49 protein-coding genes (2 of these 49 running past the window's edge) are annotated in these 57671 nt (G+C 64.9%); 20 read left to right on the top strand and 29 right to left on the bottom strand.

From position 1 onward, the window contains the following. The 4 genes from urtD to urtA all read right to left on the bottom strand — a co-directional run. Positions 1-298 carry the 5' end (the start) of an urea ABC transporter ATP-binding protein UrtD gene (gene urtD / locus ABIA45_RS29515; RefSeq protein ID WP_404654580.1) on the bottom strand. The gene continues 458 nt to the left of window position 1, outside the view, so the window shows 298 of its 756 coding nt (coding positions 1-298); the start codon lies at positions 296-298; its stop codon lies off the left edge, out of view. A gap of 10 nt (positions 299-308) precedes the next feature. Further along, the gene (gene urtC / locus ABIA45_RS29510) at positions 309-1451 is read right to left on the bottom strand and encodes an urea ABC transporter permease subunit UrtC (protein ID WP_271541776.1); all 1143 of its coding nucleotides are present in this window, start codon (positions 1449-1451) and stop codon (positions 309-311) included. 17 nt (positions 1452-1468) lie between these two features. Further along, complete coding sequence (urtB, locus tag ABIA45_RS29505; RefSeq protein ID WP_404654579.1) at positions 1469-2395, bottom strand: urea ABC transporter permease subunit UrtB; 927 nt, start codon at positions 2393-2395, stop codon at positions 1469-1471. Between the two features lie 145 nt (positions 2396-2540). Continuing rightward, on the bottom strand, positions 2541-3800 hold the full coding sequence (gene urtA, locus ABIA45_RS29500) for an urea ABC transporter substrate-binding protein (RefSeq protein WP_036002134.1): 1260 nt from the start codon (positions 3798-3800) through the stop codon (positions 2541-2543). Positions 3801-3969: 169 nt separating this feature from the next. Between urtA and ABIA45_RS29495 the strand changes: the two genes are divergently transcribed. Beyond that, on the top strand, positions 3970-7341 hold the full coding sequence (locus tag ABIA45_RS29495; protein WP_404654578.1) for an ATP-binding protein: 3372 nt from the start codon (positions 3970-3972) through the stop codon (positions 7339-7341). Then, positions 7325-8251: a response regulator gene (locus ABIA45_RS29490; RefSeq protein WP_404654577.1), complete on the top strand. Its 927-nt coding sequence runs from the start codon at positions 7325-7327 to the stop codon at positions 8249-8251. Before ABIA45_RS29495 ends, ABIA45_RS29490 begins: the two co-directional genes overlap by 17 nt. 131 nt (positions 8252-8382) lie before the next feature. On the opposite strand, the gene ABIA45_RS29485 is transcribed toward ABIA45_RS29490, so the two are convergent. Further along, on the bottom strand, positions 8383-9885 hold the full coding sequence (locus ABIA45_RS29485) for a flavin-containing monooxygenase (protein WP_404654576.1): 1503 nt from the start codon (positions 9883-9885) through the stop codon (positions 8383-8385). Between the two features lie 125 nt (positions 9886-10010). Further along, positions 10011-10769 carry a S1 family peptidase gene (locus tag ABIA45_RS29480; protein WP_404654575.1) on the bottom strand — a complete coding sequence of 253 codons (759 nt, stop codon included), beginning with the start codon at positions 10767-10769 and terminating at the stop codon, positions 10011-10013. Between the two features lie 104 nt (positions 10770-10873). Between ABIA45_RS29480 and ABIA45_RS29475 the strand changes: the two genes are divergently transcribed. Then, on the top strand, positions 10874-11509 hold the full coding sequence (locus tag ABIA45_RS29475) for an HAD-IA family hydrolase (protein WP_157285373.1): 636 nt from the start codon (positions 10874-10876) through the stop codon (positions 11507-11509). A gap of 106 nt (positions 11510-11615) precedes the next feature. Here ABIA45_RS29475 and mtnA read toward each other — a convergent pair whose 3' ends face one another. The 3 genes from mtnA to ABIA45_RS29460 form a co-directional block, all read right to left on the bottom strand. Continuing rightward, the gene (gene mtnA, locus ABIA45_RS29470) at positions 11616-12722 is read right to left on the bottom strand and encodes an S-methyl-5-thioribose-1-phosphate isomerase (protein WP_404654574.1); all 1107 of its coding nucleotides are present in this window, start codon (positions 12720-12722) and stop codon (positions 11616-11618) included. Between the two features lie 30 nt (positions 12723-12752). After that, a complete protein-coding gene (locus tag ABIA45_RS29465) occupies positions 12753-13628 on the bottom strand; it encodes an S-methyl-5'-thioadenosine phosphorylase (protein WP_057025947.1) in 876 nt (291 codons plus the stop codon). A gap of 87 nt (positions 13629-13715) precedes the next feature. Continuing rightward, positions 13716-13988: a phosphopantetheine-binding protein gene (locus ABIA45_RS29460; RefSeq protein WP_404654573.1), complete on the bottom strand. Its 273-nt coding sequence runs from the start codon at positions 13986-13988 to the stop codon at positions 13716-13718. A gap of 360 nt (positions 13989-14348) precedes the next feature. On the opposite strand from ABIA45_RS29460, the gene ABIA45_RS29455 reads away from it, so the two are divergent. From ABIA45_RS29455 to ABIA45_RS29425, 7 genes are all read left to right on the top strand, one after another. After that, positions 14349-15566: an acyl-CoA dehydrogenase family protein gene (locus ABIA45_RS29455; protein WP_404654572.1), complete on the top strand. Its 1218-nt coding sequence runs from the start codon at positions 14349-14351 to the stop codon at positions 15564-15566. Between the two features lie 55 nt (positions 15567-15621). After that, the gene (locus tag ABIA45_RS29450; protein ID WP_404654571.1) at positions 15622-16602 is read left to right on the top strand and encodes an amino acid--[acyl-carrier-protein] ligase; all 981 of its coding nucleotides are present in this window, start codon (positions 15622-15624) and stop codon (positions 16600-16602) included. Positions 16603-16643: 41 nt separating this feature from the next. Further along, positions 16644-17519: an acyl-CoA acyltransferase gene (locus ABIA45_RS29445; protein ID WP_404654570.1), complete on the top strand. Its 876-nt coding sequence runs from the start codon at positions 16644-16646 to the stop codon at positions 17517-17519. A 228-nt stretch (positions 17520-17747) separates the two neighbouring features. Beyond that, positions 17748-20615 carry a PAS-domain containing protein gene (locus tag ABIA45_RS29440; protein ID WP_404654569.1) on the top strand — a complete coding sequence of 956 codons (2868 nt, stop codon included), beginning with the start codon at positions 17748-17750 and terminating at the stop codon, positions 20613-20615. Between the two features lie 204 nt (positions 20616-20819). Beyond that, entirely contained in the window at positions 20820-21797 is a 978-nt protein-coding gene (locus ABIA45_RS29435) for a tripartite tricarboxylate transporter substrate binding protein (RefSeq protein ID WP_404654568.1), read from the top strand. 172 nt (positions 21798-21969) lie between these two features. Beyond that, positions 21970-22455, top strand: a complete 486-nt coding sequence (locus tag ABIA45_RS29430; protein ID WP_404655772.1) for a tripartite tricarboxylate transporter TctB family protein — start codon at positions 21970-21972, stop codon at positions 22453-22455. 4 nt (positions 22456-22459) lie between these two features. After that, entirely contained in the window at positions 22460-23968 is a 1509-nt protein-coding gene (locus ABIA45_RS29425; RefSeq protein WP_404654567.1) for a tripartite tricarboxylate transporter permease, read from the top strand. A gap of 104 nt (positions 23969-24072) precedes the next feature. On the opposite strand, the gene ABIA45_RS29420 is transcribed toward ABIA45_RS29425, so the two are convergent. Beyond that, positions 24073-25764: a bifunctional diguanylate cyclase/phosphodiesterase gene (locus ABIA45_RS29420; RefSeq protein WP_275501840.1), complete on the bottom strand. Its 1692-nt coding sequence runs from the start codon at positions 25762-25764 to the stop codon at positions 24073-24075. A 222-nt stretch (positions 25765-25986) separates the two neighbouring features. Between ABIA45_RS29420 and ABIA45_RS29415 the strand changes: the two genes are divergently transcribed. Next, a complete protein-coding gene (locus ABIA45_RS29415) occupies positions 25987-26247 on the top strand; it encodes a hypothetical protein (RefSeq protein WP_271541742.1) in 261 nt (86 codons plus the stop codon). Positions 26248-26473: 226 nt separating this feature from the next. Here ABIA45_RS29415 and ABIA45_RS29410 read toward each other — a convergent pair whose 3' ends face one another. The 3 genes from ABIA45_RS29410 to mtgA form a co-directional block, all read right to left on the bottom strand. Beyond that, complete coding sequence (locus tag ABIA45_RS29410) at positions 26474-27115, bottom strand: hypothetical protein (protein ID WP_404654566.1); 642 nt, start codon at positions 27113-27115, stop codon at positions 26474-26476. 140 nt (positions 27116-27255) lie between these two features. Then, complete coding sequence (gene rpmF, locus ABIA45_RS29405; protein WP_007598106.1) at positions 27256-27438, bottom strand: 50S ribosomal protein L32; 183 nt, start codon at positions 27436-27438, stop codon at positions 27256-27258. 171 nt (positions 27439-27609) lie between these two features. After that, on the bottom strand, positions 27610-28284 hold the full coding sequence (gene mtgA / locus ABIA45_RS29400; protein ID WP_036002223.1) for a monofunctional biosynthetic peptidoglycan transglycosylase: 675 nt from the start codon (positions 28282-28284) through the stop codon (positions 27610-27612). Between the two features lie 161 nt (positions 28285-28445). On the opposite strand from mtgA, the gene ABIA45_RS29395 reads away from it, so the two are divergent. Beyond that, positions 28446-29369 carry a polyprenyl synthetase family protein gene (locus ABIA45_RS29395; protein ID WP_036038510.1) on the top strand — a complete coding sequence of 308 codons (924 nt, stop codon included), beginning with the start codon at positions 28446-28448 and terminating at the stop codon, positions 29367-29369. Between the two features lie 130 nt (positions 29370-29499). Here the strand turns inward: ABIA45_RS29395 and ABIA45_RS29390 are convergent, their stop codons facing one another. Together ABIA45_RS29390 and ABIA45_RS29385 are read right to left on the bottom strand one after the other, a co-directional pair. Continuing rightward, complete coding sequence (locus ABIA45_RS29390; protein WP_404654565.1) at positions 29500-31293, bottom strand: caspase domain-containing protein; 1794 nt, start codon at positions 31291-31293, stop codon at positions 29500-29502. A 182-nt stretch (positions 31294-31475) separates the two neighbouring features. Next, entirely contained in the window at positions 31476-31904 is a 429-nt protein-coding gene (locus tag ABIA45_RS29385) for a GFA family protein (RefSeq protein ID WP_198399860.1), read from the bottom strand. A 94-nt stretch (positions 31905-31998) separates the two neighbouring features. Between ABIA45_RS29385 and ABIA45_RS29380 the strand changes: the two genes are divergently transcribed. The 3 genes from ABIA45_RS29380 to ABIA45_RS29370 all read left to right on the top strand — a co-directional run bounded on the left by ABIA45_RS29380 (position 31999) and on the right by ABIA45_RS29370 (position 35068). Continuing rightward, positions 31999-32373 carry a nuclear transport factor 2 family protein gene (locus ABIA45_RS29380; RefSeq protein WP_025033299.1) on the top strand — a complete coding sequence of 125 codons (375 nt, stop codon included), beginning with the start codon at positions 31999-32001 and terminating at the stop codon, positions 32371-32373. Between the two features lie 183 nt (positions 32374-32556). After that, a complete protein-coding gene (bla, locus tag ABIA45_RS29375) occupies positions 32557-33414 on the top strand; it encodes a class A beta-lactamase (protein ID WP_404654564.1) in 858 nt (285 codons plus the stop codon). 46 nt (positions 33415-33460) lie between these two features. After that, positions 33461-35068: a Na+/H+ antiporter gene (locus ABIA45_RS29370; RefSeq protein WP_271541729.1), complete on the top strand. Its 1608-nt coding sequence runs from the start codon at positions 33461-33463 to the stop codon at positions 35066-35068. Positions 35069-35159: 91 nt separating this feature from the next. On the opposite strand, the gene ABIA45_RS29365 is transcribed toward ABIA45_RS29370, so the two are convergent. From ABIA45_RS29365 to ABIA45_RS29345, 5 genes are all read right to left on the bottom strand, one after another. After that, positions 35160-35975: an N-acetylmuramoyl-L-alanine amidase gene (locus ABIA45_RS29365; protein ID WP_404654563.1), complete on the bottom strand. Its 816-nt coding sequence runs from the start codon at positions 35973-35975 to the stop codon at positions 35160-35162. Between the two features lie 201 nt (positions 35976-36176). Further along, positions 36177-37073, bottom strand: coding sequence for a TauD/TfdA dioxygenase family protein (locus ABIA45_RS29360; protein ID WP_404654562.1), 897 nt, complete (start codon positions 37071-37073; stop codon positions 36177-36179). A gap of 243 nt (positions 37074-37316) precedes the next feature. After that, the gene (gene ispG, locus ABIA45_RS29355) at positions 37317-38600 is read right to left on the bottom strand and encodes a flavodoxin-dependent (E)-4-hydroxy-3-methylbut-2-enyl-diphosphate synthase (protein ID WP_404654561.1); all 1284 of its coding nucleotides are present in this window, start codon (positions 38598-38600) and stop codon (positions 37317-37319) included. A 13-nt stretch (positions 38601-38613) separates the two neighbouring features. Beyond that, positions 38614-39567 (bottom strand): DMT family transporter, encoded by a 954-nt coding sequence (locus tag ABIA45_RS29350; protein WP_271541718.1) that lies wholly within the window; start codon positions 39565-39567, stop codon positions 38614-38616. Between the two features lie 36 nt (positions 39568-39603). Beyond that, positions 39604-40098, bottom strand: a complete 495-nt coding sequence (locus ABIA45_RS29345; protein WP_404654560.1) for a Fur family transcriptional regulator — start codon at positions 40096-40098, stop codon at positions 39604-39606. A gap of 156 nt (positions 40099-40254) precedes the next feature. Between ABIA45_RS29345 and ABIA45_RS29340 the strand changes: the two genes are divergently transcribed. From ABIA45_RS29340 to ABIA45_RS29330, 3 genes are read left to right on the top strand one after another with little or no spacing between them, the layout of a single operon-like run. Then, on the top strand, positions 40255-40737 hold the full coding sequence (locus tag ABIA45_RS29340) for a MarR family winged helix-turn-helix transcriptional regulator (protein WP_157285353.1): 483 nt from the start codon (positions 40255-40257) through the stop codon (positions 40735-40737). Then, positions 40730-41893 carry an HlyD family secretion protein gene (locus ABIA45_RS29335; RefSeq protein WP_404654559.1) on the top strand — a complete coding sequence of 388 codons (1164 nt, stop codon included), beginning with the start codon at positions 40730-40732 and terminating at the stop codon, positions 41891-41893. The genes ABIA45_RS29340 and ABIA45_RS29335 overlap by 8 nt, the downstream gene beginning before the upstream one ends. A gap of 15 nt (positions 41894-41908) precedes the next feature. Then, a complete protein-coding gene (locus tag ABIA45_RS29330; RefSeq protein WP_404654558.1) occupies positions 41909-43465 on the top strand; it encodes an MDR family MFS transporter in 1557 nt (518 codons plus the stop codon). A 130-nt stretch (positions 43466-43595) separates the two neighbouring features. Here the strand turns inward: ABIA45_RS29330 and ABIA45_RS29325 are convergent, their stop codons facing one another. The 6 genes from ABIA45_RS29325 to pcaF form a co-directional block, all read right to left on the bottom strand. Further along, positions 43596-44657 carry a phosphotransferase gene (locus tag ABIA45_RS29325; RefSeq protein ID WP_404654557.1) on the bottom strand — a complete coding sequence of 354 codons (1062 nt, stop codon included), beginning with the start codon at positions 44655-44657 and terminating at the stop codon, positions 43596-43598. Between the two features lie 70 nt (positions 44658-44727). Then, positions 44728-46416: a methyl-accepting chemotaxis protein gene (locus tag ABIA45_RS29320; RefSeq protein ID WP_404654556.1), complete on the bottom strand. Its 1689-nt coding sequence runs from the start codon at positions 46414-46416 to the stop codon at positions 44728-44730. Positions 46417-46680: 264 nt separating this feature from the next. Next, positions 46681-47283 (bottom strand): protocatechuate 3,4-dioxygenase subunit alpha, encoded by a 603-nt coding sequence (gene pcaG, locus ABIA45_RS29315; protein WP_271541708.1) that lies wholly within the window; start codon positions 47281-47283, stop codon positions 46681-46683. Continuing rightward, on the bottom strand, positions 47284-47985 hold the full coding sequence (gene pcaH / locus ABIA45_RS29310; RefSeq protein WP_404545218.1) for a protocatechuate 3,4-dioxygenase subunit beta: 702 nt from the start codon (positions 47983-47985) through the stop codon (positions 47284-47286). It abuts the gene before it with no gap. Positions 47986-48107: 122 nt separating this feature from the next. Continuing rightward, positions 48108-49001 carry a dioxygenase gene (locus ABIA45_RS29305; RefSeq protein WP_404654555.1) on the bottom strand — a complete coding sequence of 298 codons (894 nt, stop codon included), beginning with the start codon at positions 48999-49001 and terminating at the stop codon, positions 48108-48110. A gap of 152 nt (positions 49002-49153) precedes the next feature. After that, on the bottom strand, positions 49154-50362 hold the full coding sequence (gene pcaF, locus ABIA45_RS29300; protein WP_404654554.1) for a 3-oxoadipyl-CoA thiolase: 1209 nt from the start codon (positions 50360-50362) through the stop codon (positions 49154-49156). Positions 50363-50618: 256 nt separating this feature from the next. Here pcaF and mutS point away from each other — a divergent pair, with 256 nt between their 5' ends. Then, entirely contained in the window at positions 50619-53357 is a 2739-nt protein-coding gene (mutS, locus tag ABIA45_RS29295) for a DNA mismatch repair protein MutS (protein WP_404654553.1), read from the top strand. A gap of 121 nt (positions 53358-53478) precedes the next feature. On the opposite strand, the gene ABIA45_RS29290 is transcribed toward mutS, so the two are convergent. The 3 genes from ABIA45_RS29290 to ABIA45_RS29280 all read right to left on the bottom strand — a co-directional run bounded on the left by ABIA45_RS29290 (position 53479) and on the right by ABIA45_RS29280 (position 56920). Further along, the gene (locus ABIA45_RS29290; protein WP_404654552.1) at positions 53479-55155 is read right to left on the bottom strand and encodes a PAS domain S-box protein; all 1677 of its coding nucleotides are present in this window, start codon (positions 55153-55155) and stop codon (positions 53479-53481) included. A 251-nt stretch (positions 55156-55406) separates the two neighbouring features. Beyond that, on the bottom strand, positions 55407-56207 hold the full coding sequence (locus ABIA45_RS29285; RefSeq protein ID WP_404654551.1) for a hypothetical protein: 801 nt from the start codon (positions 56205-56207) through the stop codon (positions 55407-55409). A gap of 203 nt (positions 56208-56410) precedes the next feature. Continuing rightward, positions 56411-56920 (bottom strand): OsmC family protein, encoded by a 510-nt coding sequence (locus tag ABIA45_RS29280; RefSeq protein ID WP_404654550.1) that lies wholly within the window; start codon positions 56918-56920, stop codon positions 56411-56413. A 244-nt stretch (positions 56921-57164) separates the two neighbouring features. Between ABIA45_RS29280 and ABIA45_RS29275 the strand changes: the two genes are divergently transcribed. Next, positions 57165-57671, top strand: the start of a protein-coding gene (locus tag ABIA45_RS29275; protein ID WP_157285340.1) for a [protein-PII] uridylyltransferase. It continues 2283 nt past the right edge of the window; the window shows 507 of its 2790 coding nt (coding positions 1-507); its start codon is at positions 57165-57167; the stop codon falls past the right edge of the window.

Raw genomic sequence — 57671 nt, 5'->3', positions numbered from 1 at the left:
CCTCGAACACCGACGGCGTCTGGAACTTGCGCCCGACGCCGGTCTGCACGATCTCGTTCTCCCTCATCTTCGTGAGCTCCTTGCCACGAAACTGGATCGAACCCGAGGTCGCCCTGGTCTTGCCGCAGATCAGGTCGAGCACCGTGGTCTTGCCAGCGCCGTTGGGACCGATGATGACGCGGATCTCGTTCTCCTCGACATAGAAGGAGAGATCGTTGACCGCCTTGAACCCGTCGAACGAGACGGTGAGGCCGGAGACCGCGAGCAGGAAGTCCTTGGGCTGATGTCCGATGAGCATGATCGCCTCCTCACTCCGCCGGTGCGCCGTCGGCAACGGAATTGTCGGTCCAGCCGGCCTTCGGCTTGCGGGAGGCGAACAGCCGATCGATGCGCGGCTGCACGTAATCGGCCCAGAGCCCGGACAGGCCATTGGGGAAGGCAAGCACGACGGCGATGAACAGCGCGCCGAGACCAAACAGCCAGAGTTGCGGGAAGGATTCCGACAGGCTGGTCTTGGCGAAATTCACCAGGATGGCGCCCCAGACCGCGCCGAAGATCGACATCCGCCCGCCGACCGCGGTGTAGATCACCATCTCGATCGACGGCACGATGCCGACGAAGGACGGCGACATGAAACCGACATTGAGCGCGAACATGGCGCCACCGATCGCGGCGAAGATCGCGGCCATGCAGAAGGCGAAGATCTTGAAATTGGCGACGCTGTAGCCGGAGAAGCGGACGCGGTCCTCCTGCTCGCGCATCGCCACCAGGATGCGGCCGAGCTTGGTCAGGCGGATGAACTGCGCGATGCCGATGCAGGCGAACAGCAACACCACCTCGACGAAGTACAGGATGATCTTGGCGTGATCGGGCCGGATGTCCCAACCCTTCAGCGTGCGCAGGTCGGTCATGCCGTTGATGCCGCCGGTATAGCCCTGCTGTCCCACGATCAGGATGGTGAGGATGGCGGCGACGGCCTGGGTGATGATCGCGAAATAGGTGCCGCCGACGCGGCGCTTGAACATCGCGGTGCCGATGATCAGGGCGAACAGGCCGGGCACCAGGATGATGGCGAGGATGGTGAAGGTGAGGCTGTGAAACGGCTGCCAGAAGAACGGCAGCGCCGTGATCTGATTCCAGTCCATGAAATCGGGAATGCCGGGCGTCGACTGGATCTTGGTGTTCTCGACGCTTGAGGCCTCGAGCTTGAGGAACATCGCCATGCAATAGCCGCCGAGGCCGAAGAACACGCCCTGCCCCAGGCTCAAGATGCCGCCATAGCCCCAGCACAGCACGAGGCCAATCGCGACAAAGGCGTAGGTCAAATATTTCGCGACCAGGTTGAGGCGGAACACGTCCAGCGTCAGCGGCAGGATCACGAACAGCACGGCGGCGAGCGCAATGAAGCCCATCAGTTCGGATCGGTTGAAGAAGCGTGAGTTGATGATCATGACTTGCCTGCTTCTCGTTATTTGCGGACCTTGAGGGCGAACAGGCCCTGCGGCCGCAGCATCAGGATGCCGACCACGGCGAGCAGCGTGAGCACCTTGGCCATCGAGCCCGACATGAAGAACTCGAGCGTCGATTGCGTCTGCGAGATCGAGAAGGCCGAAGCGATGGTGCCGAGCAGGCTGGCGGCCCCGCCGAACACGACGACGAGGAAAGTGTCGACGATGTAGAGCTGGCCCGACGTCGGCCCGGTCGAGCCGATCATGGTGAAGGCGCTGCCCGCGACACCGGCGATGCCACAACCGAGGCCGAAGGTGTAGCAGTCGACCTTCTCGGTGTTGATGCCGACCGCGCCGGCCATGATGCGGTTCTGCACGACCGCACGGACCTGACGGCCCCAGCGCGACATGTAGAGAACGTAGGCGACGGCAATGGTGATCAGCACGGTGAGGCACATCACGAAGACGCCGTTGATCGGCACCTCGATGCTGTCGGTGACCCGCAGCGAGCCCAGCATCCATTGCGGCAGCTCGACGCCGACCTCGCGCGCGCCGAACACTGAGCGATAGGCCTGCTGCAGCATCAGGCTGAGGCCCCAGGTGGCGAGCAGCGTATCGAGCGGGCGCTTGTACAGGTGCCGTATCAGCCCCCATTCCACCAGCATGCCCAGCGCGCCGGAGGCGAGGAAAGCCAATATCATGGCAAGGAAGAAGTAGCCGCTGAAGAGGCTCGGCAAATAGGCCTGGAAGAGATTGGAAGTCATCCAGGTGACGTAGGCTCCGAGGATCATGAACTCGCCGTGGGCCATGTTGATGACGCCCATCTGGCCGAAGATGATCGCAAGGCCGAGCGCCATCAGGACATAGACGGAGAACAGGATCAGTCCGGCGAAGCCCTGCATGACGAAGATCGAGCCGAGGTCGCCAATCGAATAGTCGCCGAACATCCATGTCCTCCGTCGGGAAAGGGTCCCGCGTCGCGAGCAGGTTCGCGACGCGGGGGCTTGAGGCATGGACTTGCGATCCACGCCAGGGAGCGGTTTTGCCTTGGGGGAAAAGTGCGACGGGCGTCGCGACTTACTGCTAGCGCTCTTACTGGTATCCCTTGGGGAACGGATCCGGCTCGACGAGATCGGCGGTCTCGTAGATCAGCTCGAACTGGCCATCGAGCTTGGCGCGCCCCACCCGCGTCTTCGACCAGAGGTGATGGTTCTCGTGGATGCGCACATAGCCTTCCGGCGCGCCCTTGAACTCGACACCCGTAGAAGCCGTGGCGATCTTGTCGACGTCGAAAGAGCCGGCCTTCTCGACCGTCAGCTTCCACAGCCAGGGGCCGAGATAGGCAGCCTGGGTGACGTCTCCGATCACCGTCTTCTCGCCCCACATCTTCTTGAACGCCGAGACGAAAGCCTTGTTGTTCGCATTGTCGAGCGACTGGAAATACTTCATGCAGGCATAGGCGCCCGCGATGTTCTCGCCGCCGATACCGTCGATCTCGTCCTCGGTCACCGAGATCGTCAGCAGTGCCTGCTTGGAGAGATCGATGCCGGCCGCCTTGAGCTGCTTGTAGAAGGCGACGTTCGAACCGCCGACGACGTCGGTGAAGATCACGTCCGGCTTGGTCAGCTTGATCTTGTTGATGACCGAGTTGAACTGCGTCGAGCCGAGCGCATAATATTCCTCGCCGACGACCTTGCCCTTGAGCACGTTCTCGACATGCTTGCGCGCGATCTTGTTGGAGGTGCGTGGCCAGATGTAGTCCGAACCGATGAAGAAGAAGGACTTCGCGCCCTTCTCCTTGGCGATCCAGTTCAGGCCGGCGAGAATCTGCTGGGTCGCTTCCTGGCCGGTGTAGATGACGTTCTTGGACTGCTCGAGGCCTTCGTAGAAGGTCGGGTAGTAGAGCATGCCGTTATACTGCTCGACGACAGGAAGCACCGCCTTGCGCGAGGCCGAGGTCCAGCAGCCCATGATCGCCGCCACCTTGTCGTTGACGAGCAGCTTCTTCGCCTTTTCGGCGAAGGTCGGCCAGTCCGACGCGCCGTCCTCCTGGATGAACTTGATCTTGCGGCCGAGCACGCCGCCGGCCGCGTTGATCTGCTCGATAGCGAGCTTTTCGGCCTGGATCGAGCCGGTCTCGGAGATCGCCATGGTGCCGGTCGCCGAATGCAGGATGCCGACCGTGACCTCGGTGTCGGTGACGGCCAGACCCGTGGTGTTGACCGCCGAGGTCGCCGGCGCCTGCGCAAATGACCCGCGCGGCAGCATGGTGATGGCCGGCACTGCGGCCATTCCCATCAATAATTTGCGCCGCAGCGGCGACAACAGGCCCTTGTTTGCTTCGTCTGACATGAGCACCCCACTTTTGTTCGAGAACACGCGATTGGTGCCCGTGAGGATGGCTCGAATTTATGCAGCCCACGCATACGCAAGATCGCGTATACTGCACCGCAAAATGCCGACGTAGGCTTCTGGTACGGAATTTGCGAGGGGTCCGGGTCCGTATCGGGAGTGGGGTTAAGTGGCAGGGCGGCAGCGAATAGACCGCGTCAGGCGCCAGTACAATCAATGGGTCGCCAACCAGACGCTGGAAGATTACGCCCTGCGCTTCACCGCCAAAAGCGCGCGGCGCTGGTCCGCCGCCCGCGTCGCCAACACGGCACTGGGCGCGATCTCGTTCCTGGCGATGGAGGCGATCGGCGGGACCATCACGCTGAACTATGGCGTCACCAACGCGACTGCCGCCATCGTCGTGGTTTCCGTCATCATCTTCGGCTGCGGGGTGCCTATTGCGTATTATGCCGCCAAATGCGGCATCGACATCGACCTGCTGACGCGGGGGGCCGGCTTCGGTTACATCGGCTCGACCGTCACCTCGCTGATCTACGCCTCCTTCACCTTCATTTTCTTCGCGATCGAGGCCGTGATCCTCGCATCCGCGCTCGAGATGTGCTTCGGGATTCCGCGGCCGGTCGGCTATCTCATCAGCGCCGTCGTCATCATCCCGCTGGTGGCCTACGGCATCACGCTGATCAGCCGCTTCCAATTGTGGACGCAGCCGCTGTGGGTGATCCTTCACATCATTCCGTTCGCCGCGATCGCCTGGCACAATCCGCGCTCCTTTGCGGAGTGGCACAAATTCTCCGGCGAGCACGGCGATCTCAACGGGCACTTCGATCTCCTGCTGTTCGGCGTTGCGGCCTCGGTCGTGTTCTCGCTGGTGGCGCAGATCGGCGAGCAGGTCGACTTCCTGCGGTTCCTGCCGCGCGACCGCCGCGCCTCCAGGGCCTCCTGGTGGATGGCGCTGATGAGCGCGGGGCCGGGCTGGATCGTGCTGGGCGCGCTGAAGCTGCTGGCGGGCTCGTTCCTCGCCTTCTTCGCACTCAGCCACGGCGTGCCGCCCGAAGAAGCCGCCGAGCCGGCGCACATGTATCTCGAAGCATTCCGCTATGTGCTGTCGCAGCCCGACCTCGCTTTGGCCTTGACCGGCACCTTCGTGATCCTGTCGCAGGTCAAGATCAACGTCACCAACGCCTATGCCGGCTCGATCGCCTGGTCGAACTTCTTCTCGCGCTTGACCCACAGCCATCCCGGACGCGTGGTATGGCTGGTCTTCAACGTCATCGTGGCCCTGCTGCTGATGGAGATCGGCGTCTACAAGGCCTTGGAGCAGACGCTTGCGCTCTATTCCAACGTCGCGATCGCCTGGGTCGGCGCGCTGGTCGCCGACCTCGTCATCAACAAGCCGCTCGGACTGCGGCCGCAGCAGATCGAGTTCAAGCGCGCGCATCTCTACGACGTCAATCCGGTCGGCGTGGGAGCGATGACGATCGCGACCATCGTCTCGATCAGCGCCTTCTACGGCCTGTTCGGGCCGACCGCGAAGGCGCTGTCGGCCTTCATCGCGCTCGCGGCGGCCTTCCTCACGGCGCCGTTGATCGCCTGGGCCACAGGCGGCAAATACTACATCGCGCGCAAGCCGAAGCGGAGCTGGCAGAACATCGAGGCGATCCAGTGCTGCATCTGTGAGCACGCGTTCGAGCCGGAGGACATGGCCTCCTGCCCCGCTTATGCGGGGCCGATCTGCTCGCTGTGCTGTTCGCTGGACGCGCGCTGCCACGATCTCTGCAAGCCGCATGCGAGATTCCAGGCGCAGGTGTCGGAAACGCTGGGCCGGCTGATGCCGCAGCCGATCTACGCCCGGATCAACTCGCAAGTGGGCCACTATATCGGCGTGTTCGTGGTCTCCGCCGGCCTGATCGCCCTGGTGCTGGGACTAATCTACCTACAGACGTCGGCGAACGTGCACGGCGACAACGGGCTCGTGTCCGACGTGCTGTGGAAGGTGTTCTTCTCGCTCAGCATCATCATCGGCGTGGTGGCGTGGCTGTTCGTGCTGGCGCAGCAGAGCCGCCGCGCCGCCGAGGCCGAGACGCGGCGGCAGACCGCGCTGCTGATCCAGGAGATCGACGCGCACAAGCGCACCGACGCCGAGCTCCAGCGCGCCAAGGAGGTCGCCGAATCCGCCAACCTCGCCAAGAGCCGCTACGTGGTCGGGTTGAGCCACGAGCTGCGCTCGCCGCTCAATGCGATCAGCGGCTATGCGCAACTGCTCGAGCAGGATACGACCCTCGGCGCCAAGCCGCGCGACCAGGTCCGCGTCGTCCGCCGCAGCGCCGACCATCTCTCCGGGCTGATCGACGGCATCCTCGACATCTCCAAGATCGAGGCGGGGCGACTGTATCTGTCGCGCGACGAAGTGCGCTTGAGCGAGTTCCTCGACCAGCTCGTCGGCATGTTCCGCCTCCAGGCCGCGGCCAAGGGCATCGACTTCGTGTTCAGGCGGCCGCCGACGCTGCCGCGCGTGGTCTATGCCGACGAGAAGCGGCTGCGCCAGGTGCTGATCAACCTGCTCTCGAACGCCATCAAGTTCACCCAGTCCGGCAGCGTGCAGTTCGTGGTGCACTATCGCAGCCCGGTCGCCGAGTTCGAGGTGATCGACACCGGCCCAGGCATCCAGGGCGAGGACCTCGAACGCATCTTCGCGCCGTTCGAGCGGGGTGCGCTCGGCGCCTCGCAGCCGCAGACCGGCACCGGCCTCGGGCTCACCATCAGCCGCCTGCTCGCCGGCGTGATGGGCGGCGACATCAAGGTCACGAGCACGGTCGGCACCGGCTCGACCTTCAGGGTCAAGATCCTGCTCTCGGAGGTCGCCAATCCCCAGCGCACCGCGCCGGTGGAGGCGCCGGTCTCAGGCTATCACGGCCCGCGCAAGACCATCCTCGTCACCGACGACGATCCCGTGCATCGCGACCTCCTGCGCGAGGTGCTAACGCCGCTCGGCTTCATCCTGCTCAGCGCGCCCGACGGCGCCGGCTGCCTCGCATTGGCGCAGCATTGCCGGCCCGATCTGTTCCTGCTCGACATCTCGATGCCCGCCATGGACGGCTGGGCGGTCGCCGAGGCCTTGCGCGCCAGCGGCCATCATCAGGCCCGCATCCTGATGGTGTCGGCAAGCGCGCTCGAGGCTCATGGCACGCCGCTGGCGCAGCCCTTCCACGACGGCTACCTGATGAAGCCGATCGACATCCCGCGGCTGCTGGCGACGATTCGCCAGCTTCTCAAGATCGAATGGCAATACGGCTCGCACGAGGTCGCGGTGCCGTTCTGGCATCCGGAGACCGGATCGAAGCCGCCGCTGCGGCACATCGAGGCGCTGATCGGGCTCGGCCAGATCGGCTACGTCAAGGGCATCCAGCTGAAGCTGGACGAGATCGGCAGCGAGCACCCCGAGCATGCCGACTTCGTCGCGCAGATGCGGTCGCTGGTCGATCGCTTCGATCTCGACCAGTACATGGACACATTGAAGACGTTGCATGCTTATGAGCATTGAATCGAAGAAGCGCGACGTCGCGCTCGTCGTCGACGATTCCCCGGAGACGCTCCGGCTGCTCACCGACGCGCTCGACGGCGCCGGCATGACGGTGATGGTGGCGCTCGACGGCGCCGCGGCGATGCGCATCATCGACCAGATCACGCCCGACATCATCCTGCTCGATGCCGTAATGCCCGGCATCGACGGGTTCGAGACCTGCCGCCGGCTCAAGCGCGATGCGGGTCTCGCCAATGTCCCGGTCATCTTCATGACGGGTCTGGCCGAAACCGAGCACATCGTGCGTGGACTGGAAGCCGGCGGTGTCGACTACGTGACCAAGCCGATCGTGATCGAGGAGATGCTGGCGCGCATCCGGGTCCATCTCGGCAATGCCCGGCTGACCCAGAGCGCGCGCGCCGCGCTCGACGTCTCAGGCCGTTTCCTGTTCGCGGTCAATCGCCAGGGCAATTTGCTGTGGGCGACGCCGCAGGCGCAGAAGCTGCTATCCGATCATCACGGCGCGCAGGCCGGCGACTTCGTGCTGCCGCCGACGCTGCTGCAATGGCTCGAGCAGGCGAAGGCCAAGAGCGGCTCGAAATCCCAGGCCGCGTCGCTGCCCGACAATCCGCAGCTCCGCTTCTACTACATGGGCGAGACCGCGCCGAACGAATTCCTGCTGCGGCTATCCAAGGAAGCCGGCACCGCGCTGCCGCCCGAATTCACCAGCGAGCTCGGCCTCACCACGCGCGAGGGCGAGGTGCTGGCCTGGCTTAGCAAGGGCAAGACCAACCGCGACATCGCGCAAATTCTGGGCCTCAGCCCGCGCACCGTCGACAAGCACCTGGAGCAGATCTACGCCAAACTCGGGGTGGAGAACCGGACCGCCGCGGCCGCGATCGCCGCGAATGCGACGCGGCGGAATTCTTGAGCTCGACGAGATCCAACTACCTGCTCGGCGTCATGGCCGGGCTTGTCCCGGCCATCCACGTATTTCTTTCGTGAAAGGCGTGGATGCCCGAGACAAGCCCGGGCATGACGAGTTCGTGGCAGCGGCTCGCTTCAACCATACACGAACGCCTTGTCGTCCAGGTTCGTCTTCGGGATCTCGTCCTTCTCGGTCCAATAATCCTGGCTGTGCTGCCATTCCGGCTTGTCGCCGCGCTTGGGCAACAGGTTCATGTTGCGCATCATGTAGCCGGGGTTGAAGTTTTCCGGATCGATCCAGGGCAAGATCGGCATGTTGTGGTCCTCTGGGCGCAGCTTGACCTCGACTTTCTTTGCGCCCTTCGCCTTCATGTGCCCGAGCAGCCGGCAGACGAAATCGGCGACGAGATCGACGCGCAGCGTCCAGCTGGCGCGGAAATAGCCGAACACCCAGACCATGTTCGGCACGCCCGTGAACATCATGCCGCGATAGGTGACGGTGTCGCCGAAGGCGAGCGGCTTGCCGTCGATCTCGAAGGCGATATCGCCGAGCGCGGCAAGATTGAAGCCGGTCGCAGTGACGATGACATCGGCCTCGAGCAGCTTGCCGGACTTGAGCTGGATGCCGTTCTCGACGAAGCATTCGATCTCGTCGGTGACGACGGAGGCCTTGCCGCTGGCGATGCCCTTGAACAGATCGGCATCCGGCACGAAGGCGATGCGCTGCCGCCAGGGCCGGTATTTTGGCGTGAAGTGGGTCTCGACGTCGTAGTCGGGACCGAGCACGGCGCTGATCTGGCCGATCAGCTCCTTCTTCACCTGCTCGGGCTTGGACACGCAGAGCTTGGTGAAGGCATCCTGCTCGAACAGGATTTTGCGCCGCACGATCTCGTGGATCCAGGCTTCGTCAACCTGCAGCCGTCGTAGTTCCTCCGCGATCTCTATGGCGTTGCGGCCGAGGCGGAAGTAGGTCGGCGAGCGCTGCAGCATGGTGACATGGGCGCACTTGTCGGTGATGTTCGGCACCAGTGTTGCCGCGGTCGCGCCCGAGCCGATCACCACCACCTTCTTGTTCGTGAGGTCGATATCGTCGGGCCAGGTCTGGGGATGGACGATGCGGCCCTTGAAACGGTCCATGCCCTTCCATTCCGGCGTGTAGCCTTCGGAATGGCGATAATAGCCCTGGCACATCCAGAGAAAGTTCGCCGTGAAAGTTCTGGGCTCGCCGGTGTCGGTCGTCACGGCGTCGATGGTCCAGAGATTCTGCTCGCTCGACCAGCTCGCGGAACTGATCTTGTGCTTGTAGCGGATGTGCCGCGCGATATCGTTGTCGTCGATCACCTCCTTCATATAGGAGAGGATCTCCTCGGCGGTCGCAATTGGCGGGCCGACCCAAGGCTTGAAGCTGTAGCCGAAGGTGTGGAGATCGCTGTCGGAGCGAATGCCGGGATAGCGATGCGTGCTCCAGGTGCCGCCGAATGTTTCCTGCGTCTCCAGGATGACGTAGCTCGTGCCCGGAAGCTGCTTCTGGATGTGATAGGCGCTACCGATGCCGGAGATGCCGGCGCCGACGATCAGCACGTCGAAATGTTCAGAAGCCTGTTTGGCCGTGGCGTGACTGCGAACAGCGACATTCATTGTTGCTTCTATGCCTTGCTTGTCTTTGTGGCCGTCCTTGATTGGACGGCGCGTTTCCTCCGCGACGGGCATGATCACCCGCCGCGCCTCCGCTTCAAAATGACATAGATCAAGTCGCGGTCAAATCACAGTGCCGCACCCCAGCTCCGCGCGGTCTGCAAGATCCAGTCGCGATAGAGTGTCAGCGGCGTCACGCCGGTCAAGCCGCCGCAACCGGCGGCGCCGTTCGGTCCTGTCGACCAGCTGATGAGGCCGACGAGCACGGGACCGTTCGACCTGTCCTCGAACACGGGGCCGCCGGAATCGCCGGTGCAGGCGCCAATTCCGCCGCGAACACCGTTGGTTACGGGATCGACCAGGCGAATCTGCAGCGTGCCGGGCTGTCCGGTTGCGACGAGGCCGGCAACGCGCGTGGTGCCACCGCTTTTGCCGTCACCGTGAACCGTGACGCCAATGCCGGCGATGACGAAGCGGCTGCCGACCTGAATTGGAATCGTGGGCATGCCGACCGTCACCGTGGATTTTCCCTTTGGTGGAATTTCCAACTGCAGCAGCGCCACGTCGGCGGTGGCGCGATGCGCCTGCATCGCTTGCATGTTGAAGTTCGGATGGATCGCGACGGTGCGCACGTTCAGCAATTGCGGCTGGCCGTCGCCGCCGCGATCGACCACCTTGTAATCCGCGCCAGGCTGCACGCAATGGGCGACCGTCAACACCAGCCTCAGGGCGATCAGGCTGCCGGTGCAGAAATTGCCGCGCGATCCGACGATGGTGACGACGGCGCGGGCGACGCCATCTGCCTGCGGCGTGCCGCCGCCGACGATGGCGTGAGCGGGCGCCGTGAGCAGCAGCGCAGCTGCGATGAGGGTGGCGAGCTTCTTCATGGGAACACGCATCGGCATCGGTGAAGGCGGGCGATTGCTTCGGACTGGCTCTTGCCGATAGCGCATGCTAGCCCTCTTGGAAAGCAATTGACGAGGGCAGGACATTGGCGATCGAGGCGGTGATCTTTGATTTCGGCGGCGTGCTGACGAGCTCGCCCTTCGAGGCGTTCACACGGTTCGAGACCGAGCGCGGCCTGCCCGCCGATATCATCCGGCGCACCAACGCCGCCAATCATTTGGAAAACGCCTGGGCCAAATTCGAGCGGGCCGAGGTCGACATCGAGACGTTCGACGCATTGTTCGCCGCCGAATCGCTCGCGCTCGGCGCGGAGGTGCGCGGCCGAGACGTGTTGCCGCTGCTGCAGGGCGATCTGCGCCCGGAGATGGTCGAGGCCCTCAAGCGCATCAAGGCGCAATTCAAGACCGGTTGCATCACCAACAATCTGCCGGCCAACGCGATCGGCAGCATGACGGGGCGCTCCCTCTACATCGCCGAAGTCATGGTGCTGTTCGATCACGTCATCGAATCCGCCAAGATCGGTCTGCGCAAGCCGGATCCACGCATCTACCAGATGATGGTCGAGACGCTGAAGGTCGACCCGAACAATTGCGTTTATCTCGACGATCTCGGCGTCAATTTGAAGCCGGCGCGCCAGATGGGCATGACCACGATCAAGGTCACGAGCGGCGCGCAGGCGATCGCGGAGCTGGAGACGGCGACGGGGCTGAAGCTAACTTAGTTCGTAAAATCGTAGGGTGGGCAAAGCGAAGCGTGCCCACCAAAACTCGCGGCGGAATGAAGATGGTGGGCACGGCGCTTTCGCGCCTTTGCCCACCCTACGAGAACTATTTCGACCCAGCAGCGATCCGTTCCGGAAATGCCGACGCCAGCGCGGCGCGATCCGGCTTCAGCACGCCGCGCTCGGTGATGAGACCGGTGACGAGCCGCGCCGGCGTCACGTCGAAGGCGTAGTTCGCGACCGGCGAGTTTTCGGGCACGATGCGTACCGTCTCCAGCCGGCCGTCCGCGGTGCGGCCGGTCATGTCGGTGACCTCCACGCCGCTGCGCTGCTCGATCGGGATGTCGCGGATGCCGTCATGGACGGCGAAATCGATCGTCGGCGACGGCAGCGCGACGTAGAACGGCACACCGTTGTCATGCGCGGCTAGCGCCTTCAGGTAAGTGCCGATCTTGTTGCAGACGTCGCCATTGGCGGCGACGCGGTCGGTGCCGACGATGGCGAGATCGACCATGCCGTGCTGCATCAGATGTCCGCCGGTATTGTCCGGGATCACCGTGTGGGGCACGCCGTGATGGCCAAGCTCCCAGGCCGTGAGCGAGGCGCCCTGGTTGCGCGGACGGGTCTCGTCGACCCAGACATGGATCTTGATGCCGAGTTCATGCGCGAGATAGATCGGCGCCGTCGCCGTGCCCCAATCGACGGTGGCGAGCCAGCCGGCGTTGCAATGGGTCAGCACGTTGACCACCTCGCCCGGCTTCTTCGCCGCGGTCGCCTCGATCAGCTTCAGGCCGTTGTCGGCAATGCCGCGATTGATCTCGACGTCCTGCTCGGCGATCTCGTCGGCGCGTGCATAGGCTGCTTCCGCCCGTTCCGCCGGATCGATCGGCGCGAGCGCCGCGCGCATCTCGTCCAGCGCCCACTTCAGATTGATCGCGGTCGGCCGCGCCACGACGAGGGTGTCATAAGCGCGTTGCAGCCCGGCGTCGGAGGCGTCCTCGCGCATCGCGAGCGCCATGCCGTAGGCGGCGGTGGCGCCGATCAGCGGCGCGCCGCGCACCAGCATGTCCCTGATAGCAACGGCCGCATCTTCACACGAGGTCAGCCGCGCAACGACGAATTCATGCGGCAGCCGGCGCTGATCGATCGCTCCGACCGACCAGCCGTCGCGCTCGCGCCAGATGCTGCGGAAATGCTTGCCGTCGACCTTCATGGCATTCTGCCTTTTCGTTTTTCTTGCGTCTCACGCTCGCAGGATGCGCCCGGCCACCGCATCGAGCTTCTTCAGGAGCTCGGGATCGCGCGCCTCCGGCGCCGTGATCAGCGCGGTGTCGAGCGCACGGTCCGAACCGATCGGGCACGGCTCGTGCTCACGCGGAAAATCCTTGGCCAACCGCGCCACCAGCGCCTTCGCCTTGTCGGCGTTCGAATTCAACACGCGGATGATGTCCTGCACGGTGACCGCATCGTGGTCGGGATGCCAGCAGTCGAAATCCGTGACCATCGCGACGGTGGCGTAGCAGATCTCCGCCTCACGAGCGAGCTTGGCTTCGGGCATATTGGTCATGCCGATCACGGAATAGCCAAGCGTCTTGTAGGTCATGCTTTCGGCGTAGGTGGAGAATTGCGGCCCTTCCATGCAGACATAAGTGCCGCCGCGCGCGATCGCGATGCCTTCCGCCTCCGCGGCGGCCGCCAGATGGATGCGCAGCCGCGGCGAGACCGGGTGCGCCATCGACACATGCGCGACGCAGCCGCGGCCGAAGAACGAGCTCTCGCGCTTATGGGTGCGGTCGACGAACTGGTCGACGAGAACGAAGGTGCCCGGCGGCAGTTCCTCCCTGAAGGAACCGCAGGCCGAGAGCGAGATCAAATCGGTGACGCCGGCGCGCTTCAGCACGTCGATATTGGCGCGATAATTGATGTCGGAGGGGGACAGCCGGTGCCCCTTGTCATGCCGCGGCAGGAACACGATCGGCAGGCCGGCGATGGAGCCACGCCTTAAAGGAGCCGACGGCTCGCCCCAGGGGCTCTCGATCACCTCTTCGCGCGCACCCTCTAAGCCGGGCAGGTCATAGATGCCCGAGCCGCCGATGATGCCCAATACCGCCTGCGTCATGCCTGCTCCACCCTGTCCGCCAAATGTGACATGGTTAAGCTATGCCAGTTTTGCGGCGGATTTGGAACGGGGGGAGATGCGCCCCTGTTAAGCCGCGGTCGCCGGCTGGAGCTGCATCGCGACCATCCGCTCCAGCGTCTGCACGGACTGGAAATTCTCCGGCGTGATCTCGGACTGCGGAATGGTGAAGTCGAATTCGGCCTCGACGCCGAGCATGAGATTGACCATGTCCATCGAGGTCAGGCCGATATCGACGAGTTTGGCCGAAGGCGTAACGTCCGCGGTGAGCGAATTCTGTTCGAGGATGCCCTTCACCAGCTTGATGATGCGATTGCGCAAAACGGTATCGAAAGCCTGCATCGGCAAATTCCCATCTGTCTCTATCGGGTCGGACCGGACTGCCGGCTACGATGGGTGCGGGCTGCCGGTCCTGCAATGGGCGACACCAATACTTCGCGTTTCTTAGTAAACGATGACTCAGATTGTCCGAAATCCAGGCTTCTTCCAGAGTCCTAACGCGATACCGGAAAATCCGGCGATCTGAACAACCGGACCTTAACTGTTCGTTCGGAATTGGGTTTTGTTTACCCTCTATTTCATCGACGAATTTGAATTAAATCCGTAGCCTCGTCTCACAAGCAAAGATGGCTGGAGGATCGCCTCAAGCGGCATCGCGAATGATGCCGGCGATCTCGAACGGCAAACCGGAGGCGGACGAGCATGAACGTGCGTGAAGCAGTCCTCACTGTCGACGAAATGCAGGCGAGCTTTCTCGAGCAGGGTCCCTCCCTGATCGAGCGCGCCGCCCGGACCGCCGCAGCGGCCGCGGCCGACGCCGACGAGGTCGATCGCGACGCCCGCTTCCCGCACAAGGCGTTCGACGTCGCGCGTGAGCAGAAGCTGCTCGGCGTGATGATCCCGGTCGAGTTCGGCGGTTTCGGCGCTTCGATCCATGACGTCACCGACATCTGCTACACGCTCGGACGCGCCTGCGCGTCCACGGCGATGATCTACGCGATGCACCAGACCAAGGTCGCCTGCGTCATCAGGCACGGCCATGGCATCCCCTGGATGGAGACCATGATGCGCCGGGTCGCCCGCGACCAGTGGCTGCTCGCCTCCTCCACCACCGAAGGCCAGAACGGCGGCAACATCCGCGCCAGCGCGGCTGCGGTCGACCATGCCGGCGATACTGTCTCGCTGGTGCGCGACGCCACCGTGATCTCCTACGGCGCCGAAGCCGATGGCCTCGTCACCATCGCCCGCCGCGCCACCGAAGCCGCCGCCTCCGACCAGGTGCTGCTGGCGCTCGCCAAGGACGATTATTCGCTGAAGCGGACGCTGGGCTGGGAAACGCTCGGCATGCGCGGCACCTGCTCGACGGGGTTCGAGCTGAAGGTCGACTGCCCCGCCGACCGCGTCTTCCCGGAATCCTATGACAAGATCCACGCCCAGACCATGACGCCGTTCGCGCATCTGTGCTGGTCGTCGGCCTGGGCCGGCATCGCCGCTGCGGCGGTGACGCGCGCGCAGGCCTTCATCCGCAAGGCGGCTCGCGCGTCTGGCGGACAGATGCCCCCGGCCGCGGCGCACTTCACCGCCGCCAAGATGTCGCTGGCCAAGCTGCGCGCGCTGATATCAGCCAATATCGACGCTTTCGCCCGCGTCGAGCACGACGAGCGTGCTCTGAGCTCGCTCGACTTCCAGTCCTCGATCACGCTCTTGAAGGTGCAGGCCTCCGAGCTCGCGGTCGAGACCGTGATGCACGCGATGCGCACCGCGGGACTTGCCGGCTATCGCAACGACGGCGAGTTCACCATGGGCCGCCACCTCCGCGACGTGCTGTCGTCGCCGATCATGATCAACAACGACCGGATCCTGGCCAATGCCGCGACATCGACATTGATGAGCGGGGTGCCGGCGAGCCTTCGCGACTGACGTACCTCCGCGACCGCTTCAACAAGAAAATTTTGAGATAGCAGGACATCGACCCATGAATATTGCCGTCCTCCCCGACTCGCCCACCACCGCGCCGCAGATGATCGATCCGCTCGATCATCTCGCCGACAAGCTGTTCCACCGCATGGGCGCCGACGGCGTCTATGCTCGCACCGCACTTTATGAGAGCATCGTCGAGAAGCTCGCCGCGCTGATCACCGGTCATCGCGAGGCCGGCACCGAGGTGATGCGCTTCCCGCCGGTGATGAGCCGCTCGCAGCTGGAGAAATCCGGCTATCTCAAGAGCTTTCCCAACCTGCTCGGCTGCGTCTGCGGCCTGCACGGCACCGAACGCGAGATCAACGCCGCGGTGAGCCGCTTCGATGCCGGCGGCGACTGGACGACTTCGCTGTCGCCGGCCGATCTCGTGCTGTCGCCGGCCGCCTGCTATCCGGTCTATCCGATCGCGGCGAGCCGCGGCCAATTGCCGAAGGGTGGCCTGCGCTTCGACGTTGCCGCGGATTGCTTCCGCCGCGAGCCGTCGAAGCATCTCGACCGGCTGCAATCGTTCCGCATGCGCGAATATGTCTGCATCGGCAGCCCCGACGACGTCGCCGATTTCCGCGAGCGCTGGATGGTGCGCGCGCAGAAGATCGCGACCGACCTCGGCCTCACCTTCCGCGTCGACTATGCCAGCGATCCGTTCTTCGGCCGGGTCGGCCAAATGAAGGCGGTGAGCCAGAAGCAGCAGCAGCTCAAGTTCGAGCTGCTCATCCCACTGCGCTCGGAAGAGCAGCCGACGGCGTGCATGAGCTTCAACTATCACCGCGAGCATTTCGGCACGACCTGGGGAATTCAGGATGCCGACGGCGAGCCGGCCCACACCGGGTGCGTTGCCTTCGGCATGGACCGTCTGGCCGTCGCCATGTTCCACACCCACGGCACCGATCTTTCCGCCTGGCCCGCCAAGGTGCGGGACGTCCTGAGCCTGCAGCCGCCTCTCGCGGCCGAGGCCCATGGCGAAGGCTGGCGCTGAAGCAACTCACGAGGCCGGCCATTTCCACGGGCAAGACGAGCGTGATCCATACCAAGGTCCGATGCCGCGAGATCACCGAGTCCGACGTCGACAAGATCGCGGACTTGCTGACGCGCGGCTTCGTCGGCCGTTCACGCGACTACTGGATCCAGGGTCTGCGCCGACAGGCCTTCCGGGCCGTGCCGGAGGGTTATCCGCGCTTCGGCTATATGCTCGACGACGACGGCACGCCGGTCGGCGTGCTGCTCTTGATCTACACCTCACGCAAGGAGGGCGAAGAGACCGCCATCCGGTGCAATTTGTCGAGCTGGTATGTCGACCCGGCCTACCGCAACTACGCGCCGCTGCTGACCAAGATCGCCCAGCGGCACAAGGACGTCACTTACTTCAACATCAGCCCCGCGCAGTGGACCTGGCCGATCATCGAAACGCAGGGCTTTCGCGCCTATTGCCGCGGCATATTCTTCTCCGTCCCTGCGCTAGCGCGCGTCCCGCGCTGGAACGAGATCGAGGTCATTCCGCCGCACGCCAAGGAGATCAAGGGGCTTTCCGAGACGGAGACCGAGCTTTTAACGCGACATGCGCGCTACAATTGCCTTAGCCTCGTCTGCCGCACGCCGAAGGGAACCTTCCCCTTCATCCTGCAACCGGTGCGCATCCGCCGCGATTTCATCGCACCGCCCGCCATGAAGCTGATCTATTGCCGGAGCACCGCAGAATTTGCCGAATGCGCCGGCCGCATCGGACGGCTGCTGCTGCGGCTCGGCAAGATCGCGGTGGCCGTCGATGCCAACGGTCCGGTTCCCGGCCTCGTCGGCATCTACACCGAGCGGCGCGGCCGGAAATACTTCAGGGGCCCGCACCAGCCACAGCTCGGCGACCTCACCGACACGGAGCTCGTGCTGTACGGGCCGTAGAGCAACGCCCGGCTCTGTAAATCTGCACGAGCAGAGCGGGAATATCGCCGCGCTCGTCCGGAGCTACGGCATATCGCCTTGGCAGCGGGCCGTTTACGCGTGCGCTCACCATCGCCGGTCACCCTCCGTAAACTACGGCGCTTAAGGGAATTTTCCGGCCTGTTCGCTAGCCTCGGCGGCTAAATTAGGTTGCATCAAGTCTATTGCCCGCCGAGGCCCTGCCGACCCATGACGTCGACCCACGACAGCGAGCTTGGTACAGGTCGTGAGCAGGGCCCAGGCGCCCTGGTCGCGCTGAGCCAGCTTGCGCTCGACCACATGGAACAGGGCGTCTGCGTCTACGATGCCGAAAACCGGATCGTGGTGACGAACCAGCGCTATCTCACGCTGTTCGACATGTCGGCCGAAATCGTGCGGGTCGGCACCAGCTATCGCGAGGTGCTCGCGCACAGCGCAAGCCGCGGCAACTTTCCGCAAAACCAGCTCGATGCGTTGTATTCGACACGGATGGCGCAGATCGCCGCGGGCAAGCCGTTCCGCACCGAGCAAATGCTGGCGAGCGGCCTCGTCATGTCGCTCGAGCTGAAGCCGCTCCCCGGCGGCGGCTGGATGACGATCTGCGACGACGTCACCCGCCTCGCCCGGCTCGAAGTGGAACTGCTCGTGCAGACCGAGCGCAGCCAGCACGCGCTCGCCAACATGTCCCACGGACTGATCATGTACGACGTCGACAGCCGTGTCGTCGTCTGCAACGAACGGTTCCTGAAGCTCTACAACCTCGACCCCGAGATCGTGAAGCCCGGCGTCGCGCATTCCACGGTGATCGAGCACTGGATGTCGCGCGGCAACCTGCCGGGCATGTCGGGCGACGAATTCTACCAGAGCCGGCTGGAGGACGTGCGCAGCAGGAAGCCGAAGACGCTGCTGGTGATGCGCTACGACGGACGGATGGTGCAGGCGGTCTCCCGCTTCCTGCCCGACGGCGGCTGGGTGACGGTGCACGAGGACGTCACGGAGCGGCTGCAATACGAGGAAACGCTGCGGCAGCAGAATTTCATCCTCGATGCGGCGCTGGAGAACATGGCGCACGGGCTCGCCTTCTTCGACAGCGACATGCGGCTTCGGGTCTGCAACTCCACCTACCTCAAGATCTACCTGTTGTCGCCGGAGGAGACCCGCCCCGGCACCCACCTCGCCGAGCTGATCGAGCGATCCATAGCGAACGGCGCGTTCTCCCCGGAATACAGCCCGCAGCAGATCCTCAAAGCCGCCCGCGCGCGGATCGCGAGCCGTGATTCCTCGCCGATGCGCCGGCGCATGTCGAACGACACGGTGATCTCGGTGCGCTATTGCGCGCTGGCCGAAGGCGGCTTCGTCGCCACCTATGAGGACATTACCGAGCGCGAGCGTGCGATCGAGGAGCTGAGCGAGCAGTACCGCCGGTTCGACGCGGCCCTGAACAACATGAGCCAGGGCCTGTGCATGCTCGACGGCAGCCTGCGCGTGATCGTCTGCAACCGCCGCTACATCGAGATGTACGGATTATCGCCGGAGATCGTGAAGCCAGGCGTCTCGATGCGAGAGATCATGGAGCACAGCTGCGAGCTCGGCATCCATCCGAACATGACCGGCGCCAAGCTCTATGCCGACTACGTCGAGAGGCTGCGCGAGGGCGAGCACACGCTGCACCGCCATTTGAACGACGGCCGCATCATCAAGCTGAATCACAAGCGCATGGAGCATGGCGGCTGGGTCGTGACCTATGAGGACGTCACCGAGCGCCACAAGGCCCAGGCCCGGGTGGCCCACATGGCGCGGCACGATTCGCTCACCGACCTACCCAACCGCACGCTGTTCCGCGAGAAGATGGGCGAGGGACTGAACCAGGTCGCGATCGCCGGCGGCGCCATGGCCGTGCTGTGCTTCGATCTCGACAATTTCAAGACCGTCAACGACCGCCTCGGCCACGCCGCCGGCGACCGCCTGCTGCGCTGGGTCGCGGCGCGCCTCAAGGAGAATGTCGGCGAGCACGACACCGTCGCGCGGCTTGGCGGCGACGAGTTCGCCGTTCTCCAGCGCGGGCCGCAGCCGCAATCGGCCGAGGCGCTCGCCCGCCGCCTGGTCGAGATCATCGGTCATCCGCCGCCGCTGGAAAGCCAGTCGATCCATGTCGGCGCCTCCGTCGGCATCGCGATCGCACCCGACCACGGACTCGATGCCGATGAGCTGATGAAATGCGCCGACCTCGCGCTGTACCAGGCCAAGGCCAAGGGGCGCGGAGCCTATCAGCTGTTCGAGCCCGAGATGGAGGAACAGGCGCGCAGCCGGCACGCGCTGGAGCAGGACCTGATCGGCGCGCTGGAAGGGCGTGAATTCCACCTGGTGTTCCAGCCGCAGATGCGGCTCGATTCCTCCGAGCTCACCGGCTTCGAGGCATTGCTGCGCTGGAAGCATCCCTCGCGCGGCTTCGTCTCTCCGGCCGAGTTCATCCCGATTGCGGAGGAGAACGGGCTGATCGTTCCGATCGGCGAATGGGTGCTGCGCACGGCCTGCGCCACCGCCGCGTCCTGGCCCGGCGTCACCGTCGCGGTGAACCTGTCTCCGGTGCAGTTCCGCTCCCGCGGGCTGGTGGCGATGGTCACGAGCGCGCTCGCGGAAGCCGGCCTGCCGCCGCAGCGGCTCGAGCTCGAGGTCACGGAGACGGCGCTGCTGGACGACAGCAAGGCGACCATCGACATCCTGCACCAGCTCCGCGCACTCGGGGTGCGCGTCAGCCTCGACGATTTCGGGGTCGGCTATTCCTCCCTGAGCTATCTGCGCAAGTTTCCGTTCGACCGCATCAAGATCGACCGCTCCTTCGTCGGCACGCTCGGCGAAAGCCCGGAGAGCGTTGCCATCGTCAGAACGATCGCGAGCCTCGGCTCCGTGCTCGGGGTCGAGACCACGGCCGAGGGCGTGGAAACCGAGGAACAGCTCGACTTCGTCCGCGAATGCGGCTGCACCGCAGTCCAAGGCTATTATTTCGGCAAGCCGTGTCTCGCCTCGGAAGTCGGCCGCACCATCGAGACGCTGAACATGGTCCGGCGCGTGGCCTGACCGCGTCGGCCGCTCAAATTCCACCTCTCGGCACGCGGCCAAACGACGAATTGTCGCAGATGTCGGCTCTGTCGGCGTTAGCTGACCGACGGCCGCACAGCGATGTGCGCAACACGCTTTTCTTCTCCGTCAAATTCAGGAACAATCGCCTCACAAGAACGAGAGACGGCGACCCCAGAGAGGCCGCCGCGAGGGAGGCTTTCGATGTCGGGATACGGGCTGAAGACGATTGCATTTGCCGCGGTGCACGCCGTCATGGGCGCATTGCTCTCCACGGCCGTTAATGCGCAGGACTACCCGACGAAACCGATCACGTTGATCGTGCCTTGGCCGGCCGGCGGATCGACTGATCTCTCGATGCGCGCGATCGCCGACAGCGCCTCGAAGGTGCTGGGCCAGCCGATCGTGATCGACAACAAGGCCGGCGGCAGCGGCACGGTCGGGCCCGCGACGATGGCGGCGGCGGCGAAGCCGGACGGCTATACCATCTCGCAGATCCCGATCACCGTGTTCCGTCTGCCCTTGATGCAGGAGGTGTCGTGGGATCCGGCGAAGGATTTCACCTATATCGTCCATCTCACCGGCTACACGTTCGGCGTGACCACCAGCGCGGAATCGCAGTTCAAGAGCTGGAAGGACGTGGTGGAGTTCGCCAAGGCGAATCCGGGCAAAGTAACCTACGCTACGCCAGGCGCCGGCACTTCGCTGCATATCGGCATGGAGCAGATCGCGGGGATGGCCGGCATCAAGCTGACGCAGGTGCCGTTCAAGGGAGGTGCAGAGACCAACGCCGCCGTGCTCGGTCAGCACACCATGCTTCAGGCTGATTCCACGGGATGGCGTCCGCTGGTCGACGCCGGCAAGCTGCGGCTGCTGATGGTGTGGACCGGCGCCCGCTCGCCGAATTACCCTGATGTGCCGACCCTGAAGGAGCTCGGCTACCCCATGGTCTATGATTCTCCGTTCGGCATCGCCGGACCGAAGGGGATGGATTCCAAGATCGTCGCCAAGCTGCACGACGCCTTCAAGAAGGCCCTCGAGGACCCCGCGGTGATCGCGACGCTCGCCAAATACGACATGGTGCCGAACTACAAGAATACCGAGGACTACAAGAAGTTCGTCGTCGAAGTCACGGAATCAGAGCGCAAGGTGATCAACACGCTAGGGCTGGCGAAGAAGTAGAGTTCGGCTGCCTGCCACAGATGCTGACGGCACTGAGGTGAGTCGTACTTGCGGCTCGCCTCGAATGATGGACCGGGCACGGTCGCCATTCGAGGGCCTCGCTACGATCCGCCACCTCAAGGACAACGGCTTCGCCGCTGCGTGGGTGACGGTGGCCCATAAGGTTCGTCATATGAACAACGACACCAATGTCAAGCTCCGCCTCGGCAACTCCGAGCTCTGGGGCGGGCTGATCGGGCTCGCACTCGGCGGCTTCGTGATCTGGTCGGGCTTGAAGCTCAAGCTCGGCACCATCAACGATCCCGGCTCCGGCTATGTGCTGTTCTACACGGGCATCCTGATGTGCGTGTTCGCGGGCGCCATCATCGTCTCGGCGATCACCGAGGGCGGGCCGACGCTGGCCTCGCGCTGGGAGAACGTGCGCTGGAGCAAGCCGCTCGTTCTCATCGCCTGCCTCACGGCATTCGCCTTCGCGCTGGAGCCGCTGGGATTTTTGTTGTCGTCGATTCCCTTGATGCTGCTGCTGTTGCGGCTGATCGATCCGGTGCGCTGGACTCTGGCGATCCCGATCGCGGTGCTGGTGCCATCGGGCATGTGGTGGGTGATCAAGCGGCTGCTGCTGATCCAGTTGCCATCAGGCCTGTTCGGGATCGGCTGACCCCATGGATACGCTTGTCAACGTCGCACATGGATTCGGCGTCGCGCTGCTGCCGGTCAACCTGCTCTATTGCTTCATCGGCGTTTTCATCGGCACGCTGGTCGGCGTGCTGCCCGGCATCGGCCCGATCTCGGCGATGTCGCTGCTGCTCCCGGTGACGCTGTCGGGCACGCCGGAATCGGGCATCATCATGATGGCCGGCATCTATTACGGCTCGATGTATGGCGGCTCGACCACCTCTATCCTGGTCAACATTCCCGGCGAAGCCGCCTCCGTCGTGACCTGCATCGACGGCCACCAAATGGCGAAGCAGGGCCGTGCGGGCCCCGCGCTCGGCATTGCTGCATTCGGCTCCTTCGCTGCCGGAACCTTTGCGCTGGTCGCCTTGATGCTGGTGGCACCAAAGCTTGCCAGCATCGCCATTGCCTTCGGCCCGGCCGAGTATTTCAGCCTGATGGTGCTCGGCCTCGTCGTGCTCACCTTCCTCACCCAGGGATCGATGCCCAAGGCATTGCTGATGGCGTGCATCGGCGTCGTGCTCGGGCTGATCGGGCTGGACAGCATCACCGCGCAGCCGCGGCTGACCTTCGGCCGCATGGAGCTGATCGACGGCATCGGCCTCGTGCCCGTGGTGATGGGCCTGTTCGGCGTCGCCGAGGTGCTGCTCAACACCGAGCAGGCGATCAAGCGCGACGTCATCAACACCAGGATCACCCATCTCCTGCCGAGCAAGGAGGACTGGAAGGCGAGCGCCGGTCCGGTCGGCCGCGGCACGATCCTCGGCTTTTTCCTCGGCATCCTGCCGGGCGGCGGCGCGGTGATCTCGTCATTCGCGTCCTACGCGCTGGAGAAGCGGCTGTCGAAGACGCCTGAAAAGTTTGGCCATGGCGCGATCGAGGGCGTCGCCGGCCCGGAATCGGCGAACAACGCCGCGGCCGGCGGCGCCTTCATTCCACTGATGACGCTCGGCATCCCGCCGAACGTGGTGATGGCGCTGCTGCTCGGGGCATTCGTCATTCACGGCCTGCAGCCGGGCCCGCTGCTGATCACGCAGAACCCCGGCCTGTTCTGGGGCATCGTCGCCAGCATGTATATCGGCAACGTCATGCTGCTGATCCTGAACCTGCCGATGATCGGCATGTGGGTGCAGCTGCTCAAGCTGCCCTACAATATCCTGTTCCCCCTGATCATCCTGTTCACGATCCTCGGCGTCTACTGCTCGAGCAACAACGTGTTCGACGTCTATGTGATGATCGCGTTCGGGATCATCGGCTATTTCATGCGAAAGCTCGGCTACGAGCCGGCACCGTTGGTGCTGGCCTTCGTGCTGGGTCCGATGATGGAGAACAATTTGCGCAAGTCGCTGATCCTGTCGCAGGGCGATCTCTGGACCGTCGTGCAGCGGCCGATCTCGGCAGTGTGTCTTGTGCTTGCCCTGGTGCTGCTGATCGCGCCGCTGCTGCCGTCGCTGCGCAAGAAGCGCGAGCTGGTGGCGCTGGATGAGGGGGCGTGAGGGTCTGTAGGGTGGATTAGCCGAAGGCGTAATCCACCGCTTCTCTCTCGACGCGGATCGTAAAGTGGTGGGTTACGCCTCCGGCTAACCCACCCTACAGCATCTCAGCTCGCCGCAGGCAGCGCATCCGACGGCAGGCCCCACGGGCGCTCCGCCGAAGCCAGCCCGATCAGGCGGCCTTGGATGTAGTCGCAGCCCCAGTCGCGCAGCATGTTTGCGGCTTCGTCGTCCTGCACCCATTCGGCGACGGTCTTGATGTCGAGGCGGCGGGCGAGGTCGATCAGGGTCTGCACGAAGGCGCGATCGTCGGCAGAATGGGTGATATTCTGCACGAAGGCGCCGTCGATCTTAACGATGTCCACGCCGAGCTTGCGCAGATTGCGGAACGAGGTGTAGCCGGCGCCGAAATCGTCGATGGCGATGCGGCTGCCGAAATGCTTGAGGCGGCTGACGAAGGCGCGGACGTCGTCGATGTCCTGGATCGCGACCGTCTCGGTGATCTCGACGATCAATCGCTCGGCAACGCCGGGATGGGCCTGCATCAGCGACTCGATCCCCGCCCACCAGTCCGGATCCATGGTCGTATCCGGCGAGATGTTGAGGCTGAGGCAGACATCCGGTGCTGCCGCGAGCTCGGCGACCACGAGCTCGAGCACGCGGTGATCGACCAGGCGGATCAGGCCGAGCCGTTCGGCCACCGGCACGATGTCGGGCGCGAGCAGCACCTGGCCGTCGCCCTGGTCCATCCGCACCAGGCATTCATGGAATGCGCGCTCGCGCGAGACAGCCGAGACCACGGGTTCATAGGCGAGCCTGATGCGGCGCTCGTTGAGGGCGGTGACGATCTCGTCGGTGACGCGGATGTTGACGCGGCGCTGTGCGTCGCGCGCGGCATCCGGACGCCAGGCCGCGAACGAGCCGGAGCGGCGGCGCTTGGCGGCGTCCAGCGTCTCATGGGCGCGGTTGACGGCCTCGTCGGTGTTGCGGGCATAGCGCGGCAGGCTGACCGCGCCGATCGAGGCGGTGACCGAGACCGGACCGGATTTGGTCGGCACCACCTCGTCGCGGATGCCGGCGAGGAAGCGCTCGGCCGCCACGTTCATGTCGTCGACGGTGCAGTTCTTCAGGATCAGGCCGAACTTGTTGCCGGAGAAGCGCCCGAGCACGTCGCCGCCGCGCAGGCGCGCGCGAATGCGCTTGGCGACGTCGAGGATCACGGCGTCGGCGACGTCGAAGCCGAAGGCATCGTTGACGCGGGCGAGATGATCGATGCCAACCAGCATGAAGGCCGCTGTCGAGCGGAAGCGCGTCGTCTCCTCGATCGCCTCGGCCAGCGCCGCGATCAGATGCGAGCGGTTGAGCTCGCCGGTCAGCGGATCGAGCCGGGCCAGCCTACTCAATTCCTCGTCCCGGGCGTGGCGCTCATTGTTGATGCGGACGGAGCCGATCGCTCGCGTGGGACGGCCGTCGGGACCTGCGAACCAGCGGCCGGTCTCCTCGATCCAGATCACGGGATCGGAGGCACTCATGCGCACGCCGTATTCGATTCGGTAAGGGGTGCCGTCGGCGCCGTGCACCGGGGACGTCAGTGCCAGCGCCGCCGTCCGCAGCGTTTGCGCAGGCTCGATCAGCTTGGCGAATTCGGCGCCGGTCGAAAGCCGCTCGGCGGGAATGCCGGGGAAAACGGCGCTGACCTGCTCACCCCAGACGATGGCATCGCTGGCGATATCCCAGGCGAACACGGCCTGACCGAGCGCGGCCAGGATGTCGGAGGCTTGCGGCAATCCAGGGGTCAAAGTCGCCTCGTTTCGGGACAGTGGAGAAGTCCTGAGCCGGCACAGGATAGAGCCAGATTCGCTGCCGAACCTAGGCAAAGTTGATAAACAATTTGGAAACCACGTTTCCGAAGGCGTCGGAACCAATCCGGCCCGGCCGGCATAGGCCTTGCGAGTACAGGACTCGCACCGGCCCCCCGCGTCCCGAAACGCGACAGTCTCGCCGGATCAACGGTGATTGCGATGTTGGGTACTGATCGACCGGACGCGGCGGACAACGGCACAGGCACGGCCCTGGTGCCGCTGATGCCGACGTTGCAGTGGGTCCGCAAGGCGCCGCTGCCGCGCCCCGATCCGAGCTTCGTCACACAATTGATCGCCAATGCCGAGCAGCTGCCGCAAACGAGCCGGCTCCGCCGCGCCTCTCCCGAGGATGCGCTGATGGCCTATGGCAGCAAGCGCCCGCTCGGAACCGTCAGCGCGCGCACGCGTCAGGTGGCTTAAGATTGATTGAAGTGAGAGCCCGCTTCTTACCTCTCGCCGCTTGCGGGGAGAGGTCGGATCGCCTCGGCGATGCGAGCATCGTCCGGTGCGATCCCGGGTGAGGGGGTAGAGGTCCCGCGGCTATCGCATCCGCGGAGAGAGGCCCCTCACCCCAACCCTCTCCCCGTGAGAACGGTGCGAGGGAGCACACTGCCGCGGCGGTGAGATGCGAGCCAATTCAGAGAAATCAGCGCGGCGGCGTGTCGGAAGACGGCGTGCCGTTCCCCGGCTGCAGCTGCGGCGAGGGAATTTCCGGCGAGGGGGCGCCCTGCACTGGCTTGGGCGCCGGGTGATCCATCAGCACGGATTCGGCGACGGATTGCGCGGTAGGCGCGGACGGCGCCGGCTGCGGCGCAATCACAGGCTCGAACTTGCGCTCGGACTCCACATCCGCCGCCGGCGCTTCTGCCCCGCGCTTGGCCCTGCGCGGCGCCGGCACCGTGGTCTCGGCGACATAGGTGACGCGGCGGCGCGTGCGCTGGGCGATGCCCGCGAAGAAGTCCGCCATCGCCAGCAGCACCAGCAGAAAGAAGGTGGAGTTGCCGAATTTGGGCCACATCACGAATTCGGCAGCGGCCGCGCCGAAGATGATCAGCGACAGCAAATGGTCCATCAGGAATTTCGAGCCCGGCCGCGCACCCTTGACCACCTCTAACAGCAGCAAGACGACGCCGAGCGCGAGCAGGAGATCGGCGAGCGTGACCGGCCAGACCTCTCCGGACACCATAGGCACCTTGAACAGCACGTCCGTGAAGGACACGGTCGGCATCAGGAAGGCGATGATGTTGTAGACCGCGAGCGGAATCAGGAGCAGCGGGAAACCGACCATCGGCTTGATGCCTTCTCGATCAAGATATCCGGACAGAACAATGCAGCGGCGAAGCATCCGCTCCGCCGCCGTCACCGTCTATCTCATGGGTTGGCCGAAATCGGGCGGGTCCGATCTCCCGCCCGAGAAAGATCCTGGCTTCAGGACTCTTTCTTCTTCAGGACCTGACGGCCCTTGTACATGCCGGTCTTGAGGTCGAGATGGTGCGGACGACGGAGCTCGCCGGAGTCCTTGTCTTCCACATAGGTCGGCTTCTTGATGGCGTCCGCCGAGCGGCGCATGCCACGGCGCGACGGCGAGGTTTTTCTTCTCGGAACGGCCATTTCAATATCCTCTAGGGATTGGTGTCATCAGGGCATCGTCCGCGAAGGGACGGCTCAGCACCCGCAAATAACGAGGCGAGCTGAATGCCGATCAAGGCCGCGCTTATAGAGGAAGGCTGGCCGTAAAGCTAGGCTCTTGGGCCGGAAAATACGCCCGGAACGGGCCAAAAATCAGCGATTTTCGCGCCAACAGGTCGCAAGCGAGCTCGCCTGCCCCCGCGCCATATAGGTGGCTGCCAGCCGCCGGACGCCCGGTCCCGGGGTCCGGGCGCTGCGCTTGACCGGATTCGGCAGGATCGAGGCCAGAAGCGCCGCCTCGCGGGGCGAGAGGCTTTCGGCCGATTTGCCGAAGGCATAGGCGCTGGCCGCCTCGACCCCGAACTGCCCCTGCGGGCCGAGCTCGGCGATGTTGAGGTAGATTTCGAGAATCCGCTGCTTGGGCAGGACGAGGTCGATCCAAAGCGCCAGCGGGAATTCGAGCGCCTTGCGAACGAAGTCGCGCCCCTGCCAGAGGAACAGGTTCTTCGCGACCTGCTGGGTGATGGTGGAGGCGCCCCGGAAGGCGGTGCCGTCCTCCCTGGCGTCGTCGATCGCCTCGCGCAGCGCCCCCCAATCGATGCCGTGATGCTTGCAGAAATGGGCATCCTCGGCCGCCACCACCGCGCGCGGCAGAGAGGGCGACATATCAGCGAGATCGATCCACTCCCGCTGCATCGGCGCGCCCCGCAGGCTGCGCCAGGCCATCAGCGTCGAAACTGGGTGACCGGTGCGGTAGAACGGCGCGATCACATAGGGCGCGAGGACCACGAGCGCGAGCACCACCAGCAGGATTTTGACGATGCGCAAATCGACCTTTCCGGCACGAACTGACGAGCGGCCACGGGCTGGAGCATTAAGTCTGTGATAATTCGGGCCTTTTCCAGCACTTTTTAGGCCTTCCAAACGATTGACTGGGGCGGGCTCATAAAGGATTGTCCCGCCGAATTTTAGTTCTGGAGCCCTTCTTGATGACCGGCACGTCCCCGTCCGATTTCGCCAAACGTCTGGACAAGACCGCTGATGACACCGAAGCCCTGCTCGGGCGCCTGCTGTCGGACGACATCCTGCATGACGAAATAGCCCGGCCCAAGCGACTGATGGACGCAATGCGCTATTCGAGCCTGAACGGCGGCAAGCGCCTGCGGCCGTTCCTGGTGGTCGAGAGCGCCGCCGTGTTCGGCGTGCCGCGCGAGGCGGCATTGCTCGTAGGCGCCGCGCTCGAATGCATCCATTGCTACTCGCTGATACATGACGACCTGCCGGCCATGGACAATTCGGACCTGCGCCGTGGCCGCCCCACCCTGCACAAGCAAACCGACGACGCCACCGCGATCCTCGCCGGCGACGGCCTCCTGACGCTCGCCTTCGACATCATCACCCGCGACGAGGTCCATCGCGACGCCAATGTGCGGCTGCTCTTGACGCGCGCGCTAGCGCGCTGCGCCGGCATCGGCGGCATGGTCGGCGGGCAGATCCTCGATCTCGCCGGCGAAGGCCGCTTTGGCGGCAACGAGCCGATCGACGTCGCCCGCATCCAGCAGATGAAGACCGGCGCGCTCTTGCGCTACGGCTGCATCGCCGGCGCAATCCTCGGCCAAGCCTCGAAGGCGGAATATCAGGCGCTCGACGATTACGGCCGCGCGCTCGGCGAAGCCTTCCAGATCGCCGACGATCTGCTCGACGTCGAGGGCGATGCGGCCGCGCTCGGCAAGCCGGCCGGCGCCGATGCCGCGCTCGGCAAGACCACCTTCGTGACCCAACTCGGGATCGAAGGCGCCAAGCAGCGCGTGCGCGACCTGCTCGCGCGCGCCGACAGCGCCGTCTCGATCTTCGGCGACCGCGCCGCCGTGCTGCAGGCCGCCGCGCGCTTCGTGGCCGAGCGGAAGAACTGACCTTAAAGCGCGATGCGATGAAGATGAATCGTCATCGCGCTTTAGGTTGTTGTTCGGGCATGATCTTTTCGGAAAACCGCTACACACTTTCCGGATCATGCTCTAGGTGGTCAGTAGAGCGGCGCCTATTTCAGTTGCAGACCTCGGCATTGGCGTCGACGTGGGGGCCGCCGCCGCCGCGATAGACGAGGCGGCAGCCGGGCCTGACCGGCCGGCAGAGCAGAGCGTTGCAAAAGATCTGACCACTGCCGCTCGAGGCACGGCCCGCGCCAGCCACCGCAGCTGCGCCGTAGCCGCCCGCTGCAGCACCGGCCCGCTGCCGCGCGGGGCGGTCCTCGCCGTCGTCGCGCCGCGAGGTCGCGGGCTTTGACGCGGGCTTGGCGGCGCGCTTCCTCTCGCATTCATTGTCGTCGTTCAGCACATAGCCGTTGCCGCAAACGATCCTGGTGCACTTGTCGCCTTCGGCCCTGAAACCGTGCTCGCAGACCAGCGGGCAGACCCGCGACGGCTTGGCCTTGACCGCATCGAGTGCATCGGTGCTCGCCACCTTCACGTCGAGCTTGGTGCCGGCATAGCGGTTGAACTGCGACAGCGACCGCTGCGAGGACGTATTCCAATTGCCGTCGGCCTGCCCGGAGAAGCAGCCGACGCGGCCGAGCTCGCTCTGCACCGAGCGGTTGAGGTCGGCCGGCGCGGTCGCCGGGGTGAGCGCGGCGACGTTGGTGCCGGAGGCGCTCGTGGTGTTGCCCGGCGCAACACTCGGCGCGGTAGCGGCAAGATTGACGCGCTGCTGCTCGGCGGCGGCCGCCTGCTGCTGTGCCTGCTCCTTCGCCTTCTGCGCAGCAAGCTGCGCCTGCTCGGCGGCCTTCGCATCGGCCGCGGCCCTGGCTTGCGCATCCTTCTGCGCGCCGAGCGCAGCAAGGCGGTCGCGCTCGGCCTCGGCCTGCTTCGCTTTCGCGATCGCCGCCGCATGCGCCTGCTCCGCGCCGATCTTCTCGAGCTGGAGCTTGGCAAGGCTTGCATAGAACCCGTCGGGATGCTGGGCGAGGAAGGCTTCCCACGCCGGCCGGTTGCCGACCTGGAGCGCGAGCTCGTAGTCGCGGCGGATATCGGCCTGGGGATTGGCTACGGGCGCCGCCGGCGCCAGCTTGACCGGCACCAGCGGCACGTCCTCGCCACCCAGCGAGCCGTAGACGAACGGCTCCTGCTTGTTGCCGGTCGACTTCAGCACATCGTCACGCACGAAGCCGAAGGCGCGGCGGACGTCGAGGCCCGGCGTCGTCAGATGCTTCGACAGCGCGATGGTGAACGGGCTGTTGGCACCGTCGCCGTCCTGCGCGGTGAAGCCGGCCTTGGCCGAATAGGCGATCAGCGTGTTGGGGCTGGACGGCTCGACCTGGGCGAGGCCGCGGCCGATGCCGCGCGAAGCGACCGTGCGCTTCATCCGCTTGCTGAACGGATTGTCGCGGCAGGCATCGAGGATCACCAGACGCAATTGCTTGGCGGGCTCGACCGCGACCAGGACACGGTCGAGGGAGAGCGCCTCGTCAAAGACGTCGGTGTCCCGCTCGAGCTTGGCATCCACCGGGATCAGATAGTTCGAGCCCTCCACCTCGATGCCGTGGCCGGCGTAGTAGACCACGGCGATTTCGGCGTCGCGGGTCGCGTCGGCGAAGTCGCGGAGCACGCGCCGTGTCTCCAGCGCCGACAGATCGTGCCGGGAGTCGACGACGTCGAAGCCGGCCTCCTTCAGGGTTTTGGCCATCACCGACCCGTCATTGACAGGATTGGCGAGCGAGGGCGCGTGCTGATAGGCCGAATTGGCCAGCACCAGCGCCACGCGCTTTCCGGCAACAGCCGGCCCGGCGCCGAACATCAGGCCGAGGGCGACGAAAAGCGGACAAAGTCTGAGCAAGCTGCGCATGACACGACTTCCGATGGTTCCGGGCCGTCCGGCCCTTTGGGACCGCTTTAGCAACATCCTCCGCCGGCGCTTGTGATGGAGGTCACGAAGCGGACCCCGACGGCAGGCCGTACGACCTCTTTTGTTTGTCGCGCCAGCGCTGTCGCGGTTCGCCAACGGACGGCGGTGCGGACCGGGTTCCGTCAGACAACCCCGATGTGCTCCCGATATTGCGGCAGATCGTCCGCAATTTCATGCCAAGGCGCCTTCGAGCCGACGAAAATATGGGCGCTCGGCCGGATCGAGGGGGCATCGACCAGGGTTCCCATGGCGACGTGGACCCACTCTCCTTCCCGGACCCGGGAATAGAGCAGCGAGCCGCAGCGGCCACAATGCGCGTCATGGGTGGTGTCGTCGCCGAAAATCATCCGGAGGTCGCCACCCCTGACAATACGAAGCCTGTCTTGCCGGATGCCGGCGAAGGGCTTGAAGGCGGCACCGGTGGTGCGCCGGCAGTTCGAGCAGTGGCAGTTCATCGCATAGGCGAACGCATCGGCCACCTCGAAGCGCACGGCGCGGCAAAAGCATTCGCCGACAAGAATGCGAGCGTTCGAATTTTCTGATTCTGTCATCGTGACGCCTTCACGCAAATCGCTGACACACCCATAGCGCATTTCAAAGTGTGCGACTAAGTTGGCCCGAAGCAATCATGCAAAGGAACGACCCATGAGCCAGGACCGGTCGAGCGTCGAAGCCGTCGTGCAATCCTATTTTGACGGACTTTACGAGGGCGACGCCGACAAGCTCGGCGCCATCTTCCATCCCTCCGCCGATCTGCGCTGGGTCGAGAAGGGCGAGCTCCAGGTTCTGACCGTGCCGGACTGGCTCGACCGCGTGCGCAAGCGCGCCTCGGCCAAGGCCGAAGGCAAGCCGCGCGAGGACTTCATCGTCACCATCGACCGTTCGGACGACAAGACCGCCTTCATCAAGGTGCGCTGCCAGCTGCCGCCGCGCTATTTCACCGATTATCTCGTGGCGATGAAGCTCGCCGACGGCTGGCAGATCGTGTCGAAGTCGTACCGATATGATTTGAGGGAGTGACGGGCGCCGTCCTGCTGCCCGAATTCGGACGCACTCGCTATCCAATTCTCCGTCATTGCGAACGCAGCGAAGCAATCCAGAATCTCACCGCGGAGACAGTCTGGATTGCTTCGCTGCGCTCGCAATGACGACGCGGATGCAGCGTCCGCTCCATCTCCCACCTCTGCTAGCCTGGAAATCACCATGCTTGTCGACCGCCGCTCCCTGCTCGCCTCATTCGCCTGGTTGGCCGCCTCTCCTGCGCTCGCCGGGGATGCCCCATCAGAATTCGAATCCTACGAGCGCGAGAGCGGCGGGCGGATCGGGCTCTATGCGGAGAATCTCGCAACCGGCAAGAAGCTCGCCTGGCGCGCCGACGAACGGTTCGTGATGTGCTCGACGTTCAAGGCTTCGCTCGCAGCCAACGTGTTGGCGCGAGTCGATCGCGGCGAGGAGCAACTGGCGGCCATGATCCGCTATGGCCAGGCGGATCTGCTGGAATACGCGCCGGTGGCGAGGGAAAATCTCGCGGCCGGCAAGATGTCGGTCGGCGAGATGTGCAAGGCCATCGTCGAGCTCAGCGACAACACCTGCGCCAATCTGCTGCTGGCGCGGATCGGCGGCCCCGCCGTACTGACCGCATTCTGGCGGTCGCTCGGAGATACCACCTCGCGGCTCGACCACAACGAGCCCGAGCTCAACCGCTCGCAGCCCGGCGACCCCCGGGACACCACGACGCCGGCGGCGATGGTGGGAAATTTGCGCCGGCTGGTCACGGGCGAGGCGCTGTCGCCTGCTTCGCGGACCCTGCTCACCGACTGGATGGTGAACTGCAAGACCGGCGCAAATCGCCTGCGTGGCGGACTCCCGGCAGGCTGGAAGATCGGCGACAAGACCGGCAACAACGGCAAGGACGCCTCGGGCGACATCGCGGTCGCCTGGCCGAAGCCGGATACGCCGATCCTGATCGCGGCCTATACCCAGGGCGGCACGCCGAACGCGACGCAGATCACATCCGCGTTCGCGCGGATTGGGCGGATGGTGGCCGAACGGCTGGCGTGAGCCGCGCATTGACCTAGCCGTCGCTTCCGGGTCAAGACAGACCATCATGGAAGCGAAGTTTCAGACCTTTCTCATCCTGCTTGCCGTGCTGGCAGGCGTGGCACTGGCCGCACGCCGCTTCAACGTCGCCCCTGCCATCCTGCTGATGCTGGCGGGCGTCGGCCTTGCTTTCGTGCCGGGCATGCCGACGGTGGAGCTGCCGCCGGAGCTGGTGCTGCTGGTGGTGCTGCCACCACTGATCTACTCGGCCAGCGTCGCGATGAGCTGGCGCGAATTCAAGAAGAACCTGCGTCCGATCGTGCTGCTCGCGGTCGGCGCCGTGATCTTCACCACGGCGATGGTGGCGGCCGCCACGCATTATATGATCGGCCTGCCCTGGACCGTCGGCTTCCTGCTCGGGGCCATCGTCGCGCCCCCCGACGTGGTGGCGCCGCTCGCGATCGCCCGCCGCCTGAACATGCCGCGCCGCATCCTGGTCGTGCTCGAGGGCGAAGGTCTCGCCAACGATGCCACCGCGCTGATCCTCTACCGCTTCGCGCTCGCCGCGATCCTCATCGGCCACTTCTCGCTGCCGCTCGCGGCCGGTGAATTCCTCCTCATCGTCGCCGGCGAGATCGCCTTCGGCATCGGCGTCGGCTGGCTCTCCTTGCGCCTTCGCAAATGGTCTGGAGATCCGCAGGTCGAGCTGACACTGTCACTGATCACGCCCTATGTCTCGTACTGGCTGCCCGAGCATGTCGGCGGCTCCGGCGTGATCGCAACCGTAGCCTGCGGGCTCTACGTCAGCTGGAACGGCCCATTGCTGATCTCCTCGGCGACGCGCCTGCAAGGCATCTTCTTCTGGGATCTCGTGATCTACCTGATCGAGGGCATGCTGTTCCTGCTCACCGGCTTCCAGATGCGCGCGCTCTACGAGAAATCGAAGACTTTTCCGCTCGACGACATTCTCATCGCAACTGCATTGGTCCTGGTGATCGTCGTGATCGCGCGTTTTGCCTGGCTCTATCCCGCAACTTATCTGCCGCGAATGCTCTCCAGGTCGCTGCGCGAGCGCGATCCGTCGCCGCCATGGCAATGGCCGTTCGTGCTCGCCTTTACCGGCGTGCGCGGCGCGGTGTCGCTCGCCGCCGCGCTGGCGCTGCCGTTCACGCTGCCGAACGGCGAAGCGTTTCCGTATCGCGACCTGATCCTGTTCGTCGCGTTCGGTGTCATCTTCGTGACGCTGATCGGCGTCGGCCTGACGCTGCCGCCGATCGTGCGGTGGCTCGGCGTCGCCGAGGCCGGTCGTCACGAGCATGCTACCGAGCACGAAGCGGAGATCGCCGCGCGCCGTCAGGCGCTGGAGGCCGCGCTGAAATCGCTCGATGCGCTCACTGCGGAGAAAGCGGTTTCCGACGAGGTGATGCGGCTAATGCGCGCCCGCCACGACATCCGCCTCAACCAGCTCCCAGACTCGCTCAATCCCAACCGTCACGACGTCTCCGCCGCCGGCACCGCTCTGACCCGCGACCTGATCGCCGCCGAGCGCAAGTTCATCCACAACCTGCTGCGCGACGGCCAAATCACCGACGAGACGCGCCGGCGGATCGAGCGCGATCTGGATCTGGAGGAGGCGAGCCTGGCGAATAGGGAATATCGCGGCGGGCCGCTGTAGCTTCCTCGTCATTGCGAGCGCAGCGAACCAATCCAGACTGCCGCCGCGGAAAGACTCTGGATTGCTTCGCTGCGCTCGCAATGACGACTCCTTACCGCTTCTCGCAAAACTCCCTCATCGCAGCCGCAACGGCGCCCGCGACGGCCTCCTGCCGCTCCGGCGAGTTCATCTCCATTTCCTCGTCGCGATTGATGATCGAGCCGGCCTCGAGCAGCACGGCGGCGCTTCGCGTGCGCGACAGCACGACGAGCCCGTCATAGCGATAGACGCCGACATCCTTGTCGAGCAGCTGGCGCCGGTAGCGACCCATCACCGGCAGGGTGTACTGGCTCGCATAGTTCAGGCCCTGCTCCTTCAGGTGCTTGCCGATCATGCGGGCCAGCATCAGGCTGGTGGCGAAGTGCGGATTCTGCCGCGATACGAACAGCGAATGGCCCGAGAAGCGATCGCTGAAATAGCTCTTTGCGCCGTCGAATTCCCAGGTCTCGAGCAGCTTGTCCGGCACCGAATCATGATGGACCGACAGGAACAGATCGGCGCGGCCTTCATTCGCAGCACCGACGCGCTTGAACAGGCTCGGCCGTGCCTTGCCATCGGTGACGAGGAGGCGGGTTGCGGCAAAGCCTTCGGATTTGAGCTTGGCCGTGATGAGCCGTGCGAGGCGGAAGTTGTAGCCGAACTCCGGATCATTGCGCGCGCTCAATGCACCGTAGGAATCCGGCGTGTGGCCGACATCAACGACAATCCGGAACTTAGGTATCTCGCATTTGGCCGGCGACGACGGCTTCGGCCTGGGTCTGGCAATCTTTCGCGCAGCAGCAGCAGCGTCGCCGGCCTCGACGAGGACGAACGACGACAGCAGGATCGATGCGACCAGCCCGGCGATGATGCTCCGCGGTTGCCCCAAGCGCTGCTCCGCTGCCGTGATCCACGGGCGACCAATGAGCCCGCGATTTGTCTTCGGGAAGATTGGCTCGGCAGCGCGAGGACGTCAACGCGAGAACGGTTCTCGTAGGGTGGGCAAAGCGAAGCGTGCCCACCTCCTGCCTATTTGATAAGACGTGGGCACGGCGCTGACGCGCCTTTGCCCGCCCTACGGCACCTTCTCCTACACCGGCCGCTCCCCCTTCACCGTTACGCGCGTGCCGGAACGCGTATGCGGCCAGTAGTCCCACATCGCGCGGTGCTGGGTGCAGCGGTTGTCCCAGAACGCGATGGCGTTCTCGGTCCAGCGGAAGCGGCACTGGAACAGCGGGTTTTCGGCGTGCTGGTAGAGATAGGCGAGCATCGCGTCGCTCTCGTCGCGCGGGATGCCGTTGATGTGGCGGGTGAAGCCGCGGTTGACGTAGAGCGCCTTCTTAGCCGTGACCGGATGCGTGCGCACGACGGGATGCTCGGCATGGGGATAGGAGGGACGATCGGCAACGCCATAATTGGCATAGAGCCCGCGATAGATCGGCTCGCCGTCATGCAGCGCCGTCAAGCCGTCGAGATAGGCCTTCATGCGCTCCGAGAGCGCCTCATAGGCCGCATACATGTTGGCGAACAGCGTGTCCCCGCCGCGCGGCGGGCATTGCTTGATGTAGAGGATCGAGCCCATTGGCGGCTCGAGATCGCAGGACACGTCGGAATGCCAGCCCTCGCCATTGGCGCGCGGTGAGTTCTTGTCCGCATAGATCTTCATCAAGGCGGGGTCTTCGTCCTCGTGAGGAGCTGCGGGATGAAAATGCAGCTCGCCGAACTTGCGGCCGAAGGCGAGATGCTGCTGCGGCGTGATGTGCTGGTCGCGGAAGAAGATGACGAGGTTCTCGGCGAGCGCGCGGTGGATCTCGTCCATCTGCCGGTTGGAGCGGGCATCGCCATCGACGAGCTTGCCGATCTCGACGCCACTGATTTCCGCGCCGATGATGGGCGTGAGCTTCTCGACGGCGATGGTCTCGTAGGGCGCGCCGCCTTCAGCGGTGTGGCGATAGCGCGGGCCCTGCTTGCCGGCGAGTGAGCTCATGGCGTGTCTCCCGATCGTTATTGATTGAAGACATCGTAACGCGCGGTGACCGATACGCAATCTGCACCGCAAACATAGCCGTCGTCCCGGGGCGTGCGAAGCGCGAGCCCGGGACCCATAGCCACAGGATTTAGTTTTGCGAAAGTTGGTAACTACGACCCCACGCCATAACCACTCCCTGTGGTTATGGGTCCCCGCCTTCGCGGGGACGACAGCGAGTATGAGGCGGCTAGCGGAGCAAAACTATTCCGCCGCAGGCGCCGGCACCTTGGCGCCCTGGCCGTAGCGCTGGTCGATGTAGTCGATCACCAGCGCCTTGAAGTCGGCGGAGATGGTGGGACCGCGCAGCGTGCGGAACTTCTTGCCGTCGACGAAGACGGGCGCGGCCGGCGCTTCGCCGGTGCCGGGCAGCGAGATGCCGATATTGGCGTGCTTGGACTCGCCGGGGCCGTTGACGATGCAGCCCATCACCGCGACGTTGAGCTCCTCGACACCGGGGTATTTGGTCTTCCAGGTCGGCATCTCGTCGCGGATGAAATCCTGGATCGAGCGGGCCAGTTCTTGGAACGTGGTCGAGGTGGTGCGGCCGCAGCCGGGGCAGGCCGCAACCAGCGGCACGAAGGTGCGGAAGCCCATGGTCTGCAAGAGCTCCTGGCCGACCTGCACCTCGCGGGTGCGGTCGCCGCCGGGCTCGGGCGTCAGCGAGATGCGGATGGTGTCGCCGATGCCCTGCTGCAGGAGGATGCCGAGCGCGGCCGAGGACGCCACGATGCCCTTCGAGCCCATGCCGGCTTCGGTGAGACCGAGATGGATGGCGTAGTCCGAACGCGCCGCAAGATCCTGGTAGACCGCGATCAGATCCTGCACCGCAGAGACTTTCGCGGAGAGGATGATGCGGTCCTTGGGCATGCCGAGCTCTTCGGCGCGCGCCGCCGAGAGCAGCGCCGACTGCACCATGGCCTCGCGCGTCACCGCGCGCACGTCGCGCGGGTTGGGCGAGGCCGCGTTCTCGTCCATCAGCTTGGTCAGAAGCTCCTGGTCGAGCGAGCCCCAATTGGCGCCGATGCGCACCGGCTTGTTGTTCTTGTTCGCGATCTCGATGATGTCGGCGAACTGGGTGTCGCGCTTGTCCTTGAAGCCGACATTGCCGGGATTGATGCGGTATTTGGCCAGTGCTTCCGCACAGGCCGGATAGGCCGCGAGCAGCTTGTGGCCGATATAGTGGAAGTCGCCGATCAGCGGCGTATTGATGCCGCGCTTGGCGAGGCCATCGCGGATGTGCGGAACGGCGGCCGCAGCCTCCTCGCGGTCCACGGTGATGCGGACCATTTCGGAACCTGCACGCGCCAGCGCTGCGACCTGGGCGATGGTGCTTTCGACATCGGCAGTGTCGGTGTTGGTCATCGACTGCACGACGATCGGCGCACCGCCGCCGACGGCGACGTTGCCCACCTTGACCTGAGTGGTCCGATGCCGGGGCGCCGGGCCCGCGATGTCTGAATCGAGAGGGTTTTCGAACTTGTTCATGGCGGTCCAAATATCAGGTTTTGGTGACGTTCAGCAATGCATCGCGCGGCGCCGCAGCCGATGGGCTGGGACGGTTAACCAGGAAAAGCCCAGCAATTACAAGGACCGCTGCGGCCCCGAATGTCAGGCTGAGGGTGTCGTGCATGATGAAATAGCTACCCACCACGCCAAACAAAGGGGTGATGAAGGTAAAAGCGGACAATTTGCTGGCCGAATAGGCCTTCACCAGCGCGAACCAAAGCGTGAACGTGGTTCCCACCACCCAGATCGCCTGGAACGCCATCAGGCCGAGCGACAGCGGGCTCGGCGTGTGGGTGATGGATTCGCCGAACAGCCAGGCCGCGGTCCCGAGGATGGGGATCGAGGTCGCGACCTGGTAGCCCAGCGCCTTCTCGGGGGCGGCGAAGCGCAGACGGGTGCTCTTGGCGACCAGCGTCGTCGCGGCCCACAGCGCGGCGCCGCCGACAATCATGAGATCGCCGAGCAGGACATGCGAATCGACATTGGGCTGCGGCACGCCGATCGCAAGCGCGACACCGGCAAAGCTGATGGCGAGGCCCAGCCATTGCGAGGCGCCAAGTCGTTCGCCGAGCACCTGATAGGAGCCGAGCGCCACGAAAAACGGCGCGGTGTAGAGGAACACCACCGCACGGGAAGCAGACGTGAAGTGCAGCCCCTGGAAGATCAACACGAATTCGATGCCGAACATCAGCCCGGCGAACAGGCCCGGCTTCCAGGTGCCGTCACGCTCGAAGAACTTGACGCCACGAAAGGTGCCGATGATGAACAGCACCGGCAGCGCGCCCATCGAGCGGATGGTGGCCTGAAGCATCGGCGGGATGTCCGGCAGCACCAGCTTCACCGCGATCTGGTTGAACCCCCAGGTCAGGCACAGCATGAGCATCAGGGCGATGGCGCCGGCACTGAGGGGACGACCGGCGGACGGTATGGCTTGAGGTGCGGACATTTCTTTCCAAGAATCCGGCTTTGCGCCGTTATTGCTTCAAGACATTTTCTGACAATGCGTGCAGACGCCCGTGATCTCCACCACAGACAGCTTTGGCGCGAAGCCTGAGCTGCGCGCGGCGGCGTTGAGGTCCTTGGCGAAGGACGCCGAGGAAATCTCGCCGACCAGACCGCAGCGCTCGCAGATCAGGAACGCAACCGCGGAGGTCGCATCGTGGTCGTGGGCGGCGCAGGCGAGATAGGCGTTGCGGCTTTCGATGCGGTGCACGAGGCCGTTGGCCATCAGGAAATCGAGCGCACGATAGACCGTGATCGGCGCCGGCCGCGCCATCGACTTGGCGAGCTCGTCGATGATCTCGTAGGCGCCGAGCGGGCGGTGGCTGGAGAGCAACGCACCCAGCACCTGGCGGCGGATCGGCGTGAATTTCTGCGCGCGCCGTTCACAGACCACCTCGGCATGCGCGAGCGCGTCCGCGGTGCAGCGGCCGTGATCATGGTCGGGCGTGGGGAATGCCGGCTTCGCGAGGCTCATGTAACCCTCTTCTAGCATTTCGGCGGGGGAACCCAAAGCACGACGAGCCGCCCGGCTGCCAGCCATGCTCCTCCCGCGGGACAGCACCGCGCGACCGGGCCGTGAAACAATCATAAGCTTGCTTATTATATGCAAAGCTTAGTGGAGACGACGCTCATGACGCGCGGGTCGGTCGACCAGAATTTCCTGTTCACGCTCGGTGAGCTCTATCGCCTCCTGCGCGTCTATGCCGACAAAGAGGCGTCGCGCTTCGGCATCACCCGGGCACAATGGGCGGTGCTGGCCAAGGTGGAGCGCAGCGAGGGCATGAAGCAGTCTGAGCTCGCCGAGCTGCTGGAGATGCAGCCGATCACACTGACGCGCCTGATCGACAAGCTCTGCGACAACGACTGGATCGAGCGCCGCAGCGACGCTTCGGATCGCCGGGTCAAGCGCCTGTATCTCAAGAAGGCCGGACGGCAATTGCTCGGCCGCATGAGTGGCCTGAAGTCGGAGCTGACGGCGAACGCACTCGACGGCATCAATCCGGCGGATGCGCACCGCCTCCTCACCCAACTCGAAACCATCAAGGAAAACGTGCGAACCGCGATCCAGACATCCGGCACGGAGCAAGCACGCAAGGAGCAGCGCCATGGCTGATCAGGTCATCAAGTTGCAGCCCGAGCCGAAGAGCGACAGCGGCAAGCCGACCAAGAAGGCCGGCACCGATCCGCGCCGCCGCCTGCTGGCGGGCCTGCGCCGCTATCGCCGATTCCTGCTCCTGGTCGTGCTGCCGGTGATCGTCACCGTCGGAGGCGTCACCTTCTACCTGCATGGAGGCCGCTATGTCGGCACCGACGATGCCTATGTCGGCGCACAGAAGGTGTTGGTGACGCCCGACATCTCCGGCAAGATCCTGAAAGTGGTCGTGAAGGAAGGTCAGTCGGTCAAGCGGGGCGACGAGTTGTTCGAGATCGACCCGGTTCCGTTCCGCCTCGCGGTCGAGGAGACAAAGGCGCAGCTCGCGCAGACGCGCACGACCTATGACAACCTCGTCGCCAACATCAAGATCTATGGCGACATGCTGGGCCTCGCCCAGCAGGGCATCGATCTGAAGCAGCGCGACGTCGAGCGCAAGCAGGCGCTGGTGAAGAACAATTTCGGCTCCCAGCTCGATCTCGACAACGCCTCCAATGCACTAGTCACCGCCGGGGCGCAGGCGCAGTACATCAAGCAGCAGCTCTCCAACGCAAAGACCCAGTTGCTCGGCAACCCTGATCTGCCGCTCGAGCAATTCCCGCCCTACGCTCAGGCGAAAGCCAAGCTGGATGACGCGCAGCGCAACCTCGACCATACCGTCTTGCGCGCGCCGATGGATGGTGTAGCGACCCAGGTCGAGCAGATTCAGCTCGGCCGCTATGTCCCCGCCGGCACGCCGGTGTTCTCCATCATCGACGTCGCCCATCCCTGGGTCGATGCCAATCCGAAGGAGAGCGACCTCACCTATGTCACCGAAGGCCAGGCGGTCACGCTCGAGGTTGACGCGTTCCCCAACCATGTCTTCAAGGGCAAGATCGGCTCGCTCTCGCCCGGCACCGGCGCGCAATTCGCGATCCTGCCGCCGCAGAACGCCATGGGCAATTTCGTCAAGGTGGTGCAGCGCGTCCCGATCCGCATCTATTTCGACGAGAACGACAAATATGTGCGGAAGCTGAAAGCCGGCATGAGCGTCTACGCCACCATCGACACCGGACACAAGCGAACGCTCGCCGGCCTGCTCGGCCTGTCCGCGACCGCGGGCCAGGATCAAGAATAAGCAAGGACTGGCGCGATGTCCGGCCCCAATGCCAGCCTGATGGTCCCCGGCCTGCGCCGGAACATGGTGACGATCTGCGCCATGACCGCGACCATCATGCAGGCGCTGGACACCACCATCGCCAACGTCGCGCTGCCCTACATGCAGGGCACGTTGTCGGCCTCGCAGGACCAGATCAACTGGGTGCTGACCTCCTACATCGTCGCCGCCGCGATCATGACGGCGCCGGTGGGCTGGATCGCCAACCGCTTCGGCCGCAAGCGCATCTTCGTGACCTGCTCGGCTGGGTTCACCATGGCATCGGTGCTGTGCGGCCTCGCGCAGGACATCAACCAGATGGTGCTGTTCCGTCTGCTGCAAGGCGTGTTCGGCGCCGCCCTGGTGCCGCTGTCACAATCGGTCATGCTCGACTATTACACGCTCCAGGAACGCGCCAAGGCGATGTCGATCTGGGGCATGGGCGTGATGATGGGCCCGATCATGGGCCCCTCACTCGGGGCTTGGCTCACCGAGACCTATTCCTGGCACTGGGTCTTCTTCGTCAATCTGCCGTTCGGCGCCATCACCGTGCTCGGGCTGATCGTCTTCATGGACGAGACCGAGAAGAACCTCAGCCTCAGATTCGACTGGTTCGGTTTCTCCGCGCTGGCGGTTGCGATCGGCGCGCTGCAGCTCGCGCTCGACCGCGGCGAGCAATTGGGCTGGCTGGAATCGAACGAGATCCTCGCCGAGTTCATCGTCTCGGCCGTCGCGCTCTACTTCTTCCTCGCGCATTCCTTCACGACCTCGACCCCCTTCATCCGCTTCGCCCTGTTCCGGGACCGCAACTTCGTCACTGGCTGCCTGTTCATGATCGTGATGGGGCTCGTCCTGTTCTCGACCATGGCGCTGGCCTCACCCTACATGCAGAACGTGATCGGCTATCCCATCATCACCGCCGGCCTGCTGCTGGCGACCCGCGGCATCGGCACCTTCTTCGCCATGATGCTGGTCGGCCGCATGATGCGTTATGTCGAGGCGCGCACGCTGATCATCTGCGGCCTGACGCTAACGGCGGGCTCGCTGTTCCAGATGACCGGCTGGACCGATCTGACCCAGGTGCCGGAAATCGTCACGGTCAGCGTTATCCAGGGTTTTGGCTTCGGCCTCGTCTTCGTGCCGCTCTCGACCGTGGCGTTCCTGACGCTGTCGAACGAGCTGCGCACCGACGGCACCGCGATGCTGACCCTGATGCGCAACGTCGCGAGCTCGGTCGGCATTTCCGTCGTCATCGCCGAGCTGTCGCAGGGCACGCGGCGGACCTATGCGATCCTCTCCGAGCACGTCAATCCGTTCAACCACGCGCTGCAGATGCCTGGTGTCAGCGGCCTGATCAATTTGTCCACCGACGCCGGCCGCGCCATGGCCGACCGGATGGTCAGCGTGCAGGCGCAGATCATCGCCTTCTCCCATGATTACCAGCTGGTGATGATCTTCGTGCTCTGCACCCTGCCGCTCGCCCTGCTGATTGGCTCGACCAAGGCCACGCTGCGCAAGCAGGCAGCGGGCCCGGAGCATGCGGTGATGGAGTAGTTATCGGACTTTGGCGCTTCACACCGTCATTGCGAGCGCAGCGAAGCAATCCAGATTGTATCCGCGAAAACACCCTGGATTGCTTCGTCGCAAGCGCTCCTCGCAATGACGACTTGCCACACGATCAGCGCTACAACAGCTCCTCGCAGCCCAAATCGTCCACGGCCGCAAACGCCCGTTCCAGATTGTTCCACCACATCAGCGGCGGGATGTTGATGCTCCACTGCCAGACCGGCCGCGTGATCTGCCAGAGCACCGCCCAGCGGTAGTCGCGATCGAGCGCGCCGCGGGTGTAGCCGCTGATGCCGCTCTCGACCAGCGTGTCGTGGTAGAGATTGAGCAGCAGCCGTTCGAGCGCCTGCCGGCGTTCCGGATACCAATGCATCGCCATCATATAGGCGAGGTCGTGGGTCGGAACGTCGATGCTCCACAGATCGAAATCGAAGATGCGCACGGTGTCATCGATGCCCGTGCGCGGCAGCAGGAAATTCCAGACATGGGCGTCGCCATGCGTGATGCTGAGGTGGCGGCGTGCATGGTAACGCTGGGACAGCCGCTCCGCCTGGTCGATCAGCCGACGGTAGAGGATCCGCCGCTCTTCGCTGAGGCGATCGCCGAGAAGATCGGCAAAGCGATCGTAAAGCCCCGCGAACGTCTCCATGCGTTGCGCGCGGTCCTCCACGCTCGCCCAGGTGCCGACGGTGTCGCCGAGGCTCGGATGGTCCCACCAAGCTGCATGCCAGCGCGCCAGCGTCGTGACGATGGCGAACGTCTGCTCGCGCGACGGCGGCACCGGCCAGGTCGTCGCGATCTCGTGGCTGTCGGTGAGATCTTCCAGCAGCAGATGCCAGGCGAAGCTGTCCTCGTCGAAATGCCCATCAAAGCAGCGCGGCACGAGTCCCGGCGGCATCTGCGGCACCAGCTGCGTGTAATAGCCCACCTCGCGCCGGCCGCCATTGGCGAGGCGCTTGGCGAAAGCGGCATTGGGCGTCTTGAGGATCAGCGACTGCGGAGCACCGGCGGATTCGCCGACATAGCGCACCCCAAGCCTGACGATATGCGACACCACGGTGTCGCGTTGATGCAGCACCTTCACCTCGCGGACGGCGCCTGCATCCAGCGCGCCGCCCCGGCGCAGCGCGGCCGTCAGTCGGGCGGGCTCAACGACCGCCGGCAATTGTGGAGATGTCATGAACCACGATGCCCCTGTCCCCCGTCATACTGCACGATCACATGCCCGGGCACCAGCGGCTGCCGCCGGCTCAGGCTGCGGCGGTCGAGTCGCGCACCGTCCGCACGACGATCGCACGCAGTTGATCGAGATTGGCCGTCATCCCGGCGATCGCCTGCCTCACATCCGCGGCGCGCTGGTTGACGGAGGCGGCATCGCGGCTGACGTCGCCGATCTTGGCCGAGACCTCCTGTGCGGCGGAGGCCGATTCGGAAATCGACCGCGTGATCTCCCGGGTCGCGGCATCCTGCTGTTCCATCGCGGCAGCGACCGAAGTCGCCACGCCGTCGATCTCGACGATGTGGCCTCCCATGGCCTCGACGGCGTCGACCGCGGCCTGCGTCGAGGCCTGGATCTCGGCAATCAGCCGCCCGATCTCCTCGGTGGATTTGGCGGTCTGGTCGGACAGGGATTTCACTTCGGCGGCAACCACCGCGAAGCCGCGGCCGGCCTCGCCGGCGCGCGCCGCCTCGATTGTCGCGTTGAGCGCGAGGAGGTTGGTCTGGCCTGCGATGCCGCCGATGAGGTCAGAGACCTCCGCGATCTTCTTCACCGATCCGGCCAGCGCCTGAATGGTCGAACGCGCCTGCTCGCGGCCGGCGACCGCCGATTTGGTGACGGTGCTGGTCCGCGCGACCTGGCTCGTGATCTCGCGGATCGAGGCGCTCAGTTCTTCGGCCGCAGCGGAGACGGCCTGCGAGCTGCCGAGTGCCTGCGTCGAAGCCGCCGCCACCGCCTGCGACTGCGCAGAGAGCGACTTTGCGATCTCGGAGAGGCCGGAGGCGGCTTGCTCCACCCCCTGCGTCGCCGCAGTCGCGGTATCGACCGAGCGGCCGGTCTCGCGTTCGACCGTTTCGGCCATCTGGTGCAGGGCGGAGCGCTTGGCGAGCGCCGCCGCCTGCTCCTGCCGCAATTGCTCCTCGCGCAGACGGGAATTCTCGACCGCCGCCTGCTTGAACACCACAAGCGCGCCCGCCATCGAGCCGACCTCGTCCTGGCGCTGGGCGAACGGAATCTCGGCGGCGAGATCGCCGGTCGCGAGCTTCTGCATCGTGTCCGTCATGCGCACGATCGGGCGCACCACGCCGAGGGCAACACCCAATAGGCCGGCGGTAACGAAGGCGAGAACGGCGATGGAGACGCCGAGGAGGATATAGAGCATCGCGCTGTCGCGGTCCGCGGCCAGCTTCTCCATGGCGGCATTCCGCTTGTTGGCACTCTCGACGATGCTGTCGATGACGGCGCGATGCGCGGTATAGGCCTCCTTGAGCTGCGCATAGACGCGCTCGGAAGCCGCCGCGTCTTTGGCCTTGAGGGCGGGCAGAAGCTGATCCGACGCCTTCCAGAATTTCTGCACCTCCGCATCGGATTTCGACACCAGCGCGGTCTTGAGGTCGGCCGAGAGGCTGGAGGAGACCCAAAACGCCTTGCGGTCGTCGTAGTCCTTGCGAAGCTGGACCAGACGTTCGCCGTGGGCCGCCAGCTGGTCCGGCTCGCGCATGGCCAGCGTCGCCTCGAGATAGGCTTCGATGATGTATTCGGGCGGCGGCAGGATGTCGGCGATGAGGTCGTTGCCGAGCTTGATGTCGGAATAGAGCGGACCGCCGACCTTGAGCTCTTTTAGGGCGTACAGGCTGGTCGAAACAACGGCGGCGAAACCAATGGCGAGAACGACGCCAAACGCGACGATCGCAGAGGACAAGGACAGACGAGATTTCATGAAACAATCCAGGTCGGCGTCGAAACTGCGGCCATCCTAGACGACTACGGTAAATACGGGATTGATTCGCGCCGGAATTGTATTTCACGAACCCCGCATGAATACGGGGAAATGGACATCAAGGCATCGGTATTGAGTCAGCGAGGCTGACGCACAATCGCGCAAAATCAACGTTCGCGTCTGATGCGGCAACGCAGCACCGGCTCCGATGCGCCGAATGAGATATGTGTGCCGAGGAGCAGGCCTCCCCGGCACGCCCTGCCCTCATACGTCGAAGAACACCGTCTCGTTGTCGCCCTGCAGGTGCAGGTCGAGCCGGTAGACCGGCTTGCCGGCCTCGCGGACCGCAGTGATCGTGGCGCGGCGATCGGCAGGCACCAGCGCCAGCACGGGATCGGCGGCGTTGCCGGCCTCGTCGTTGAAATAGATGCGGGTGTAGAGATGCCTGAGCATGCCGCGGCCAAACACCGCAAGCAGGATGTGCGGCGCCTGCGGCTTGCCCTCGGGATCCGGCACAACGCCCGGCCTGATGGTCTCGAAAGAATAGTTGCCGTCCTTGTCGGTGCCGCAGCGGGCAAAGCCGCGGAAGCTCGCATTCGGCAGCGCGCGCTTGTCCTGGGGATCGGCGAAGCGGCCCTGCGCATCCGCCTGCCAGATCTCCAGCATGCAATCGGGGACGGCCACGCCGTCGCCATCAAACACCCGGCCCTCGATGCGGATGCGATCGCCGGTGACATCGGGCGTCAGCGTCGAGTTGGTGAACGCGTCGTTCCAGGCGTACTCGCCGGTCGGCGTCAGGCCGTATTTGAAGAACGGACCGACCGTCTGCGATGGGGTGATCCCGTCGGGCTTCGCGGACTCTTGCACTTAATGGTTCTCCATGGGGGTGGCGTCCTTGCCGCGCAGCACGATGTCGAAGCGGTAGCACAGCGCCCATTCGGGCTGGGTATTCTCCAAGTCGAACGACGAGACCATCCGCGCCCGCGCCTTCTCGTCCGGCACCGAGTTGAAGATCGGATCGAACGGGAACAAGGGATCGTTCGGAAAATACATCTGCGTCACGAGGCGCGTGACGAAGGAATGGCCGAACACCGAGAGATGGATGTGCGCAGGCCGCCAGGCGTTGTGGTGATTGCCCCAGGGATAGGCGCCGGGCTTGATGGTGACGAAGCGATAATAGCCGGACGCATCGCTCACGGTGCGGCCCGCGCCGGTGAAATTCGGATCGAGCGGCGCCGGATGCTGATCACGGACGTGGACATAACGGCCGCAGGAATTGGCCTGCCAGATCTCGACGAGCGAGTTCGGCACGCCGCGGCCGTCCTCGTCGCGCACATGGCCATGCACGATGATGCGCTCGCCGAGCGGCTCGCCCACGTGCTGGCGGGTGAGGTCGTTGTCGCCCGCGCGCACGGTCTCGTGGCCGTAGACCGGCCCGGTCAGCTCCGACAGCGTATGGGGCATCGGGATCAAGGGCTTGTGCGGCGCGCGCTTGATCGAGCTCTTGTAGTCGGGCGACAGCGGCAGCGGATGCGCCGCGTTGCTGCCGGTGGGATAGATGAATGTCATTGGCGAACTCCTCCCCGGCCATCATGGTCCGGCCGGTCAACGCTTTCGCCAATCATTATAGGATATAACTAATTTGGGAAAGCCGGTTTAGCGGCGTTCCTGCGCATGGCCGCCGGCCGCTCCTACCTGATCGGCGCGCGTGGAAGCACCGCCTCTCCGGCCTCGAGCCGGTAGGCATGGTCGAGCGAATACCAGGGCACGGAGGCGTCCTTCGCCGTCGGATGCGGCGTGTCGTGGCGCACGAACTTGCCGATCAGCGCCTGTGTCACACCGAACTGCACGTCGCTGTCGATATGGGGGTCGCTGGGATCATAGACCTGCGAGATCAGCACCTTGAATCCGGGCTTGAAGATCAGGGCATGCAGATGCGCGGGACGATAGGGGTGGCGGGCCTGCGCCGCGAGCAGGCGGCCGACGACACCATCGGTCGGAATGGGATAGCCGACCATCATCACTGACCGGAAGGAAAAGCGCCCGTCGGAATCTGTCGTGAACTTGCCGCGCAGGTTCATGTCGGCCTGCTCGGGGTCCTGGTTCTCGTAAAGGCCGACCGGCGAGGCGTGCCAGACATCGACCTCGGCACCGGCGACCGGACGGCCGTCCTTATCGACGACGCGGCCGCTGACGAACAGCGTGGCTCCCGGTGTCTGCGAGCGCACGATCGATCCGCCATTCTCGACCCGGGGCGAATTCAACCGCCAGAACGGCCCGAGCAATGAATGATCGGTCTCCGTATTGCCTTGATCGCCGTTGTTGAGCAGGCACACCAGCGAGGAGACGCCGAGCGACCCCGCCATCAGCACGACTTCGTTATGCGTATCGGTGGTCAGCTTGCCGAGCTCGGCCACGATCGCCGCGGCGTCGCGGAACTCCTTCTCGGTCAGCCTGACATCGCGGACGAAGGCGTGCAAATGCTTGACCAGGGAGACCATGATATCGCGCAGCCGCGGATCGGATGTCCGCTCCATCACCGCCAGGGCCGCGGCCGTGACGTCCTTCTCGCGCTCGATGATCATGGGACGATCCTCTCACCTTTCGTCATGGCCGGGCTTGTCCCGGCCATCCACGACCTTCTCAGAGCACCAAAAAACGTGGATGCCCGGGACAAGCCCGGGCATGACGAGTCCTGGGCACTGAGCGCCGGGATGACAGGACGCTACACGTCCCGTCAATTCAGCTTTTCGATCGCAACCGCAACGCCCTGGCCGACGCCGACGCACATGGTGGCGAGCGCCAGCTTGCCGCCGCGCTTCTCCATGCCGTGCACGGCTGTGAGCGCGAGGCGGGCGCCGCTCATGCCGAGCGGATGGCCGAGCGCGATGGCGCCGCCATGCGGATTGACGAAATCGGCGTCATCGGCGACGCCCAGCTGGCGCATGCAGGCGATGCCTTGCGAAGCGAAAGCTTCGTTCAGCTCGATCAGGTCGAAATCGCTAATCTTCTTGCCGAGGCGTTCCATCAGCTTGCGGGTCGCGGGCACCGGGCCGATACCCATGATCCGCGGCGGCACGCCGGCCGACGCAAGACCGAGGATGCGGGCTCGCGGCGTCAGGCCGTGCTTCCTGACCGCGGCTTCCGAGGCCAGGATCATGGCCGCGGCCCCGTCATTGACGCCGGAAGCGTTGCCGGCGGTCACAGTGCCGGGATTGCGCACGATCGGCTTCAGCTTGGCGAGACCTTCCAATGTGGTCTCGGGGCGCGGATGCTCGTCCTTGTCGACGGTGATCGGGCCGGCCTTGCCGCCGGGAATGGTGATGGGCGTGATTTCTTCCGCGAAATAGCCGGCTGCGATCGCAGCGCCTGCGCGCTGCTGCGAGCGGATGGCGAAGGCGTCCTGATCGGCGCGCGAGACCTGGAACTCCTCGGCGACGTTCTCGCCAGTCTCCGGCATGGCGTCGACACCGTACTGAGCCTTGAGCAGCGGATTGATGAAGCGCCAGCCGATCGTGGTGTCGAAGATCTCGGCCGAGCGCGAGAACGCTTCCTGCGCCTTGCCCATCACGAAGGGCGCGCGGGTCATCGACTCGACGCCGCCGGCAATCGCAAGATCGATCTCGCCGGAACGGATGGCGCGGCCCGCGGCGCCGACCGCATCGAGACCGGAGGCGCAGAGCCGGTTCAGGGTCTGGCCGGGAACCGAATCCGGCAGGCCCGCCAGCAGCAGCGCCATGCGCGCGACGTTGCGATTGTCCTCGCCGGCCTGGTTGGCGCAGCCGAAGAACACTTCGTCCACCTGCGCCCAGTCGAGCTTGGGGTGCTTGGCCATCAGCGCCTTGATCGGGGCGGCGGCGAGATCGTCGGCACGCACCTTGGCGAGCGAGCCGCCGAAACGGCCGATCGGGGTCCGCACGGCATCGCAGATAAAGACGTCACGCATCGTTGTTCTCCCTGAATGCCGCGATCCGGCCAAATTCTTCAATGTCGGCGGAGTTTTAGGAGGGCGCCCGCGGCAGGTCAATTGACGGTTTCGCGGGGCAGCCGTCATTCCGGGGCGTGCCATTTGGCGCGAACGCGAAATGACGACCGAGAATGTGGCAGCACCTCGCGCCCCCACTGCGGACAACGTGGAAAACCTCGCCGCTCCGGCCAAAGCGATAGGAGCAAGTGGCGAAATTTTGTAGGTTGCGCCGCCCATGACGATGCAACAGCCGATACAAGTTCCGCCCGCCGACGACACGCCCGCGCCGCAGGCCGAGGCTGCCGCGCGCGTCACGCCGATGATGGAGCAGTATCTGGAGATCAAAGCGGCGCATCGGGGCTTGCTGCTGTTCTACCGGATGGGCGACTTTTACGAGCTGTTCTTCGAGGACGCCGAGATCGCCTCGCGGACGCTCGGCATCGTCCTGACCAAGCGCGGCAAGCACCAGGGCGCGGATATCCCGATGTGCGGCGTGCCGGTCGAGCGCTCAGAGGATTATCTGCATCGTCTCATCAGCGCCGGGCATCGGGTCGCGGTCTGCGAGCAGACCGAGGATCCCGCGGCTGCGAAAGCGCGCGGCAACAAGAGCGTGGTGCGCCGCGGCGTGGTGCGGCTGGTGACGCCGGGCACGCTGACCGAGGACACGCTGCTCGATGCGCGTGCCAACAATTACCTGCTGGCGATCGCGCGGGCACGCTCCTCCGCCGGCGGCGACCGCTTCGGCCTTGCCTGGATCGACATCTCGACGGCCGAATTCATGGTCACCGAGGTCTCCGGCGGCGAGCTCGCCGCGACGCTAGCGCGCATCAACCCGAACGAGGCGATCGTCACCGACGCCCTCTACAGCGACAACGAGCTCGGCCAGACCTTGCGCGAGCTGCCGGCGGTGACGCCGCTGACCCGCGACGTCTTCGACGGCGCCACCGCCGAGAAGCGGCTGTGCGACTATTTTGCCGTCGCGACCATGGACGGGCTCGCGCAGCTGACGCGCCTCGAAGCCACCGCCGCGGCCGCCGCCGTCACCTATGTCGACCGCACCCAGGTCGGCAAGCATCCGCCGCTTTCGCCGCCCGCGCGAGAGGCCTCCGGCGCGACCATGGCGATCGATCCGGCGACGCGCGCCAATCTCGAGCTGACGCGCACGCTCGCCGGCGAGCGCCGCGGCTCGCTGCTCGATGCCATCGACTGCACCGTGACCTCGGCGGGCTCGCGCCTCCTGGCGCAGCGTCTGGCCGCGCCGCTGACCGATGCGCCGGCGATCGCCCGGCGCTTGGACGCTGTCAGCGCCTTCGTGGCCGATTCCGCCGCGCGCGAGGACATCCGCAGCATCCTGCGCGGCGCGCCCGACATGTCGCGCGCTCTGGCACGGCTCTCGGTCGGCCGCGGCGGGCCGCGCGACCTCGCCGGCATCCGCGACGGCATCATCGCCGCCGACCAGGTGCTGACGCGGCTCTCCGAAATGGATCGGCCGCCGCAGGAAATCGCGGCGGTGATGGCGGCGCTGCAGCGGCCGTCGCGCGCGCTTGCTGCCGAGTTCGCCAGCGCGCTCGACGAGCAGCTGCCGCTGATCAAGCGCGACGGCGGCTTCGTGCGCCAGGGCTACGAGCCGGCGCTGGACGAAGCGCGCAACCTGCGTGATGCCTCACGTCTGGTCGTGGCCTCGATGCAGGCCCGTTACGCCGACCAAACCGGCGTCAAGGGCCTCAAGATCCGGCACAACAACGTGCTCGGCTATTTCGTCGAGGTTACCGCCCAGCACGGCGACAAGCTGATGTCGCCGCCGCTGAACGCGACCTTCATCCATCGCCAGACGCTGGCGGGACAGGTGCGCTTCACCACCGCCGAGTTAGGGGAGATCGAGGCCAAGATCGCCAATGCCGGCGACCGCGCGCTCGGCCTCGAGCTCGAGATCTTCGAGCGGCTCTGCGCCAAGGCGCTCGCGATCAGCGACGATCTGCGCGCCGCGGCGCAAGGTTTTGCGCTGCTCGACGTCGCGACCTCGCTGGCCAAGCTCGCCGTCGACGAGAATTACGTGCGACCGGAGGTGGACGATTCCCTCGGCTTTGCGATCGAGGCCGGCCGCCATCCCGTGGTCGAGCAGGCCCTGAAGCGCAACGGCGAGCCGTTCATCGCCAATGCGTGCGATCTGTCACCGGCTCCTAGCCAAAAGTCCGGCCAGCTCTGGCTGCTCACCGGTCCCAACATGGCCGGCAAATCGACCTTCCTGCGCCAGAACGCGCTGATTGCCTTGATGGCCCAGGTCGGCAGCTTCGTGCCGGCGACACGCGCGCGGATCGGTATCGTCGACCGCCTGTTCTCGCGCGTCGGCGCCGCGGACGATCTCGCCCGCGGCCGCTCCACCTTCATGGTGGAGATGGTCGAGACCGCGGCGATCCTGAACCAGGCCGGCGAGCGCTCGCTCGTCATCCTCGACGAGATCGGCCGCGGCACCGCGACCTTCGACGGCCTGTCGATCGCCTGGGCTGCGATCGAGCATCTGCACGAGAGCAACCGCTGTCGCACATTGTTCGCGACGCATTATCACGAGCTGACCGCGCTCGCGGCCAAGCTGCCGCGCATGTTCAACGCCACGGTGCGGGTGAAGGAATGGCAGGGCAACGTGGTGTTCCTGCACGAGGTGCTGCCGGGCTCGGCCGACCGCTCCTACGGCATCCAGGTGGCGAAACTCGCGGGCCTGCCGCCGGCGGTGATCACGCGCGCCAAGTCGGTGCTGTCCAAGCTGGAGGCACAGGACCGCGGCCAGACCGCGCGCGCGCTCGTCGACGATCTGCCGCTGTTCGCGGTTCCTTCGCGCGCCGCCATTGAAGCCGCGCCGCCGAGCGAAGCGGAGCTGCTGATGGAGGCGGTGAAGGCGCTGCATCCCGACGAGATGTCGCCGCGCGAGGCGCTGGACGCGCTGTATGCGCTGAAGGCGAAGCTGCCGAAGCAGTGATGGTGCCGGAGGGTGGGCAAAGCGGAGCGTGCCCACCGCTCCCTGAAACGATCGGGGAGATATGGTGGGCACGGCGCGCAAAGAGCGCACCTTTGGCCCACCCTACAATTCCGAGCCCGCCCTAGCCCCTCGCCGCGATCGCCGCGGCTTCCGCGGCAGCGCGTTGCATGCTGGTCGACATCTCGTTGGTCACCGTGCTCTGCTCCTCGATCGCGGCGGCGGTCGAGGTCACGTACTCGCTGACATTGTTGATCGCCTGCTTGATCGAGCCGAGCGCGCTGACGACGTCGCCGGAGATGCTGTTGAGGCTGCCGATCTCCTGGCCGATCTTGTCGGTCGCCTGCTTGGCCTGGTTGGCGAGGCTCTTGACTTCGGACGCCACCACGGCAAAGCCGCGCCCGGCCTCACCGGCGCGAGCGGACTCGATCGTGGCATTCAGCGCGAGCAGGTTGATCTGACCGGTGATGCTATTGATCATCTCGACGATGCCGCTCATCGATTGCGCCGCCTCGGTTAGGCGCTGCGCCTGCGCGTCGGCGGAGGCGACCTGGTCCACCGCGCTCATCGCGGTCTCGCGCGACTTGGTCATGGCCTCGGAGATCTCCCGCACCGAGGCGTTGAGCTCCTCCGAGCCGGCGGCGACCGATTCCATCATGCCGCGCACGCGCTCATTGCCCATGCGGACCAGGACCTGCTTGGTGACGTCGGTGGCGTATTTGACGACCTTGAACGGCTTGCCGTTGAGGTCGAGGATCGGATTGTAGGAGGCCTGGATGTAGACCTCCTTGCCGCCCTTGCCGATGCGCTTGTATTCGGCCGCCTGATACTGGCCGCGATTGAGCGCCGCCCAGAACTCGCGATAGCCGGCGCCGTCGCGCTCGGAGGGCTCGACGAACATGCTGTGGTGGCGGCCCTTGATCTCGGCCAGCGAATAGCCGAGCGCGCCGAGGAGATTGGCGTTGGCGGTGATGATCGTGCCGTCCATGTTGAACTCGATCACGGCCTGGGCCTTGTCGATCGCCGCGATCTGGCCGGCGAGATCGGCATTCTTCAGCTTCTCCGCAGTGACGTCGGTCGCGAACTTGACCACGCCGTACGGCTTGCCGTTTTCGTCGAGCAACGGATTGTAGGAGGCGAGGATCCAGACCTCGCGGCCGCCCTTGCCGATGCGCTTGAACTCGCCCGCCTGGTATTCGCCGCGGTTGAGCGCGGCCCAGAATTCGCGATAGGGCGGGCTGTTTCGATCGGCCTCGGCCACGAACAGGCTGTGATGCTTGCCCTTGATCTCGTCGAGCGAATAGCCGAGCGCCTTGCAGAAATTCTCGTTGGCCGAGACGATGGTGCCGTCGAGCTTGAACTCGATGACGGCCTGGGCGCGGCCGATCGCAGCGATCTTGGAGGCGTCCGTCATGCTGCGGATCTTCTTCTCGGTGATGTCGGTCGCAATCTTGGCGACCATCACCGTCTTGCCGTTGCCGTCGAGCACCGGATTGTAGGATGCCTCGATCCAGACCTCGCGGCCGTCTTTCGCGATCCGCTTGAACTCGCGCGCCTGATACTCGCCACGGTTCAATGCAGCCCAGAATGCCTTGTACTCGGCGCTGTCGCGCTGGTCGGCCGGCACGAACATCGAGTGATGCTTGCCCTGGATCTCCTCAAGCCGGTAGCCGAGTGCGTCGAGAAAATTCTTGTTGGCCGTGACGATCGTCCCATCAAGATTGAATTCGATCATCGCCTGCGATCGGCCGATGGCATCGAGCCGCGCTTGTGCATCAGTGTTGGACTTGCGACCGAACATTCAAGTATCTCCTCGACGAGAAATCATTTGCATGGCGTGCGCAGCGTCGCGCTCGCGCTCGAGCCTTTCGGCTCGACGTTCACAACTTTTCGTACTGGTGGAACTGTAGCCCTCAACGGCGCCGTCTCTACGGACAACGAGCAAGTGTAGGGTCAAGACACGAAGATTAAATTAACGACACTATCGGAAACCCGCCGTCAAACACCGCGGAACTACCGGCTAGAGCCCGCAAAAAATCCTGGACACAATGCTTACGTTTCGATGCGCAGCCTTCTGCGTCCACGCCACCACAGCATCAGGTTCCACACCACGCAGGTTGCAAGCGCGAGCGAAAAACCTACCGCCAATCCAAATTTCACGACCGCTACGTGCATCACCGCAATCGCCATGCCAAAGCCGAGCAGGCCCCAGGCGGAGTTGGCGAGCACGGCGGCGGTCGGCGGTCCGCCGATGCGCGGGTGCAGGATGACCATGATGCTGGAGAACACCACGGGAAACAGCGCAATGATGCCGCTGATGCGCGGGCCGACCCAGCTCGATGTCGAAACCACGATGGCGACGAGGGTCGCAACCAGCGCAGCGCGCATCGGCACATCATACCAGCGACGCGTCACCAGCGGCATCTTCACATGGCGATAGCGCGCGAGCAGTGGAATGCAAATGCCGAACGCGATCAGATTGGCGGCGAGCCCCGCGGCGAGCGACCAGTCGAATGAGCGGATGATCGAGGCCATCCCGATCCATACCGCGAAAGCGCTTCCGCAACTCACCACGAGAGCGTGCCGCTGCGACAGCACAACGTAAGTGAGGCACATCAAGATCGTCGCCGCATTGACGGGCAGGCTCGCCAGCGCGCCCTGCGCGACGAACGCGGCGTCATGATCGATCGCAAGGAAGACGTAGGACGGCCCGGCCGAGACCGGCAGGGTCGCGATCAGCGCGCCGATCACGGGTCCCGAGCGCTCGGTGATGATCGATGCCGTCACCACGAACGCCGCCGCGATCGCCATGCGCAGGAGCAGGAAGAGGAGGAAGTGGAGGTCGAGGGACATTTCTATCTGTCATTCCGGGGCGCGCGAAGCGCGAGCTCCGGTGCGCAATTGCGCACCTGAGAATCCATAACCACAGGCCGACATGTTTGAGAGCTGGAGCAACGACCGTCCGAAATCCCGACGGCCGGGGATTATGGGTCCCGGGCTCGCGCCAAGCGGCGCGCCCCGGGACGACACCAATCGGTGGGATGACGGCCTGCGTCTTACATCCTTTGCATCGACACCGAAACCTTCGGGCCGTTCTTGATGGTCTGGTAGACCACGCAATAGCGCTCGGTGAGCTTGAGCAGCAGGTCGAGCTTGTCCTGGGCGGCGTCGGTGTCGACCTCGAAGCGGAGACGGATCTCGGCGAAACCGACCGGGGTCTCCTTGTCGACGCCGAGCGTGCCGCGGAAATCGAGATCGCCCTCGGCGTAGACGTTGCCGGTCTTCAAGGGCACCTCGATCGCGGTCGCGACCGATTTCAGCGTGACGCCGGCACAGGCGACCAGGGCTTCGAGCAGCATGTCGCCGGAGCAGAGCTCGAGGCCGGAACCGCCGGTGGCGGGGTGGAGGCCGGCCGTTGCGATGGCGCGGCCGGTCTCGACCTTGCAGGCGATGCCGTCGCTATCGGTGGAGCCCTTGGCCTTCAGCGTGATCAGCGCAGCCTTGGGATCGGTCTTGTAGCGCTCCTTGATCGGGGCCTGCATCTGGCGCAGCTCTGCAGCGTCCATCTCGTTCTCTCCCGGGGATATCGACGAGCGGTATAGAGGGCGATTGGTTTGGTGTCAGCCCATGATTGGTAGAGGCAGTCATGACCAGCCGGGATCCAAAAAGAAAAATCTGAGTACATTCATGACGTTACCCCAGGCGCCGATACCGGTATCGAAGCCGATCCATCTGCGTGGCGAAACTCGCCGGTCGTCCCCTTGCGAATGTCTCGTGACAGCGCCTGTCACCTCTTATATCCGGTGAGACATGGACAGCGTCGCGACTGAGCAGAAGCCACAGGTGGACGAGCGCTTCGATACCGCGCGGATCACCGCCGCGGTCGATGCCCTTGCCGAGAAGCACGAGGGGCGCGAGGACGCGTTCCGCACGGCGATGGCGCTATTGCTCAAGGCGGAGCTGATCGCGGCGCGCGCCGCCGCCCAGGCGATCCTTCTGAAGGACCGCCACGGCCGCCGCTGCGCCGAGCGGCTGTGCCACGTGCAGGACGAGATCATCCGCATCCTGTATTCGGCCGCGACGCGCCATCTCTACCGCTCGCCGATCCCGAGCGGGGCCGAGCGCATGGCGGTGGTGGCGACTGGCGGCTACGGCCGCGGCCTGATGGCGCCGGAATCGGACATCGATCTGCTCTTCATCCTGCCCTACAAGCAGACCGCCTGGGGCGAGCAGGTCGCCGAAGCGATCCTCTATTGCCTCTGGGACATGGGCTTGAAGGTCGGTCACGCCACGCGATCGGTCGACGAATCGATCCGG

This window comes from Bradyrhizobium sp. USDA 336, assembly GCF_044908355.1.
Classification (GTDB): Bacteria; Pseudomonadota; Alphaproteobacteria; order Rhizobiales; family Xanthobacteraceae; genus Bradyrhizobium; species Bradyrhizobium yuanmingense.
The sequence above is the reverse complement of the archived record's forward strand: the minus strand, read 5'-3'. Positions and strand labels throughout refer to the sequence as shown.

Excerpts from the sequence above, each read along its gene's own strand:
- ABIA45_RS29340 (WP_157285353.1), top strand. The coding sequence starts at position 40,255 with ATGACGCGCGGGTCGGTCGACCAGAATTTCCTGTTCACGCTCGGTGAG.
- ABIA45_RS29430 (WP_404655772.1), top strand. The coding sequence starts at position 21,970 with ATGAACAACGACACCAATGTCAAGCTCCGCCTCGGCAACTCCGAGCTC.
- ABIA45_RS29455 (WP_404654572.1), top strand. The coding sequence starts at position 14,349 with ATGAACGTGCGTGAAGCAGTCCTCACTGTCGACGAAATGCAGGCGAGC.
- ABIA45_RS29410 (WP_404654566.1), bottom strand. The coding sequence starts at position 27,115 with ATGGTCGGTTTCCCGCTGCTCCTGATTCCGCTCGCGGTCTACAACATC.
- ABIA45_RS29465 (WP_057025947.1), bottom strand. The coding sequence starts at position 13,628 with ATGACGCAGGCGGTATTGGGCATCATCGGCGGCTCGGGCATCTATGAC.
- ABIA45_RS29415 (WP_271541742.1), top strand. The coding sequence starts at position 25,987 with ATGTTGGGTACTGATCGACCGGACGCGGCGGACAACGGCACAGGCACG.
- ABIA45_RS29305 (WP_404654555.1), bottom strand. The coding sequence starts at position 49,001 with ATGATCATCGAGCGCGAGAAGGACGTCACGGCCGCGGCCCTGGCGGTG.
- ABIA45_RS29450 (WP_404654571.1), top strand. The coding sequence starts at position 15,622 with ATGAATATTGCCGTCCTCCCCGACTCGCCCACCACCGCGCCGCAGATG.
- urtC (WP_271541776.1), bottom strand. The coding sequence starts at position 1,451 with ATGATCATCAACTCACGCTTCTTCAACCGATCCGAACTGATGGGCTTC.
- ABIA45_RS29460 (WP_404654573.1), bottom strand. The coding sequence starts at position 13,988 with ATGCAGGCTTTCGATACCGTTTTGCGCAATCGCATCATCAAGCTGGTG.
- ABIA45_RS29385 (WP_198399860.1), bottom strand. The coding sequence starts at position 31,904 with ATGACAGAATCAGAAAATTCGAACGCTCGCATTCTTGTCGGCGAATGC.
- urtA (WP_036002134.1), bottom strand. The coding sequence starts at position 3,800 with ATGTCAGACGAAGCAAACAAGGGCCTGTTGTCGCCGCTGCGGCGCAAA.
- ABIA45_RS29480 (WP_404654575.1), bottom strand. The coding sequence starts at position 10,769 with ATGAAGAAGCTCGCCACCCTCATCGCAGCTGCGCTGCTGCTCACGGCG.
- ABIA45_RS29440 (WP_404654569.1), top strand. The coding sequence starts at position 17,748 with ATGACGTCGACCCACGACAGCGAGCTTGGTACAGGTCGTGAGCAGGGC.
- ABIA45_RS29485 (WP_404654576.1), bottom strand. The coding sequence starts at position 9,885 with ATGAATGTCGCTGTTCGCAGTCACGCCACGGCCAAACAGGCTTCTGAA.
- ABIA45_RS29320 (WP_404654556.1), bottom strand. The coding sequence starts at position 46,416 with ATGAAATCTCGTCTGTCCTTGTCCTCTGCGATCGTCGCGTTTGGCGTC.
- ABIA45_RS29335 (WP_404654559.1), top strand. The coding sequence starts at position 40,730 with ATGGCTGATCAGGTCATCAAGTTGCAGCCCGAGCCGAAGAGCGACAGC.
- pcaF (WP_404654554.1), bottom strand. The coding sequence starts at position 50,362 with ATGCGTGACGTCTTTATCTGCGATGCCGTGCGGACCCCGATCGGCCGT.
- pcaH (WP_404545218.1), bottom strand. The coding sequence starts at position 47,985 with ATGACATTCATCTATCCCACCGGCAGCAACGCGGCGCATCCGCTGCCG.
- mutS (WP_404654553.1), top strand. The coding sequence starts at position 50,619 with ATGACGATGCAACAGCCGATACAAGTTCCGCCCGCCGACGACACGCCC.
- mtnA (WP_404654574.1), bottom strand. The coding sequence starts at position 12,722 with ATGAAGGTCGACGGCAAGCATTTCCGCAGCATCTGGCGCGAGCGCGAC.
- ABIA45_RS29330 (WP_404654558.1), top strand. The coding sequence starts at position 41,909 with ATGTCCGGCCCCAATGCCAGCCTGATGGTCCCCGGCCTGCGCCGGAAC.
- ABIA45_RS29350 (WP_271541718.1), bottom strand. The coding sequence starts at position 39,567 with ATGTCCGCACCTCAAGCCATACCGTCCGCCGGTCGTCCCCTCAGTGCC.
- rpmF (WP_007598106.1), bottom strand. The coding sequence starts at position 27,438 with ATGGCCGTTCCGAGAAGAAAAACCTCGCCGTCGCGCCGTGGCATGCGC.
- ispG (WP_404654561.1), bottom strand. The coding sequence starts at position 38,600 with ATGAACAAGTTCGAAAACCCTCTCGATTCAGACATCGCGGGCCCGGCG.
- ABIA45_RS29285 (WP_404654551.1), bottom strand. The coding sequence starts at position 56,207 with ATGTCCCTCGACCTCCACTTCCTCCTCTTCCTGCTCCTGCGCATGGCG.
- ABIA45_RS29290 (WP_404654552.1), bottom strand. The coding sequence starts at position 55,155 with ATGTTCGGTCGCAAGTCCAACACTGATGCACAAGCGCGGCTCGATGCC.
- bla (WP_404654564.1), top strand. The coding sequence starts at position 32,557 with ATGCTTGTCGACCGCCGCTCCCTGCTCGCCTCATTCGCCTGGTTGGCC.
- ABIA45_RS29490 (WP_404654577.1), top strand. The coding sequence starts at position 7,325 with ATGCTTATGAGCATTGAATCGAAGAAGCGCGACGTCGCGCTCGTCGTC.
- ABIA45_RS29360 (WP_404654562.1), bottom strand. The coding sequence starts at position 37,073 with ATGAGCTCACTCGCCGGCAAGCAGGGCCCGCGCTATCGCCACACCGCT.
- ABIA45_RS29390 (WP_404654565.1), bottom strand. The coding sequence starts at position 31,293 with ATGCGCAGCTTGCTCAGACTTTGTCCGCTTTTCGTCGCCCTCGGCCTG.
- ABIA45_RS29435 (WP_404654568.1), top strand. The coding sequence starts at position 20,820 with ATGTCGGGATACGGGCTGAAGACGATTGCATTTGCCGCGGTGCACGCC.
- ABIA45_RS29425 (WP_404654567.1), top strand. The coding sequence starts at position 22,460 with ATGGATACGCTTGTCAACGTCGCACATGGATTCGGCGTCGCGCTGCTG.
- ABIA45_RS29370 (WP_271541729.1), top strand. The coding sequence starts at position 33,461 with ATGGAAGCGAAGTTTCAGACCTTTCTCATCCTGCTTGCCGTGCTGGCA.
- ABIA45_RS29280 (WP_404654550.1), bottom strand. The coding sequence starts at position 56,920 with ATGGACGCTGCAGAGCTGCGCCAGATGCAGGCCCCGATCAAGGAGCGC.
- ABIA45_RS29345 (WP_404654560.1), bottom strand. The coding sequence starts at position 40,098 with ATGAGCCTCGCGAAGCCGGCATTCCCCACGCCCGACCATGATCACGGC.
- ABIA45_RS29380 (WP_025033299.1), top strand. The coding sequence starts at position 31,999 with ATGAGCCAGGACCGGTCGAGCGTCGAAGCCGTCGTGCAATCCTATTTT.
- urtB (WP_404654579.1), bottom strand. The coding sequence starts at position 2,395 with ATGTTCGGCGACTATTCGATTGGCGACCTCGGCTCGATCTTCGTCATG.
- ABIA45_RS29325 (WP_404654557.1), bottom strand. The coding sequence starts at position 44,657 with ATGACATCTCCACAATTGCCGGCGGTCGTTGAGCCCGCCCGACTGACG.
- ABIA45_RS29395 (WP_036038510.1), top strand. The coding sequence starts at position 28,446 with ATGACCGGCACGTCCCCGTCCGATTTCGCCAAACGTCTGGACAAGACC.